The 57,671-nt window shown below is 41.1% G+C and carries 58 protein-coding genes and 1 pseudogene (2 of these 59 cut by a window edge); 38 read left to right on the top strand and 21 right to left on the bottom strand.

Annotation, left to right across the window (positions count from 1 at the left end):
* The 5 genes from BRLA_RS18965 to BRLA_RS18945 form a co-directional block, all read left to right on the top strand.
* A protein-coding gene (locus BRLA_RS18965) for an efflux RND transporter periplasmic adaptor subunit (protein ID WP_003334810.1) crosses the window boundary here: on the top strand, positions 1-917 show its 3' portion. 325 nt of this gene lie to the left of the window's left edge; only the last 917 of its 1,242 coding nucleotides appear in the window; its start codon lies beyond the left edge, outside the window; the stop codon is at positions 915-917.
* 154 nt (positions 918-1,071) lie between these two features.
* A complete protein-coding gene (locus tag BRLA_RS18960) occupies positions 1,072-2,247 on the top strand; it encodes a pyridoxal phosphate-dependent aminotransferase (RefSeq protein ID WP_003334811.1) in 1,176 nt (391 codons plus the stop codon).
* A 190-nt stretch (positions 2,248-2,437) separates the two neighbouring features.
* The gene (locus BRLA_RS18955; RefSeq protein ID WP_003334813.1) at positions 2,438-2,674 is read left to right on the top strand and encodes a helix-turn-helix transcriptional regulator; all 237 of its coding nucleotides are present in this window, start codon (positions 2,438-2,440) and stop codon (positions 2,672-2,674) included.
* Positions 2,668-2,961, top strand: a complete 294-nt coding sequence (locus BRLA_RS18950) for a hypothetical protein (RefSeq protein ID WP_003334814.1) — start codon at positions 2,668-2,670, stop codon at positions 2,959-2,961. The genes BRLA_RS18955 and BRLA_RS18950 overlap by 7 nt, the downstream gene beginning before the upstream one ends.
* Before the next feature lie 309 nt (positions 2,962-3,270).
* Positions 3,271-3,744: a hypothetical protein gene (locus BRLA_RS18945; RefSeq protein ID WP_003334815.1), complete on the top strand. Its 474-nt coding sequence runs from the start codon at positions 3,271-3,273 to the stop codon at positions 3,742-3,744.
* Between the two features lie 167 nt (positions 3,745-3,911).
* Here BRLA_RS18945 and BRLA_RS18940 read toward each other — a convergent pair whose 3' ends face one another.
* Positions 3,912-4,754 (bottom strand): family 1 encapsulin nanocompartment shell protein, encoded by an 843-nt coding sequence (locus BRLA_RS18940; RefSeq protein WP_003334816.1) that lies wholly within the window; start codon positions 4,752-4,754, stop codon positions 3,912-3,914.
* A 27-nt stretch (positions 4,755-4,781) separates the two neighbouring features.
* On the bottom strand, positions 4,782-5,429 hold the full coding sequence (locus BRLA_RS18935; RefSeq protein ID WP_003334817.1) for an IMEF encapsulin system ferritin-like cargo protein: 648 nt from the start codon (positions 5,427-5,429) through the stop codon (positions 4,782-4,784).
* A gap of 289 nt (positions 5,430-5,718) precedes the next feature.
* Here BRLA_RS18935 and BRLA_RS18930 point away from each other — a divergent pair, with 289 nt between their 5' ends.
* The 4 genes and pseudogenes from BRLA_RS18930 to BRLA_RS18920 all read left to right on the top strand — a co-directional run bounded on the left by BRLA_RS18930 (position 5,719) and on the right by BRLA_RS18920 (position 7,936).
* The gene (locus BRLA_RS18930) at positions 5,719-6,006 is read left to right on the top strand and encodes a DUF2325 domain-containing protein (protein ID WP_003334818.1); all 288 of its coding nucleotides are present in this window, start codon (positions 5,719-5,721) and stop codon (positions 6,004-6,006) included.
* Between the two features lie 107 nt (positions 6,007-6,113).
* Positions 6,114-6,263, top strand: a complete 150-nt coding sequence (locus tag BRLA_RS24400; RefSeq protein WP_003334819.1) for a hypothetical protein — start codon at positions 6,114-6,116, stop codon at positions 6,261-6,263.
* Between the two features lie 544 nt (positions 6,264-6,807).
* Positions 6,808-7,386 (top strand): chromate transporter, encoded by a 579-nt coding sequence (locus BRLA_RS18925; protein WP_003334823.1) that lies wholly within the window; start codon positions 6,808-6,810, stop codon positions 7,384-7,386.
* An 18-nt stretch (positions 7,387-7,404) separates the two neighbouring features.
* Positions 7,405-7,936, top strand: a pseudogene (locus BRLA_RS18920) (chromate transporter).
* Positions 7,937-8,432: 496 nt separating this feature from the next.
* Here BRLA_RS18920 and BRLA_RS18915 read toward each other — a convergent pair.
* Positions 8,433-9,146, bottom strand: a complete 714-nt coding sequence (locus tag BRLA_RS18915; protein WP_003334825.1) for a S1C family serine protease — start codon at positions 9,144-9,146, stop codon at positions 8,433-8,435.
* A gap of 390 nt (positions 9,147-9,536) precedes the next feature.
* Here BRLA_RS18915 and BRLA_RS18910 point away from each other — a divergent pair, with 390 nt between their 5' ends.
* Entirely contained in the window at positions 9,537-10,076 is a 540-nt protein-coding gene (locus BRLA_RS18910) for a PadR family transcriptional regulator (protein ID WP_003334827.1), read from the top strand.
* 88 nt (positions 10,077-10,164) lie between these two features.
* Here the strand turns inward: BRLA_RS18910 and BRLA_RS18905 are convergent, their stop codons facing one another.
* Positions 10,165-11,277 (bottom strand): aminopeptidase, encoded by a 1,113-nt coding sequence (locus tag BRLA_RS18905; protein WP_003334828.1) that lies wholly within the window; start codon positions 11,275-11,277, stop codon positions 10,165-10,167.
* 161 nt (positions 11,278-11,438) lie between these two features.
* On the opposite strand from BRLA_RS18905, the gene BRLA_RS18900 reads away from it, so the two are divergent.
* The 3 genes from BRLA_RS18900 to ytxJ all read left to right on the top strand — a co-directional run bounded on the left by BRLA_RS18900 (position 11,439) and on the right by ytxJ (position 12,810).
* On the top strand, positions 11,439-11,678 hold the full coding sequence (locus BRLA_RS18900) for a hypothetical protein (RefSeq protein WP_003342505.1): 240 nt from the start codon (positions 11,439-11,441) through the stop codon (positions 11,676-11,678).
* Positions 11,679-11,997: 319 nt separating this feature from the next.
* Positions 11,998-12,399, top strand: a complete 402-nt coding sequence (locus BRLA_RS18895; RefSeq protein WP_003334831.1) for a hypothetical protein — start codon at positions 11,998-12,000, stop codon at positions 12,397-12,399.
* Positions 12,400-12,483: 84 nt separating this feature from the next.
* Complete coding sequence (gene ytxJ / locus BRLA_RS18890) at positions 12,484-12,810, top strand: bacillithiol system redox-active protein YtxJ (protein WP_003334832.1); 327 nt, start codon at positions 12,484-12,486, stop codon at positions 12,808-12,810.
* A gap of 46 nt (positions 12,811-12,856) precedes the next feature.
* Here ytxJ and BRLA_RS18885 read toward each other — a convergent pair whose 3' ends face one another.
* Positions 12,857-15,043: a cell division protein FtsA gene (locus tag BRLA_RS18885; RefSeq protein WP_003334833.1), complete on the bottom strand. Its 2,187-nt coding sequence runs from the start codon at positions 15,041-15,043 to the stop codon at positions 12,857-12,859.
* Between the two features lie 265 nt (positions 15,044-15,308).
* On the opposite strand from BRLA_RS18885, the gene BRLA_RS18880 reads away from it, so the two are divergent.
* The 5 genes from BRLA_RS18880 (at position 15,309) to BRLA_RS18860 (ending at position 19,840) form a co-directional block, all read left to right on the top strand.
* A complete protein-coding gene (locus tag BRLA_RS18880; protein ID WP_003334834.1) occupies positions 15,309-16,403 on the top strand; it encodes a bifunctional 3-deoxy-7-phosphoheptulonate synthase/chorismate mutase in 1,095 nt (364 codons plus the stop codon).
* Between the two features lie 322 nt (positions 16,404-16,725).
* Positions 16,726-17,739, top strand: coding sequence for a catabolite control protein A (gene ccpA / locus BRLA_RS18875; RefSeq protein WP_003334835.1), 1,014 nt, complete (start codon positions 16,726-16,728; stop codon positions 17,737-17,739).
* Between the two features lie 24 nt (positions 17,740-17,763).
* Complete coding sequence (locus BRLA_RS18870; protein WP_003334836.1) at positions 17,764-18,474, top strand: 5'-methylthioadenosine/adenosylhomocysteine nucleosidase; 711 nt, start codon at positions 17,764-17,766, stop codon at positions 18,472-18,474.
* A gap of 5 nt (positions 18,475-18,479) precedes the next feature.
* Positions 18,480-18,722, top strand: coding sequence for a glutaredoxin family protein (locus tag BRLA_RS18865; RefSeq protein ID WP_003334837.1), 243 nt, complete (start codon positions 18,480-18,482; stop codon positions 18,720-18,722).
* Positions 18,723-18,988: 266 nt separating this feature from the next.
* Positions 18,989-19,840 carry a VOC family protein gene (locus BRLA_RS18860; protein ID WP_003334838.1) on the top strand — a complete coding sequence of 284 codons (852 nt, stop codon included), beginning with the start codon at positions 18,989-18,991 and terminating at the stop codon, positions 19,838-19,840.
* A gap of 143 nt (positions 19,841-19,983) precedes the next feature.
* On the opposite strand, the gene BRLA_RS18855 is transcribed toward BRLA_RS18860, so the two are convergent.
* The 6 genes from BRLA_RS18855 to BRLA_RS18830 form a co-directional block, all read right to left on the bottom strand.
* Positions 19,984-21,138, bottom strand: a complete 1,155-nt coding sequence (locus BRLA_RS18855; protein ID WP_003334840.1) for an acetoin utilization protein AcuC — start codon at positions 21,136-21,138, stop codon at positions 19,984-19,986.
* Positions 21,131-21,778: a CBS and ACT domain-containing protein gene (locus tag BRLA_RS18850; RefSeq protein ID WP_003334841.1), complete on the bottom strand. Its 648-nt coding sequence runs from the start codon at positions 21,776-21,778 to the stop codon at positions 21,131-21,133. Before BRLA_RS18850 ends, BRLA_RS18855 begins: the two co-directional genes overlap by 8 nt.
* Before the next feature lie 36 nt (positions 21,779-21,814).
* Complete coding sequence (locus tag BRLA_RS18845) at positions 21,815-22,447, bottom strand: GNAT family N-acetyltransferase (protein WP_041752377.1); 633 nt, start codon at positions 22,445-22,447, stop codon at positions 21,815-21,817.
* A 150-nt stretch (positions 22,448-22,597) separates the two neighbouring features.
* On the bottom strand, positions 22,598-25,693 hold the full coding sequence (locus tag BRLA_RS18840) for a penicillin-binding protein 1A (RefSeq protein ID WP_003334843.1): 3,096 nt from the start codon (positions 25,691-25,693) through the stop codon (positions 22,598-22,600).
* 506 nt (positions 25,694-26,199) lie between these two features.
* On the bottom strand, positions 26,200-26,796 hold the full coding sequence (gene rpsD, locus BRLA_RS18835) for a 30S ribosomal protein S4 (protein WP_031309519.1): 597 nt from the start codon (positions 26,794-26,796) through the stop codon (positions 26,200-26,202).
* A gap of 303 nt (positions 26,797-27,099) precedes the next feature.
* A complete protein-coding gene (locus BRLA_RS18830) occupies positions 27,100-29,367 on the bottom strand; it encodes a YcdB/YcdC domain-containing protein (protein WP_003334845.1) in 2,268 nt (755 codons plus the stop codon).
* A 270-nt stretch (positions 29,368-29,637) separates the two neighbouring features.
* Between BRLA_RS18830 and BRLA_RS18825 the strand changes: the two genes are divergently transcribed.
* The 6 genes from BRLA_RS18825 (at position 29,638) to BRLA_RS18800 (ending at position 37,661) form a co-directional block, all read left to right on the top strand.
* Complete coding sequence (locus tag BRLA_RS18825) at positions 29,638-30,243, top strand: histidine phosphatase family protein (RefSeq protein WP_003334846.1); 606 nt, start codon at positions 29,638-29,640, stop codon at positions 30,241-30,243.
* Between the two features lie 30 nt (positions 30,244-30,273).
* Positions 30,274-32,544 (top strand): sensor domain-containing diguanylate cyclase, encoded by a 2,271-nt coding sequence (locus BRLA_RS18820; RefSeq protein WP_003334847.1) that lies wholly within the window; start codon positions 30,274-30,276, stop codon positions 32,542-32,544.
* Between the two features lie 42 nt (positions 32,545-32,586).
* Positions 32,587-33,594 (top strand): MBL fold metallo-hydrolase, encoded by a 1,008-nt coding sequence (locus BRLA_RS18815; RefSeq protein ID WP_003334848.1) that lies wholly within the window; start codon positions 32,587-32,589, stop codon positions 33,592-33,594.
* A 799-nt stretch (positions 33,595-34,393) separates the two neighbouring features.
* Entirely contained in the window at positions 34,394-35,011 is a 618-nt protein-coding gene (gene refZ / locus BRLA_RS18810) for a forespore capture DNA-binding protein RefZ (protein ID WP_003334851.1), read from the top strand.
* A 34-nt stretch (positions 35,012-35,045) separates the two neighbouring features.
* Positions 35,046-37,451 (top strand): septation ring formation regulator EzrA, encoded by a 2,406-nt coding sequence (locus BRLA_RS18805; protein ID WP_003334852.1) that lies wholly within the window; start codon positions 35,046-35,048, stop codon positions 37,449-37,451.
* Between the two features lie 3 nt (positions 37,452-37,454).
* Positions 37,455-37,661, top strand: a complete 207-nt coding sequence (locus BRLA_RS18800; RefSeq protein ID WP_003334853.1) for a hypothetical protein — start codon at positions 37,455-37,457, stop codon at positions 37,659-37,661.
* A gap of 320 nt (positions 37,662-37,981) precedes the next feature.
* Here BRLA_RS18800 and BRLA_RS18795 read toward each other — a convergent pair whose 3' ends face one another.
* Positions 37,982-39,259, bottom strand: coding sequence for a BaiN/RdsA family NAD(P)/FAD-dependent oxidoreductase (locus tag BRLA_RS18795; RefSeq protein WP_003334855.1), 1,278 nt, complete (start codon positions 39,257-39,259; stop codon positions 37,982-37,984).
* A 300-nt stretch (positions 39,260-39,559) separates the two neighbouring features.
* On the opposite strand from BRLA_RS18795, the gene BRLA_RS18790 reads away from it, so the two are divergent.
* On the top strand, positions 39,560-40,636 hold the full coding sequence (locus BRLA_RS18790; RefSeq protein ID WP_003334856.1) for a M42 family metallopeptidase: 1,077 nt from the start codon (positions 39,560-39,562) through the stop codon (positions 40,634-40,636).
* Positions 40,637-40,664: 28 nt separating this feature from the next.
* Positions 40,665-41,171 (top strand): hypothetical protein, encoded by a 507-nt coding sequence (locus tag BRLA_RS18785; protein WP_003334857.1) that lies wholly within the window; start codon positions 40,665-40,667, stop codon positions 41,169-41,171.
* Positions 41,172-41,448: 277 nt separating this feature from the next.
* On the opposite strand, the gene BRLA_RS24395 is transcribed toward BRLA_RS18785, so the two are convergent.
* Genes BRLA_RS24395 through BRLA_RS18780 form a run of 3 tightly spaced genes read right to left on the bottom strand, consistent with a single transcriptional unit; the run spans position 41,449 to position 43,016 of the window.
* Complete coding sequence (locus tag BRLA_RS24395; RefSeq protein ID WP_003334859.1) at positions 41,449-41,586, bottom strand: hypothetical protein; 138 nt, start codon at positions 41,584-41,586, stop codon at positions 41,449-41,451.
* A gap of 27 nt (positions 41,587-41,613) precedes the next feature.
* Positions 41,614-41,775: a hypothetical protein gene (locus BRLA_RS24390; protein WP_003334861.1), complete on the bottom strand. Its 162-nt coding sequence runs from the start codon at positions 41,773-41,775 to the stop codon at positions 41,614-41,616.
* Positions 41,772-43,016 carry an MFS transporter gene (locus BRLA_RS18780; RefSeq protein ID WP_003334862.1) on the bottom strand — a complete coding sequence of 415 codons (1,245 nt, stop codon included), beginning with the start codon at positions 43,014-43,016 and terminating at the stop codon, positions 41,772-41,774. Before BRLA_RS18780 ends, BRLA_RS24390 begins: the two co-directional genes overlap by 4 nt.
* A gap of 379 nt (positions 43,017-43,395) precedes the next feature.
* Here BRLA_RS18780 and BRLA_RS18775 point away from each other — a divergent pair, with 379 nt between their 5' ends.
* The 6 genes from BRLA_RS18775 to BRLA_RS18750 all read left to right on the top strand — a co-directional run bounded on the left by BRLA_RS18775 (position 43,396) and on the right by BRLA_RS18750 (position 48,188).
* A complete protein-coding gene (locus BRLA_RS18775) occupies positions 43,396-43,710 on the top strand; it encodes a YtrH family sporulation protein (RefSeq protein ID WP_003334864.1) in 315 nt (104 codons plus the stop codon).
* Positions 43,707-44,216, top strand: coding sequence for a sporulation membrane protein YtrI (locus tag BRLA_RS18770; protein ID WP_003334865.1), 510 nt, complete (start codon positions 43,707-43,709; stop codon positions 44,214-44,216). The genes BRLA_RS18775 and BRLA_RS18770 overlap by 4 nt, the downstream gene beginning before the upstream one ends.
* A 101-nt stretch (positions 44,217-44,317) precedes the next feature.
* Positions 44,318-45,094, top strand: coding sequence for a sporulation protein (locus BRLA_RS18765; protein WP_003334866.1), 777 nt, complete (start codon positions 44,318-44,320; stop codon positions 45,092-45,094).
* 83 nt (positions 45,095-45,177) lie between these two features.
* Positions 45,178-45,774: a YitT family protein gene (locus BRLA_RS18760; protein ID WP_003334867.1), complete on the top strand. Its 597-nt coding sequence runs from the start codon at positions 45,178-45,180 to the stop codon at positions 45,772-45,774.
* 195 nt (positions 45,775-45,969) lie between these two features.
* Positions 45,970-46,746: a GTP-sensing pleiotropic transcriptional regulator CodY gene (gene codY, locus BRLA_RS18755; protein WP_003334868.1), complete on the top strand. Its 777-nt coding sequence runs from the start codon at positions 45,970-45,972 to the stop codon at positions 46,744-46,746.
* 224 nt (positions 46,747-46,970) lie between these two features.
* Positions 46,971-48,188 carry an MFS transporter gene (locus BRLA_RS18750; protein WP_003334869.1) on the top strand — a complete coding sequence of 406 codons (1,218 nt, stop codon included), beginning with the start codon at positions 46,971-46,973 and terminating at the stop codon, positions 48,186-48,188.
* Between the two features lie 7 nt (positions 48,189-48,195).
* On the opposite strand, the gene BRLA_RS18745 is transcribed toward BRLA_RS18750, so the two are convergent.
* Complete coding sequence (locus BRLA_RS18745) at positions 48,196-48,972, bottom strand: SDR family NAD(P)-dependent oxidoreductase (RefSeq protein WP_003334870.1); 777 nt, start codon at positions 48,970-48,972, stop codon at positions 48,196-48,198.
* Positions 48,973-49,097: 125 nt separating this feature from the next.
* Between BRLA_RS18745 and BRLA_RS18740 the strand changes: the two genes are divergently transcribed.
* Complete coding sequence (locus BRLA_RS18740; RefSeq protein ID WP_041752374.1) at positions 49,098-49,310, top strand: DUF1540 domain-containing protein; 213 nt, start codon at positions 49,098-49,100, stop codon at positions 49,308-49,310.
* A 543-nt stretch (positions 49,311-49,853) separates the two neighbouring features.
* On the opposite strand, the gene BRLA_RS18735 is transcribed toward BRLA_RS18740, so the two are convergent.
* Together BRLA_RS18735 and BRLA_RS25065 are read right to left on the bottom strand one after the other, a co-directional pair.
* Positions 49,854-50,138 carry a DUF4183 domain-containing protein gene (locus tag BRLA_RS18735; RefSeq protein ID WP_003334873.1) on the bottom strand — a complete coding sequence of 95 codons (285 nt, stop codon included), beginning with the start codon at positions 50,136-50,138 and terminating at the stop codon, positions 49,854-49,856.
* 85 nt (positions 50,139-50,223) lie between these two features.
* On the bottom strand, positions 50,224-51,189 hold the full coding sequence (locus BRLA_RS25065) for a DUF4183 domain-containing protein (RefSeq protein ID WP_081870829.1): 966 nt from the start codon (positions 51,187-51,189) through the stop codon (positions 50,224-50,226).
* A 530-nt stretch (positions 51,190-51,719) separates the two neighbouring features.
* Here BRLA_RS25065 and BRLA_RS18725 point away from each other — a divergent pair.
* Together BRLA_RS18725 and BRLA_RS18720 are read left to right on the top strand one after the other, a co-directional pair.
* On the top strand, positions 51,720-52,100 hold the full coding sequence (locus tag BRLA_RS18725) for a hypothetical protein (protein WP_003338661.1): 381 nt from the start codon (positions 51,720-51,722) through the stop codon (positions 52,098-52,100).
* A gap of 255 nt (positions 52,101-52,355) precedes the next feature.
* Complete coding sequence (locus tag BRLA_RS18720) at positions 52,356-52,637, top strand: DUF4183 domain-containing protein (protein ID WP_041752372.1); 282 nt, start codon at positions 52,356-52,358, stop codon at positions 52,635-52,637.
* Between the two features lie 306 nt (positions 52,638-52,943).
* On the opposite strand, the gene BRLA_RS18715 is transcribed toward BRLA_RS18720, so the two are convergent.
* Positions 52,944-53,555: a 5' nucleotidase, NT5C type gene (locus BRLA_RS18715; RefSeq protein WP_003338663.1), complete on the bottom strand. Its 612-nt coding sequence runs from the start codon at positions 53,553-53,555 to the stop codon at positions 52,944-52,946.
* Between the two features lie 92 nt (positions 53,556-53,647).
* Between BRLA_RS18715 and BRLA_RS18710 the strand changes: the two genes are divergently transcribed.
* The gene (locus tag BRLA_RS18710; protein ID WP_003338664.1) at positions 53,648-54,259 is read left to right on the top strand and encodes a sulfite exporter TauE/SafE family protein; all 612 of its coding nucleotides are present in this window, start codon (positions 53,648-53,650) and stop codon (positions 54,257-54,259) included.
* 468 nt (positions 54,260-54,727) lie between these two features.
* On the opposite strand, the gene BRLA_RS18705 is transcribed toward BRLA_RS18710, so the two are convergent.
* A complete protein-coding gene (locus BRLA_RS18705) occupies positions 54,728-55,249 on the bottom strand; it encodes a DUF84 family protein (protein WP_003338665.1) in 522 nt (173 codons plus the stop codon).
* A gap of 188 nt (positions 55,250-55,437) precedes the next feature.
* Between BRLA_RS18705 and dapF the strand changes: the two genes are divergently transcribed.
* Positions 55,438-56,304, top strand: coding sequence for a diaminopimelate epimerase (dapF, locus tag BRLA_RS18700; protein ID WP_003338666.1), 867 nt, complete (start codon positions 55,438-55,440; stop codon positions 56,302-56,304).
* Positions 56,305-56,418: 114 nt separating this feature from the next.
* Here dapF and BRLA_RS24385 read toward each other — a convergent pair whose 3' ends face one another.
* Positions 56,419-56,559, bottom strand: coding sequence for a hypothetical protein (locus BRLA_RS24385; RefSeq protein ID WP_003338667.1), 141 nt, complete (start codon positions 56,557-56,559; stop codon positions 56,419-56,421).
* Positions 56,560-56,871: 312 nt separating this feature from the next.
* Between BRLA_RS24385 and BRLA_RS18695 the strand changes: the two genes are divergently transcribed.
* Positions 56,872-57,671, top strand: partial view of a cysteine desulfurase family protein gene (locus tag BRLA_RS18695; RefSeq protein WP_081870828.1) — the 5' portion only. Its footprint extends 346 nt past the window's final position; only the first 800 of its 1,146 coding nucleotides appear in the window; the start codon lies at positions 56,872-56,874; the stop codon falls past the right edge of the window.

Here is a 57,671-nt window from a genome sequence, read left to right as displayed (position 1 = left end):
CCGAAGCCCAGTATCAGGTTTCGGTAGCAGGACTCAGCCAAAGTGGTACTAGCACAGCACAATCTGTTGAAACAGCTAAGAATGCATTAGCACAGGCAGAGCGTGCCTATCAGGATGCAAAGCGTGATGCCACTCGAAGCCAAGAGCTATTTAATCAAGGAGCCCTGGCTCAGCAGCAGAATGAACAAGCGCAAGCAGCATTGAAGAATGCGGAAACTGCTTTTAATAACGCAAAGGTAGACTATAACTCAGCCTCTAAAAAATCAGGCATCGTGGTTTCAGAAGCTTCTGTTAACCAAGCGCGAGTTGCTCTTGCCAGTGCCCGTGAGCAGCTGAGCAATTCTACAGTAGCAGCTCCAATCTCTGGCTTTGTAGCTCAGGTGGGTGGACATGTGGGAGAAATAGCTTCGGGGCAGGTCCCAGTTGTTGTTCTGGTTAACACCAATCCACTCTTAGTAAAAGCAAACTTATCAGAGGATGAAATTACTAAGATAAAAGTAGGGGATCGTACAACGGTTGAATTGACTGCCTTGAATAAAAAAATAGAGGCAACAATTACCGCGATCAGTCCTACAATGGATCAACAGTTGAAAGCATATCCAATCGAAATCACCGTGCCAAATCCAAAAAACGAATTAAAGGCAGATATGGTTGTTAATTTAAAAATCCAATCAACCTCCAGTAAAGCTCAGAAGGCTGTTGCCATTCCACGTAAAGCTGTGTTCGATGAAAACGGCAAAAAGTATATATATAAAGTGGAAGGCGATATCGCTAAGAAAGTAGCTGTAGAAACTGGCGAGGAATCAAGCGATCTAATTGAGATTAAAAAAGGTGTTTCTTTGGGAGAAAAAGTAGTTATCAGAGGCCAGTCCATGCTTAAAGACGGAGGAAAAGTTGAGATTCAAAAAATGGATTGACAAAAACTAGCTACACTAACTAGTATAAAATCATTGTTACAAACGACTCCTTTCTTTGCTTACAAAAAGAAAGGGGTCTTTCTCTTACAGATCAAAAAGCTTTTTTTGATTACATAAATGTCAGTTTACTCTGAAAAAGAAAGTAGGGAAAGCGATGCGTATCACGCCTGCTTCCATGATGGAACAGTTACCCATCCAATTTTTTTCAACGATGGTAGCAAAGGTTAACAAGGTAATTAGTGAGGGTCGTGACGTTATTAATCTGGGGCAGGGAAATCCTGATTTACCGACACCTCCCCATATTGTAGAAGAAATGGCAAAACAGGCGAAAGATCCTATGCATCATAAGTATCCACCTTTTCAGGGACGGCTGGAATTAAAGCAAGCCGTAGCACATTGGTATAAGCAGGAATTTGATGTAGACCTTGATCCAGAAGAAGAGATAGCCATTTTATTTGGCAGTAAGACAGGGCTAGTAGAGATTTGTCAGGTATTGATGAATCCGGGAGATGTCGCCTTGGTTCCTGATCCTGGTTATCCAGATTATTGGTCGGGAGTAGCTGTGGTAGGCGGACGTATGGTTCCCATGCCTTTGACTGTAGATAATCAGTTTTTACCTGATTATGGTCAATTAGATGCGGCTGATTTAGAAAAAGCTAAACTGATGTTTTTAAACTACCCGAACAACCCGACAGCAGTCAACGCACCTTTCGAATTTTATGAGGAAACCATCAAGTTTGCTCGAAAGCATGAAATTGTGGTTTGTTCTGATTTTGCATATGGAGCCATTTCCTTTGATGGAAAAAAACCAGTTAGTTTCATGCAGGTTCCAGGTGCAAAAGAGGTAGGAGTTGAGTTCTACACCCTATCAAAAACCTATAACATGGCAGGCTGGCGTGTAGGCGCAATGGTAGGAAACAAAGAGCTGGTTAAGCTAATCAACACGTTGCAGGACCATTACTTTGTAAGCTTGTTCGGAGCTGTTCAAATGGCAGCGGCTAAAGCTATGACGGATTCTCAGGACTGCGTCCGAGAGCTAGTGGCTACCTATGAAAGCCGCCGAAACGCCCTGTATACAGCACTGCATGAAATTGGCTGGAAGGCGACACCATCACAGGGATCGTTCTTTGCTTGGCTTCCCATTCCAACTGGTTATACATCTGCCCAATTGGCTGATGAGCTCTTATGTAAAGCTCATGTAATGGTTGCTCCTGGGATAGGCTTTGGAGCGCATGGTGAGGGATATGTACGGTTAGGGCTTTTGAACACAGAGGAACGCTTGCGCGAAGCAGTGAAACGAATTCAGAAGCTACAGCTGTTTACGAAATAAGCCTCAAAAAAAGATCATATACAGACGTTTTCCTAAGTCAAAGCTCATCTGGCGGTTTTCCATACTGCTAGTGAGCTTTTTTATTTTGGATATTTCAAGCTAGATATGCATATATTTTTTACTTTTTGATAAAAATCATTTACATTATGTAAAAAATATATTACATTGAAGTCGAGAGGATGTGATTTTTTTGGAAAAGGAAGGGAAAATACGAAATGAATTATTTATGCTACGTGCAAAGAAACGCTGGTCGCAAAAGGAGGTAGCTGACAAATTAGGTGTTAGCAGACAAACGATTGTGTCTTTAGAGGCAAATCGCTACAATCCGTCTCTTATGCTAGCCTTTAAAATTGCTCATTTATTTGAGGTTGATATAAATGAAGTATTTCAATATGAAGTAGATAAGGGAGATGTGCCAGAATGTTAGAGTTTCTATTTATTTTCCTTGTGATTACCTATGTCATTTCGGTGTCATACACCGTTGCTTTCACGAGGTCAGAAGGAAAAGATGAACGTGGTCAACAAATTTTAGCTAATGGATATACATTAGGGTATTCCATTGCTGTGATTGGAATCCTTCTTTCCTTTCTGACAACCAAGCTATCATTTGTTTCCCTTGGATATAAAGTTGCTTTAGATTTTGCTTTAATGTCTATTTGGTTCTCTGGCATTATGGTTGCTGTCTATATTTTTTATAAAAATAAAACGGCTTAATCCAATAGAAGGAACAATTTTAGCTTGATAAGACTGCCTAATCGTAGCCGAGATGTAAATTCTGATCTAGCACAATTAGGCCCTTTTTGGATATTAGGAGGATCATAGATTTATGCTAGGAAATGTAGCGAATAGGTATTGGGTCATTTTTACAGATTAAATCTGAGTTATCGAGGAAAACCTATTTAGTAGATAAAAACATTCGTTACAGTCTCAATATTGACTAATAATGATTTTCATTATACGATACAGATAAAATTGATAATGAGTCTCATTAGCAGATAGGATAAGAATAGGAGTGAATTTCCGATGACGAGATACCAAATTAACGGTTATACCGATATGTATACGGTTGTATCCAACGAGCGTAAAATAGGTGGTGCTGTCGAAGCTGATACCATCAAGCTTCGCTCTGGTGAAGAGTATAAGCATGCGGTGATTACTCGTCTAGAAATGTCCGATTCTCAATTCTGTTCGCTTGGATTTGTTACAGAAGAGGGAAAACGTCTAATCGTTCACATTCAGGATATCAGCATGGTCGTAGATGCACGTCATGTCAATGTTTGTGATTTAGAAAATCAACATATGCGTGAGCAAAAAGTGAACGAGCGGCTTAAACATTTAAAACGTCTATGTGAATTAAACGAGGGAAGCTGTACGTTGCCTTTCCGTGAAGAGGTAGATATCTTAGTCTGCGATATTGGCTATGAAATTGCGGTTAGACACGTAGATATGCCTTTCTTACATACAACTGATCCTCAAAAGGTTGTTCGGATTGCTTAATTATTTTCCAAATGGAAAGGATTCTACCCTTAGGTTCATCCCTAAGGTTTTTTTACCCTTAATAAAAACTGAATATTCAGTCCTGAAAATACGTTAACGATGAAGAAATGAAAAGAGAGACAGCCTTTTACTTACAAACGGCTATCTCTCTTTCTTGTATATCTCTTTTATTCCTCTGTCATTTCTAATGTGCAAATCGCACTTGGACGTTTAATACGTAGAACAGCGCACTCATAAACACGCATTAGGCTGTTCATTTGTTCGTCACCTAGGAAAGCAGAATCAAAATCCTCAGCAATAGCAAGGTCTAGGTTATGTCTTCCTGTAGCTACCAGAGCACCGCCTTTGATCACTGGAGATTGGAATACACCATCTGTAACCAAGTTGCGAATGTGATCAATCTCAAGGACATTGGTACCTTTGTGTACACGATGGAGTAATGAATACAGCTCTGGAGATACAACAAGGGCATAAGGACCGCTGTGCCCCATTTTTAATAGCTTATTACGAGCTTCTACGATATCAGCAAAAGCATTTCCTGATTCCATCCAGTCACTCTTAATATGGGTGAGGCGTCCTTTTACATTCATAATACCTGGTAGGTCAAACTCAGGATTACCATTAAAGATCAGATCATCCTCCATAAGAGCGCAGCTACTAGCGGCATTAGCAGCAGGGCTAAGGTCAATTGGCATACCCAATGTACGGGCTTGTGCCATATCACGCCAGTACAGCATGAAATCCTTGTATACGATAGGGATCGTTAAGCTAACACGTTTACTAGGTTGCGTTAGCTCTAATGATTCACCGCGCAAGCTCATATTTCCAAAACGAGATTCATCATAAATATCGTTGGTAATGGTTTGAATACCTTCTCCTAATGGACCATAAATGTCAATGAATCGACGGCCTACTAGTTGGCGGCGAGCCATGTCAACGATGGTTTCATCTAATTGACGCCATTCTTCCTTAGATAATGGGGAGTCTGGGAATTTTTGTGATTTATCCATAAAATCCTCCGATCTTAACTTTTTCTCTTATACATGACGATTGAGATGACGCAGACTTCCAACAGTAAGGCCTTTTTTCATAACAGATGTTTCTGCTGAGTGGCTGTGAGTGTCGGCATGTACGGTTGCTGGCTGCTTAGAGCTGCTTGAATCCTGCAATGCAGACGAAGCCTCAAAATGATTCACCTGATGGATATCATGGCCATGGTCATGATCATGCGTATCCATTTTTGCTGGAACGACATCGGAGAATTTCTCGCTCAACTTCACCATGATCTCTTTGGTTGCTAAATAATCCTGATGAGTGTTTTCACGCATGCTATCTAGCTTTAAACGACTAGGCTCGTCTGTAAACTCATACAGCGCTAATTCCAAGTGCTCACGGAAATTGTGCAGGCCAAATCGTTCTAAGTTTAGGTCTGAGAGCAAATGAGACAGTTCTCGATCACTTAGCTGGTCCAAATTTTTTTCCTGAATGATCTGAGACAAACGCGGAACGAGATCATGTAGACGCTCTTCCCGTTGTTCTTCTTCTTCAGAAATATGGTGATAGTAAAGCTTCATATGTTCATCCCTAGCGTGATCAATTAAAGGTTGAACCATGGTGCGGAAAACATTGATGCCTTCTAATGTGCGGGTAAAGATGGTGTGGAGCTGCTTAATTTCCTGCAACATAAACTCCCACCTCCTTTTTTAAGAATTAGTGATAGCCTGATTATAACCGTGGGAAAACCATCCAATCAAGGATGGAGCTGTAGCTAGTAAAAATAGTGTGAACAAACGAGAAAAAAATAGTACAGAGTATTGTCAAACTTAATTGGGAATGATAATATTTATCAATAAGAATGATATTTATTCTCAATTAACTTTTTCGCTTCAGAGACATATAACCAATAAACAGTGCGCGAACTGTTTTTGACCATCAGAGTCATATGCACAAACTATCTAAAGGAGGATTTTTATTATGTCTATATTAATTATCGGTGGGGATAGGTTAGGTAACATCTTACAAATACTTGAAGAGGTTGGGTACAAAAAAATTCACCACATCACAGGTAGAAAAAGCTCAGAAACCAGTTTAAAAATTCCATCTGATGTTAAAATGATCTTGGTTCTAACCGATTTTGTTAATCATAACCTAGCTAAAAAGATCAAGTCTAAGGCCAAAGATAAGCAAGTACCTATTTGTTTTTGTAAACGTTCTTGCTCGGCTGTATCGCAAGTGCTTCAAATGCAAACTGTAAGTGCTTAGGTAGGAAAAATAACCACCCAATCTTTGATGATTACATACGTGCATACTTTCCTTCCTTTGGGGATATGATAAAAAATATCCTTAATAATTGGGAGGTGGGTGAGAAGATGGAACCGATTAAACAACTTAGTGAGATGCCATTTGCAGAGTTAGACTCTACGCAGCTACAGCAATTAAAGCAAATCGAACAGGAAATCAACACTCAAACCGGTCAGGAAGTCTATCTGATTGCGTTTTCTAAAAAGCAGGAAGTGTAATTATGAACTTCTGTGTACTATGACAATGAATATTACTATGAGAAAATCATTTTTTATAGAGAATAGAAGCAAGATGGATGAACCGATTCCATTTTGCTTTTTTTATTTTTTGATGAAAGCGCTTTTTTATAGGGATCATGTACCTTAAAATGGCAAGATATCTGGGTGTGGATGGAGTGAAATTTCCAACTAAGGATGGGAAAACACAGGGATTAGTAGGCGAATCGCGATGTGAGAAAAAGCGTAGCCAGTCTTTCGAGCATGTGTTTTTTGAAATGAAATGGTAAATAGGAAGAGCAGCTTTTATTTAAGGATAAAAATTTATTACAATGATCGGAAAGAAGTATACAATAGGTTCGCGGCAATGATAGTAACTATGATTTCAGGAGCCAAAGATATCTCTACATTTATTACATACGATGGAACAACAAATCAAGAAGCAAACTTATGTAAGACAATATCCCGACTCGAGAAGAAGAAGGTCAAGGAAAATTGATTTCGTGACATGTGATAAAGAAATCTTATGGAGACAGGAGGAGAGAAGATGGTTTATTGGCAATTATTTTTGGCATTCTTTCGGATTGGCATTTTTGGATATGGTGGTGGCCCAACCATGATACCACTAGTGCATGCCGAGTGCGTCAAGAAATATAAATGGGTTAGCGAGGAGGAGTTCGCCGATAACTATGCACTTGGCAATACCTTACCTGGGCCGATTGCCACCAAGATGGCTGCATATATTGGATACAAGGTAAAGGGATGGCTTGGTGCCATCATCGCTATCTCAGCCATGGTCTTTCCTGTTCTGTTTCTGATGATTGTTCTGATGCAGTTCGTAAATGTGCTGAAGACCTCCGAGACAGTACGTGGGATGATCGAAGCCATCCAACCAGTCATTGCGGTCATGATGGTGGTAATGACTTATGACTTTTTTAAAAAGGGCTGGAAGGATAGTAAAAATAGGCAAGAAAAACAAGGCTTTCTAACGATATTGTTCATTTCAGTAATTGCGTTAGTTCCTTTTCAAATTCATCCGGGTTTGTTCGTTGCTATAACCTTAGTGATCGCCTTTGCGTACTCCACCTGGCATACCAAGCGGCAAAAGAACCAGCAGCAAAACTAAGCAAAGGAGTCTAACGCTATGATTTATCTACAGATTTTTTGGGCGTTTTTTATTACCAATATTCTCGGCTACGGGGGAGGACCTCCGAGTATTCCGCTGATCCAAAATGAAGTCGTTACTCATTATATGTGGATGACAGTTGAGGAGTTCGGGGAAACGTTAGCATTAGCGAACGCCTTGCCAAGTCCAATTTCCACAAAGCTGGGTGGGTATATTGGCTATCAAGTGGCGGGGATTCCGGGAGCTATGGTTGGTTTATTTGCTACGGTTGCTCCAACTGCGATTGCTATGATTGGTTTATTAGGTGTATTTCATTTATTCCGCCAAGCGCCGCAAATCAAAGCGATGACACATTCGATTCGTCCAATCGTTACCGTTTTGCTGGGTACGCTGGCGGTGCAATTTATTCTTGGTTCCTGCGAGCAAATTGGTTTATGGCACACATTGATACTAGGTTAGTGCATCCTATTTTCTGATGGAACAACGCAAGGTTCATCCAGCCTTCGTTATTATACTAGCGATGGGCTACGGAGGATTTTTTATTAAATAATCGAGGGAAAACACATCTTCTGTCTTGATCCTCGGCATGATAATAGCTTAGAACCTGATAAACATACCTACCATGCAATTATTTTTGTCTTACTTATAAAAGAAGAACGTACAGTATGTTCTTTAGGCTGATGGGCATTTTAGCCGCCTCAGGGTCATGTGCCATCCTCAGGCCGCCTTGAATGCCCTTAGAAGGAATGAACCTAAAGGGGATTGGAGGATTTCTTCTTTTCAACATCTAGCTCTTCCCTTAAGGCTATGGGGCATCGGGTAATATGCTGTAGGTTCTAGGAGAAGCTAGGTGTGGTTAGATTATTGGACGTGATCACGAATCGATCGCTCTGTAGTTGTCGATAAACATACACAGTAGAGTGAATTTCTTAGATGATTTGCGATTTGAACTAGTAGCAAAAAAGGGGTTGCCAGCTCTTTGAGATGAGATGGCAACTCTTTTTCGTTTAGACGTTTATTGTTACGTGTGGTAGGAAAAAATGAAGTTATAAAAGTTGCTGAATCTTTTTCTTGATACTATCAATCCCAATGGCAAATCCGAGACATTGACTAGACTGGATGATGAATGCGTTTAAGCCAATTACTTCACCGTGTAAATTAATTAAGGGACCTCCGCTATTACCTGGGTTAATAGCAGCATCTGTTTGAAAAATTTCATCGTACAAGCGTTTTGATACTTGAATACGCCTATTTTTTGCACTGATAATTCCCGCTGTAACTGAATTCTCTAGGCCAAGGGGACTCCCGACACTAATGACCCATTCACCTACGCGTGCCTCACCTGAATTACCTAGAGTTAATGGGCTAAGACGTATGTCGGATTCAATTTTTACGATAGCGTAATCTCGTTGAGGATCACTAAACACAAGCTTTGCTTCAAATACTTTTCCATTCCACATTTTCACAAAAATCGACTTAGCTTTTCCTATAACGTGCTCGCTGGTGAGAATATAGCCTTTGGGATGAAAAATGAAGCCGGAACCAAAGCTCTTTTCTGTCTGGCCTGCTTCGAGTGGTTCCATGTCCAAAAAGCTTTGCAAAATTTGATCGATGTCGGGAGGGGAGGTGTTGTCTTCGCAGATCAGGGAAACTACGCCGTGCTTTACCTGTTCCACTAACGGAACAAAGAAGTTGAATGGATGTAGATTACTCATCTGCTGATATTTTGTATTCGTATAGGACCAGCCTCTAGGTTTCACAACTTCATCTCCTTACTTCCCTGCAGATAGGTATACATCATCTTATGGAGGAAAGGATAAAGGTGGAACGCCCAATTATGGAGAGAGACCAGTACAATAGTCTCAAAAATAAATGTAAGTAATCAGATATCACAGAAAATTCCTGAAAATAGATACAAAAACTAGGAATATAGGATGCTTTTACTATATGAAAGAGAGGGAAATAAGCCTAAAGAAACTTGTGCTATAACGATTTAAAGCGTTACTCTCGTAGGAAGGGGGAGAAGGATTCATTTCTTGGTAGAATGTTGCTAATATGAAGTTAAACATTTTATAATATTGAAATAAAGAGAGAATAATGTAAGTAAATTAGTGGAATTTTGTACAAAGCCTACATCCGGAGGAAATGTTATGGACGTCAAATCAATCATTTTAGGCTTATTACATTATCGTGAAATGAGCGGCTACGATATAAAGCAGTTCTTTACGAGTAGCATCGGTTTCTTTTACGATGCGAGTTATGGTGCAATCTATCCAGCTCTTAAAAAGCTGGAGCAGGAAGGACATGTTACAAAAGAAGAGGTCCTACAGTCAGGAAAGCCAAACAAAATCATGTATGGTCTTACGCAACAAGGACGTGATCAATTTCATCAGGAACTAAAGACGGAAATTGAAGGGCCGATCGTTCGCTCTGATATGTTAACCCGTTTATTCTTTTGTGATTTGCATACCGCAGAGGATCAGAAGCACTTTTTTGATGATTTGATTGCTTATCAGGAAAAGCGTCAAGAAATTATTCGAAACAGCTATCAAAAAAGCATGCAGGATTTAAATGAGTACCAAAAGATGTGCTGGGAGTATACCCTGCATCAGCTAGATGGGGCTATTCAATTCCTAAAGGGGAAGAAGCAAATGATGGACAAGGGGCAAAATGTTGCTCATATATCCTAAAGCTGAATATGGCTCTTTCTTCAATTGAAAACGGTCACACTAATAAAACCTCGGGGGTATTAGCCCTCGAGGTTTTATTAGTTTTGTTTTATTTAAGATTTTCAGGGTTGAGGCATTCTAGCTCTGGTAGGACAAAACGCCCATCTTTACGGATTAAAACATCATCGAAGTAGATTTCTCCACCACCCCATTCTGGACGTTGAATTAATACCATATCCCAGTGAATGGAGGATTTATTTCCGTTAAACGCTTCATCATATGCCTGTCCAGGCGTAAAGTGAATGCTTCCGTCAATTTTTTCATCGAACAGGATATCTTTCATTGGATTTTGGATATAAGGGTTCACACCGATAGCAAATTCTCCAATGTAACGTGCACCTTCATCCTCATCGAAGATTTTGTTAATACGTTCTGTATCGTTAGCAGTAGCCTCAATGATTTTTCCATCTTTAAATGTCAGCTTCACATTTTCAAAGGTAAAGCCTTGATACGGAGATGGAGTGTTATAGGAAAGGGTACCATTTACAGAGTCCTTCACAGGAGCAGTGAAAATTTCACCGTCTGGAATGTTACACTCTCCAGCGCATTTGATTGCTGGAATGTCTTTAATGGAGAAGGTTAGGTCTGTTCCTGGAGCAGTTAAGCGAACTTTATCCGTTCTATTCATCAGCTCTACCAGGTTGTCCATAGCCTTGGACATTTTGCTGTAATCTAAATTGCAAACATCAAAGTAAAAGTTTTCAAACGCTTCTGTGCTCATGCTAGCCAATTGAGCCATGGATTCGTTTGGATAACGCATAACGACCCATTTTGTTTCAGGGACACGGATATCTGTAACAGGTCTTTGTAATTGCCGCGAATACATACTCATTTTGTCGCTTGGAACATCAGAAAGCTCCGTGATGTTATTGCTTCCACGAATTCCGATGAAACAATCCATTTTTTTCATAAAGGCAACTTCAGCATCTCGCAGGACAGCCAGTTGTTCTTCGTTTGTGTTCATTAATAATTCACGTTGAATGGCAGGGTCTTGAAGCTGAACATATGGGTGAGCTCCAGCTTCGTATACTTTGCGAATGAGGGCTTTTACTAACTCAGGCTGATGACCGGTGGAATGAATAAGAACGTGCTCGCCCTTTTGAGCACGAATGGAATAATTGACCAAATTGTGTGCCAATTTTTCTAAACGTGGATCTTTCATATATGTATCTCCTCACTTTTATGACCTTGCTCATATTGTACACAAAAAAATTTGGAAAGCGAAGTACCTCGGTAAAAATATTTTTATTGATGTTTATTATTCTGAAAATGTGGAAAAGCTGAATGATAATAAAGACATTCACAAAAAGGCGGGGAATGGATATGATGAATCGAGATATCAAAGCGTTACAACCAAACGAGCACTTGTATATGACTATTTGTGTGGGTGAGGATTTCAAATCGATTGCTTGGAAAGCTCAATACGATATGGAATTTAATTCAGAGTGTCTCTTTTGCTTCTCAGAAAAAATTACCGGTTATCGGGTAGAGGATGAAATTGGACATTCGGGTAAAATTGCTATTTGTCCTACATGCGAGAAAGTAAACGCTATTTATCACTAATTGTTGGGGCAAGAATACTGGTATCTTTGGCATTTATCTACCAAAATCAATGGATGGATGCCAAAGTTTTCATCTAGTTACAGAAAGTATGACATGTAAAAGTGAAAGGAAACCCCTACAATGTGTAGAGGATGCGCTTTTTACATATGGAGAAAGCGTTTGGGCGTTTAGCGTTAAAAATGACTGCCATCATGTACCAATCGATCTTCAGCAGGATTATGATATCCTTCACTCGAACTGGGTGACACAGACATAAGATCAATACACAGACAGATAAAGCTGGACGGAAGGCAGTTTTGAGAGAGGAGAAGAAATACAAATGAAATATTGCAGCAAATGTGGCAAAGAAATGGACATCGCGCTGCGCAGTGTAATCTATCGCAGTCGGGTGAAAATTCGTAATGTGCCTATTCATGTCTGCAAAGATGAAGCATGTGCTTGTACATCGGTTGTCGATCTCGTCAAGGATGATCTTAAACAACTGATGACTAACTTAGGAGATCAACCAAAAGAGCAAGAGGTTGCTTTCGAAGCAATCAGTGAATTTGCGAATTTACTCGTCATCATCGCTGAACAGAGTGGGGATGAAGAATTAAAAGATAAGATTGATGAGAGAGTAAATGAACTACTTGATTTATACTTGCTGGCTAAATCGCTTAATGATCAGCAATGGATTAATGAAATCCAAAGAAAGCTGACTCAAATTAAGATAGAAGTGTAATGGAAATAGGAAAAAATTTGCCTTTCGCTCGCTTTCTCTTTATCATAATGTTCATCTAAGGTATTGAGAAAGGAGTGGGCTTATTTGGCATTTCAACAGTTGCAATCCCAAGAAGACCTGCAAGAATTCTTAAAGAAACCAGGCAAACTATTGCTGTTTAAGCATAGTACGGTTTGTCCGATCAGTACGTCTGCTCATGAGCATTTTCATGCGTATTTGCAAGCAAATAGCGATGTAGAGGCTGCCGAGGTTCTCGTTCGTGAAGCTCGCCCTGTCTCCAACGAGATCGCGGAGCAATTTCAGATTAAACACGAATCACCACAAATCTTCCTTATTGAGGACGGTGCAGTATCATGGCATACCTCTCATTGGAAGATTACGAAGGACGCTATTGAGCAAGCTATGAAATAAGCAGATAGGAGAAAGACCCCATCTTCAGCATGGGGTCTTTCTTATTTTACTCCCAGTATAGTTCTACTTTATCCCCACTTACTAAAGGGGTTTGGAAGGAAGCTGCTACATGATTTACCTTCATGATGAAAGTAGGTAGCTGGTTTGTTCCAATCGGCTGAGCGGGAATTTCTATATAACGAAATATATCGCTTACCATAGGTGCTTCCCCTACTGTGGAGTGTATCGTTACCACATCGTTATGCTGAAGCTGGGTTTCAATGGTAGCAGGATTACCATTGAGCTGTATATCCATGTGACCTGTTTCTAGGCAGATAAGCTGATCGTTTACATAGACATTTACAGTCTCCTGAACCATATCCTCTGGACTTATCAAATCACCGATTGTTGGGGTCTCTAAATCGTGAACCTCGCAATGGATGGTATCTTGTGAATGAACCAAATCCAATAGAGTAGCCTTTTTGCCGTTTAAAAGAATATGTAATTCTTTGCAAGAAAGAGAATAGGTTTGATGATTACATGTAATCGTAAATAAAGGAGCTTCAGCTACCTCCTGTATCAATGTGGCAAACCTGCTGGACTGTATGGCTTCCCCGACGGTTTTAGGCAGACGCATCTCCAAATCCATTCGATCAGAAAGCAAGGCATCGCTTTTTAGAATGATGCGCTCATGTAAAACAATAGGAGGCTGTAACAACTCCTCGCCATTAATTGTGAGGGGGAGTACCTGACTTGAATCAATGAGATCCTGAGCCAAAGCAGTTGCTTCTATACCATCCTCACCTGGACTTACACGAATGATGTCTCCATCAGAAATAAGAGAATCGAGTGAGCCTGTTCGACCATTGATTACAATGGTAGGAGAGGTTCCATGTCCTCCGGGGATGATTTTAAGACGTCCATTCACATTGACTGACATAGCCAGGCCCGGACGGCCATGAAGCCGCTTAATGTCCATACCAGCCGCTAGGAGCGCGTCACCTAATGTCATTTTCCGAAGATCAAAGAGCCTTACAGGTGTATCATTAATAGTAACCGTTACATAACGAATCGGTTGGGAATGTGCAGCGAGAGCAATTCCAACAGGTGTTACAAATGCAGGCCCGTTTAGCAAGGGATGTTCACCAACAAATTGCTTGATGGCATCAGCACCTCGAACTGCAACACGATTAGCTGGCAATCCTAAATGCTGGGCTACCTTTGTTGGCAGAGTCGGAGTTAAGCTTCCGCCCCCAATTAACATAACTGCTTGAGGAGCCTTGCCATTAAGCTCCAAAATTTTATGAGCGATCTGTTTAGCAAGGGATTCGATTTCAGATTCAATAGCCGCAATGACCTGATCTGTAGCAAATTCCTGCTCGATTCCTAAAATATCGTGGAACTGAACGGTTTCTTGATCGTGTAGCTGGCGCTTTACCTCTTCTGCAACAGGAAAATCGAGTAAATAAGCATTCATAAGAGCATCTGTAATCTCATCTCCGGCTGTTGGCACCATGCCATAAGCTGTTATGCTTCCATCTTCTGTTAAAGCAATATCAGAGGTCCCAGCACCGATATCAACTAGTGCTATGTTTAATCGACGCATCGTAGTAGGAATCAATACATGAATGGCAGCAATCGGCTCTAAGGTAAGGGCCTTCATCTCCAGACCACTTCGTTTGAGAGCTGCTAACAAGGAATCTACAACCATGCGTGGAAGAAACGTTGCGATAACATCAACAGAAGCGTTTGTTCCACGTTGATCGATTAGGCTACCGATAATCTCCTCATCCAAATAGTAGTTAACCACACTGTACCCAACGCAATAATAGCGTGTAATATCCAATTCATTCAGTTCTTGGGCTAATTCTGCCTGTGCCTTTTGTACCGCAGAAAACTCCAGAGTAAGCACATCGTCTTTGGTCAACACGGGTAAATGGGAGATAGGAAGCTCGAAGCGCACGCGCTTTGTTTTCAGCGAGCGTCCTGCTGCTGCTACTGCCACTTCTTGTAAGGGACCGTGTTTTTCAGATAGATGCTGCTTGATCTTCTCGATGATTTCAGCGACTGCAAGTACATCGTGGATTTGTCCGTCCAGCATAGAGCGTTCCTTATGCTCTAAAATGTAACAGTCTTTAATTTGAAACTTATCTTTTTCTTCAAGCGGTTCAACGATAAGTCCTACTACACTACGGGTACCAATATCTAAAGCAAAAAGAGTGTTATTTTGCTTATCTGCATGTTCTTCTAGCAAATGAAATGTCTCCTTCCCATTTGGAATGGAAGATTTACGTATTTTCTCTATCATATACTAGCTTCTAAAGATAATAAAACCCCATTAAATTAACCTTTTTCAAAAAAAATGTAGTTTGTAACAATTACTTTCGCGCTTTTTGGTACTAAAGGGCTGGTCAAACGTCTAATCATCTACTATAATAACAGATAACTCAGAACGTCTTATGTATAACCATACTGTGATTTGCAAACGATAAGGGAAAAAGTAGAAGGGTGGAGTAGAGATGAGAAATGAACAAATTGAGGCCATTCGCCGCCAATTGGACACAATTAATTTGCAATTATTAGAATTGATCAACAAGCGTGCCTCTTTGGTTCAAGAGCTAGGCCAAGAGAAGAGCAAGCAGGGCGTGAATCGTTTTGATCCAGAACGTGAACGCGACATGTTGAATCTAATTGTAGAGAATAACAATGGACCATTCAGCGACGAGGCTATTCGTCATTTATTCAAACAAATCTTTAGTGCTTCTCTTGACCTGCAAAAGGATGAGGATAAGAAAATTCTACTAGTAAGCCGTAAAAAACAACTAGAGGATACGGTTCTTACTATTAAAGGCGTGGAATTTGGTGGAAAAGAGAAGATTCTGATTGCCGGCCCATGCTCAGTAGAAAGCTATGATCAAGTTCGTGCTGTAGCTGAAAATCACGTGAAACAGGGATTGCGTGTGCTTCGCGGTGGTGCATACAAGCCGCGTACCTCTCCATATGACTTCCAAGGGCTTGGAGTGGAAGGATTAGAGATTCTGAAACGCATCGGCGACGAGTTTAATTTAGTAACCATTAGTGAGATCGTAACACCTGCTGATCTTGAAATGGCGACAAAATATGTAGATGTTATTCAAATTGGTGCACGTAACATGCAAAACTTCGAACTGCTAAAAGCGGCGGGTCGCACTAATCACCCTATCTTATTAAAACGTGGGCTTTCAGCGACCATCGAGGAATTCATTTACGCTGCTGAATATATTCTATCAGAAGGAAATACGCAGGTAATGCTTTGCGAACGTGGTATTCGTACGTATGAAAAAGCAACCCGCAACACCCTTGATATCTCTGCTGTGCCAATCTTAAAACAAGAGACTCATTTACCTGTATTTGTAGATGTGACTCATTCGACTGGTCGCCGAGACCTATTGCTTCCAACAGCGAAAGCGGGCTTGGCAGTAGGTTCTGATGGTATCATGGTTGAAGTTCATCCTGATCCAGATGTAGCATTATCCGATGCAAAACAACAGCTAACGATCCCAGCTTTCAATGAAATGCTAGATGAACTTTATGCTTCTGGTCTTTACAAACCAGAAACCGCTATTTTGAAATAAAAGCAGAACCAAAACCGTGTGTAACCCTAGCAGGCCTCTCATTGGAGCGGTCTGCTTTTCTCTTATGGTAGGGTGAGTCAGGAGTAGATGTTATACATAGCTTGAAGAGAGTGCAGGGTGGTGGTTTCCGGCGGGCTCTGTGCTAATGGAACCAGCCTATCAAGAGACAAAAGGACCAAAAACGGCGAAATCATGCCGTTAATAGGAAAAATGTAGGCTGAGAAAACGGTTGCAACTATGGGTATCATATCGTATTATATGGCTATAAATTTATGAAAATAATACTGAAAGGTATAATCTGGAAAAGATAGGTGGACGTAATATGCCAATTACAATATATGATGTAGCACGTGAAGCAGGAGTATCGATGGCAACTGTATCAAGGGTCGTTAATGGCAATCCGAATGTAAAGCCATTAACACGTAAAAAAGTAATGACCGCTATTGAACGTCTAGGTTATCGCCCCAATGCAGTAGCAAGGGGTCTAGCAAGCAAGAGAACCACAACGGTAGGGGTTATTATTCCGGATATCTCCAGTCAGTTTTTTTCTGAGCTAGCACGGGGTATTGAAGATATCGCTACCATGTATAAATACAATATCATTCTTTGTAACTCAGATCACCGCTTAGAAAAAGAATTGCAATTAATCAATACCTTATTAGAAAAACAGGTGGATGGATTGTTATTCATGGGAGCCGAGATCAAAGAAGATCATTTTCATTCCTTAAAAACAGCGTCCATTCCAACGGTTCTAGCGGCTACTCGCGATCCAGAAGGAAAGCTACCAGCAGTGACAATAGATCATTTTCAAGCGGCTTATGATGCTACTCAGGCCTTAATTAGACGTGGGCATAAACGTATAGCGATCATTACAGGGCCAATGTCATACCCGTTAGAAGGACTCGTGCGCTTTGAGGGCTATAAACAAGCGTTATTGGATGCGGGATTACCGTATGATGAACAATTGGTTGCTAATGGTTCCTTCCGATATGAATCAGGTCTTCAAAGCATGGGAGACTTCATGAAACTAGCAGAACCTCCAACAGCCGTGTTTGCAGCCAGCGATGAAATGGCAATAGGTGCGATTCATGCTGTTCAGGATTTGGAACACTCTGTACCCGAGGATGTAGAAGTAATTGGTCACGACAATGTGCGGTTAGCAGAGATGGTACGCCCTCGTCTTTCCACAGTTGTTCAACCAATGTATGATATTGGGGCCGTTGCGATGAGATTGTTAACCAAGTATATGAATAATGAACAAGTTGAAGATCATATTGTGTTATTGCCGCATCGGATTGAGTATCGTCAAAGTACGAAGGAAATGGCAGAAGAATAGTTACGCGGGATAGAGGGTGAGAAGATGACTATCGGAATCATGGGAGCGATGGATGAAGAGATCGCTTTGTATTTAGAAGACATGCAAAATAAAGAAACCGTCACAAAAGCGGGTATCACTTATCATATAGGTGAATTTCTGGGGAAAAAAGTAGTGCTTTGCAAATCAGGTGTAGGTAAAGTAAATGCTGCTGTCTGCACACAAATCCTCATTCAGGAATTTCAGGTAAGTCAGGTGATCTTTACTGGTGTGGCTGGTGCTGTCCATCCAGATTTAAACATCGGTGACATTGTTATTTCCACAGATTGCATGCAGCATGATATCGATGCCACTTCACTTGGATTCAAACCAGGGGAGATTCCTTTTGAGAAAACATGGTGTTGGATCGCAGATGATAAATTGAAGGAATTAGCAATAAATGCTGGCCATCAGTTAGAAGCTGATATTCAGATTGTTACAGGACGTATCCTCTCAGGTGATCAATTTATTGCAGATCGCCAAAAAGTCCAGCAATTATCGGAAACATTCCAAGCATCATGCACAGAGATGGAAGGGGCAGCAGTCGCTCAGGTATGCTCCATGAATGAGGTGCCTTTTGTTATTGTACGTGCGATGTCTGATTGTGCAGATGGTTCAGCTCATGTTAATTTCCTTGAATTTACGAAGCTTGCTTCCAAGCGTTCCTATCAAATGGTAAGGAACATGCTTCATACGATGAAAAAAGAGGGGGCTTAACAAAAATGAGTCAATCAAGGGCAATTGTATACTCAACAAAGGGCTGTATTGAATGCGATATGGTTAAAAAAATGCTAGATGAGAAATCCGTTTCTTATGAAGTGAGAGACGTTATGAGCAGTAGCCAGTATCAGGAAGAGGTAGAAGCATTCGGGTTTATGGGTGTTCCCGTTACTGTCGTGAATGGGAAAGCAGTAAAAGGATACCAGCCTGATGGTATTTTACAAATGTTAGGAAAATCAAAATAACATAAAAATAAGCAGATATACTCATACTTAATGGTAAGGGTCGCTTATATGACAAAAGCGGGTTTGTATCGTATGCATTATGCATCGTACGAATCCGTTTTTCTTTTTCAGGCAGGGGAGGGGGAATTCCTCATGAAAATTTACGATAGATAATGAATTGACAAGGACATTGATATTATATATACTTACATTAAGTAATCAACTTACTTTTATTTAATAATCAAGAAGATGTTATTCCATATATCGAGCAAAAGGGGTTGGAAAGAATGAATTTCCATGGATATCCATATACATTTGTAAGTCAGGTTCACCTTATCATTGAAAATCTAGAGCGTTCTATAGCATTTTACAAAGATATGTTAGGGCTTAAGATTCTTGATCAAACAGAAACAAAAGTGGTTTTTACTGCTAATGGAAAAACTCCTCTGGTAACAATTGAGAAGCCAGACCATGTAACACCGAAAGAACCATGGAAGACAGGATTATATCATTTTGCCCTCTTAGTTCCTAATCGTGCGGACTTGGCTAATACGTTGTTACACCTCCTACAAGAAGGATATCCGCTACAAGGAGCTTCTGATCATCTTGTCAGTGAGGCGGTTTATTTGGCAGACCCGGATGGAAATGGAATTGAAATTTATGCGGATCGACCATCTGAGACATGGGTTTGGGAGGGCGATTCTGTAGGAATGAGCACGGAAGCTTTGGATATCGAAGGGGTGTTACAAGAAAATAAAGAGGATGCTTGGAAGGGATTGCCAAGCGGTACGATTATGGGGCATATCCATTTGCAGGTAGCCAATTTACAGCAGGCGGAGGAATTTTATACGAAAGGGCTTGGATTTGAAGTTGTATCTAGATATGGGAACCAGGCACTCTTTATTTCTACAGGAAAATATCACCACCATATCGGTTTGAATACATGGGTAAGTGCCGGTGCATCTGCGCCAAGCCCAAATAGCGTTGGCTTACAATCCTATACGCTGGTATTACCTGACGAGGAATCGAGAGAAAGAATGGTTCAGCAGGTAAAAGGCTTCGGGGCTACTGTCACAGAAGAAAACGGGATCAAGATTACGAAAGATCCATTTGGCAATACGATTCATTTAGTCGTGTAACAATGTAGGTGTTATAGATAAGAGAAGAGGTATGCTGGAATTGGCATACCTCTTTTTATCGTGTTAGAGAGGAGACGTAACAATACTCTTCTCTTTTAGAGATTATTTTTTAAAAGAAAAATAAGAAGGCTGAGACAATCATTTTATAAATGAGGAGCATGCAAGATTGCTTTACCAAAGGAGAGACGATTTTTTTCGCTAATTTCTCCACGTCTTGGGATCGTCATGAACGCACTCACATCGTCAAATAAACAGGGAGGTAATTCTAAGGGACTGTACGGAAGCCATTTTTGTAACCATTCAGTAGGAAGAGGACCATCTGATAGCCATTGATCTGTCATCTCGCTCCATAATAGGGTCCAAGCACGTGGAACAACACGCCAAATATCATAGCCTCCACCGCCAACGGCTACCCATCTTCCTTGGCATAATTCATGAGCTAGTTTATGAGCAAGTCGGGGGATTTGCTGATAGATACGCATAGAGCAGCTCAAATGTGTGAGAGGATCGTAGTTGTGGGCATCGCAACCGTTTTGAGTAATGATGATATCAGGTTGAAAACCATGTGCGATTCTAGGGAGGAGCGACTCGTATATTTCAAGGAAAGAATCATCTTCAGTGAAAGCATCAAGTGGTACATTTACACAGTAACCAAAGCCCTGGCCATCTCCACGCTCCGTAACATTTCCTGTACCTGGGAAAAGATATTTTCCTGTCTCATGCAGGGAGATCGTCATGACATTGGGGTCGTCATAAAAGGCCCATTGAACGCCGTCACCATGATGGGCATCTGTATCAATATATAAGACGCGGGCATCCCAATGTTTACGTATGTATGCGATTGCTACAGAGCAATCGTTGTAAATACAGAAGCCAGATGCTCTCCCCCGAAAGGCATGATGCAATCCACCGGCAGGATTAAAGGAATGCTCCGCCTGTCCGTTCATCACGATATCGACTGCTGAAATACTTCCCCCCACAATTAGAGATGTAGCTTCATGCATATTTGCAAATATAGGGACATCTTCGGTTCCTAAGCCATAGCTAGCTGCAAGCGGCAATTCTTCTGGCTGAGTGCCCTGTCGTTTGACTATTTCTAAAAAACTGGGATCGTGTACGAGCAGTAATTCTTCATCGGTGGCATAGCGTGGAGCTATAATATTCTCTGGGGTGAGTAATCCATAAGCTTGCATGAGATCATATGTGAGTAATAAACGTTTTTGATTAAAGGGATGCTCCTCATGAAAGAAATATTTGGTATAGTCGGCTGAATAGATTAGACGGGGGGTACTAGTCACGTAGGAATTCCCCCCTGATCGGGTCGAGTACATGAAAGCCTTTGTCACGTAACATGCTTGTCACCGTACGAGTATCCATGGTCGTCACTCGAAAAACCAGATTTTTCTTCCCTTCTGTAGCTGAGGGAAACACAATAACGCTACTAACATTTACTTTCGACTCACGGATAACCTGACTTACTTCCGCTAACACGCCGTAGCGATCTTCTACTTCGATTTCTATCTGGGAGCTGGCTTTGTTTACACCAAATAGTTCAATCATTTTATATAAAATATCGGATTCTGTAACAATGCCTACTAATTTATTCTCCTCAAGCACTGGCAACGACCCGACCTTGTACTCGTACATGGTCTTGGCTGCCTCCTCAAGAAAATCAAGAGGGTGGGCGGTTATCACTTCTGTATTCATAATCTCTTGTACGGGTTTGGTCATAATAATATGATCATCGGCTCTAGCGTATAAGGAAGAGGGGAGTGCATCACGTAGGTCTCGGTCGGAGACGATTCCGACAAGGATTTGATTATCTAGGACAGGTAGATGGCGAATGCGATTTTGCTTTAAGAGAGCTAATGCTTCGCCTATACTTGTGGTAGCGGTAGCTGTGACTACCTGTTTGCGCATAAAGTCTTCTAAACGCATAGACAAACTCCTTTCAACAATCAAGAGCGTAATTTCTTAATACATATAACGTGATTGAAAACGCATGCTGTCAAAGGTAGTCATACTTTCAAGCGGAACTCGTTTTCCAATGCGTGTCATTAGACAGTTTGCTGGATGTGAGCAAATTTCGGAATCGTCGGTGGCCGTCCACATCATACCGACACTGCCCATCAATTTCTCCATCACCTTGCGATAGTCCCAGACACTTAAACCAGTTCCTTGTAAATCCCAATGCCAATAGTACTCTGTTGATAATATAATGTAATCCTCCAGTGCATCGTCCATAAAGGCCACTTCTAGCATCTGCTTTGCTATACCGCCTTTACGAATCTTCGAGCTTACCTCAATAGCTCCCAGCTCCAGCAAATCGTCCATTTTAATCATAGACCAACGCTCCAGTGGGTCAGGATGTAGGAAGGTGACGTAGGCCAAAACTACATTTTCATGGCGTGCCACTATAATTCGTCCTTCTGGCAGATCAGCAATTTCGACAAGTGCTTCTTGTTGTTGCTTGGGAGCGCGAAATGCTTTTAAACCTTCATCAAATTCCAAAGTAGCTAAGTCCTTAGAGCATACTGGCCCTTCAATTATAATTTGGTTATCATGAACCCATACTTTTTTTTGATAAAATGTTTTCCTATGAATCACTAGGCCTCACCATCGCTTCCCACGAATCTACATGCTTAGTATATCTTATTCCACACAAAAGGAGTCTTATATTTTTGAAAATTCAAGAATCCGCCATGGATAAAAAAAGACTGCCGGGATGGATGCCCCAACAATCTTTTTTGTGGTTATTTATTTTACTTTTGCATGGGCTGAAGGAGCAGATTCACCATAGGTATTCACTGCAGTGATGTAGAAGCTACCTCCAGGCTCACTTGTGGTTAATACAAAGCTTGGTTCGGATACGGAATCCATCAATTGATAGTTCGTTGTACCATTCATAGCATAGTAAACGTTGTAGGAAACGATGTGATCTTTCGCTGGACCTTTTTTCCAACTGACTTTAATTCCATCTGCTGTTTTAGAAGCACTAACGCCTTGGATTTTACTAGGTGCACTAGTAGCTACTGGCGGGGGCGTTGTTTGGCCGCCATCAGGTGGAGCAATAGGATCTACTTCCGTGCCTGGTTGATTGTGGTCAGGATTTGGCTGTACAGGCGGATTGCTATCACCTGGGATATCCACACCTGCACCTGACGTAGAAGATGCCTGAGACTCGTTACCTGAAAGGTCAACTGCTGTTACATAGTAACCATGATCACTACGTTTCGCATCAGTGTACGTTGTCGTTTTCGGGTCCTTAACGGTTGCGATTTTTTCAAATCCACCGTTTGCGCTTGCACGATAGATACGATAGCCTAGTACATCCTGCTCTGGGCTGGCATTCCACGTAAGGGTCGTGCCACTACCTGATTTCGCAATAGTAACGCCTGATGGAGCAGAAGGTGTTCCGTCTACAGCTACGCGTGGATCTTCTTTTTCCGGCATCCGCTCTGCCCAATCGGCAGGTTTAGTTCCAACCCTGCTATTTTTCGCAGAAATTTGATCAGACGATGGGAGTGGCTCTGGACTCTTAAAGAAGACGCCCTCTGTTACAAAATCATCTGGTGTATTTTCCTGTGCCAGATAGAGAACCTCACCGACTTGAACAACACGAACTTTTTGATGAGAATCGTCCACTTTGGTTGGTACAAATCTTTGATTAAATAAATCGGTAATCACGTGGCCGGTTTGTTTCGATAGCTCACTTGGCAACATGCCGGACTTGCTATCAATTGTTGCGCTGACAATGCCGCTTGGTTTACTAAATTTCGCTGATTTGTCAGCCACTTTTGAATCAATTTTAAAGACCTCTGTCATCACCTTGCCCCAAATTTCCATTGGTCGGCGTTGAGCTGAACCAGGAATGGTAGTTGGAACATCATAGCCTGTCCATACACCAAGGGTAACATCAGGTGTGTAGCCTACAAACCAAAGATCGTAGGAATCATTGGTAGTTCCTGTTTTTCCGGCCATATCTATGCCTTTGGGTACATATCTTCGCACAGAAGCACCAGTACCGGAGTTGACAACAGTACGCATCATGTCTGTCATCAGATAGGCGGTCTGTGGACTAAATACTTTAACAGGTGTGACATTGTGTTCATAAATGGTATTTCCACGGCTATCCACGATTTTTTGAATCATGTAGGCATCTACAAAATTTCCATCGTTGGCAAATGTAGAAAATGCATTGGTAATTTCTTCGCTGTTTAGACCGTAAGCTAGCCCACCAATAACCCCTGTAGCCGCATGATTATCACTATCGACCAGAGTGGTGACACCCATTTTTTTCACATAATTTAAAGCGGTCGGAATTCCGACTTTCAAATACGTTTTAATAGCTGGTACGTTCCAGGATTGACGCAGAGCTTCGCGGGCACTCATCATACCATGGTATTTGCGGTCCCAGTTAAGCGGCAGGTGAGTACCTTTACTTCCATCTGCCAATAGTACAGGTGAATCGTCAATCGGGCTTCCCGGCTGTAAGATACCAAGCTCCAATGCTGGTGCATACGCGGCGATTGGTTTCATAGCTGAACCGGGTTGTCGAGAGGCGGTGGCGTGATTGGTTTGTTCAACGTTAAAGTCGCGACCACCCATCATGCCGATGATTGCACCTGTTTTGTTATCAATGAGTGTTGCGCCTACTTCTTCTAGAGCGTTTTCGATCTTTTCCTTTTTTCCACCACGTGTCACAGAATAGGTACGATTGCTACCAAAGTTTTTGGGATTAGCAGCGATCTTTTCCATGGCGGTATTAATTTCCTTATGCACAGTCGTGTACACATGATAGCCCTTTTGGAGAATTTGACGTCGTTGCTCCTCTAGGAGCTGACGATATTCATTGCGGCCAATTTGTGATTTATCACGACCTTCGTTTGCTAGCTTTTGGTCCAACAGAACCTCAGCAGTACGTTCCTCAATTTCCATCATAAGGAATGGGTGTTCAGCGTATGCACGCTTTTCTGGTTTGGCGAGATGTGCCTGTAAATTAGTGGAGAGGACCTGTTGTTGTTGAGCAGCTGTTATGTAATTGTTCTCTCTCATCCGTTGTAGCACCATTTTCTGGCGCTCCAGTCCGCGACGATACCCTTCCTTGTTAAAAGGAGAGTAGGCCATAGGACTCTGCGGAAGTCCAGCTAAGTAAGAGGCTTCGGCTAGATCAAGATTGCTTGCATCTTTGCCAAAAATCCCTTTTGCGGCTGCTTGAACGCCATAAATGTTAGAGCCATTGGCGTCCTTACCAAAATAAACGTCATTCATGTAAGCTTCTAAAATTTGATTCTTGCTAAACATTCTTTCGATTCGTATGGCATGAAGAATTTCTTTCGCTTTTCGTTTATGGCTTACTTCAGGTGAGAGGATGGTACGTTTAATCAATTGTTGTGTAAGAGTACTACCACCTGTTATAACACTTTGTTTAGTAAGCTCTTGAATGGTTCCACGTAAGGTAGATTGAATAACTATTCCATTATGTTCATAGAAATACTTGTCCTCTGTGGCAATGATGGCGTTAATGAGCGCGGGTGAAATCTCCGAAATCTTCACCATCCGGCGATCTTCTCCCTTAGCTCGAAGCTGACCGATCAAGGAACCATCTTGATAGTAGGCGAACCCTGTTTGAAACTTGCTAAACAAGAGCTCTTGAATCTCTTCTTTGTTTCGGATCGGCTCATCATTCACAAGAGCGGCTATGTAGCCCGTAGCAACTCCACCTGCGAGAAACAGCCCCATAAATCCTAACAAAAAACAGTATGCAAGAACTACTCGTACAGGGTGCTTCTTTCTGCCGCGCTGCCCTATTTTGCGTCTAGGCCTCTTGGCAGAAGCATCTTTATTCTGCATATACGTCCTTTCCCCCTTAAAAGATCAGCCCCATTATACCATAAGTAAAAATACTGGGGTAGAATCATGTCGAGCCATAGGTAATTTGAGTGTAAAATGACCGATAACCATGAATGAAGGCATTTGTAGGTCAGAATCACATCCATATCTGGCAATGCTAGCTGGCGTATGAAAAATAGAATGATAGAGTAAGCTGAACCTCTCTTTTCCAGCAAATAAGCCCTTCTATACTAGATTTTCCCTGTAAATAAGCTATTGTTACGTAAACGAAAAAACTCTCCCTAATAATTGACGCAAATGTAACGTCAAGGTTTCGGAATACTAGGCTATTCCTCTAAATTTTGATGTTTCTGACTTTATCCTAAGATAGCTGATGACACATAAGAGTCTTTATAAACGCAATAGACCTAGGGGATGGGAAGCGAGGATTTAATCGAATATTGTCGCGTACAAATAAAAAAGCTCCACACCCAAAGGATGTGAAGCTTGATGTTTCCAAGTAAAGACTAACGGCTGTACCACTCAACGATCAGAGTTTCGTTGATTTCAGCAGGCATTTCAGAACGGTCTGGTAGACGTGTGAAAGTACCTTCTACTTTGTTATCATCGAAAGTGATGAAGTTTGGTACGAAAGTGCGAGCTTCCAAAGATTCTTTTACGATAGCAAGGCCACGAGATTTTTCACGAAGAGTGATAACATCTCCTGGTTGTACGCGGTAAGAAGCGATGTCAACTTTTTTACCATTAACAGTCATGTGACCATGGTTAACCAACTGACGAGCAGCTGGGCGAGTTGCAGCAAAGCCCATACGGAAAACTACGTTATCAAGGCGGGATTCAAGAAGCTTCATGAAGTTCTCACCCAATACGCCTCTCATTTTTTGAGCGTGTTCGAAAGTGCGACGGAATTGCTTTTCGTTTACACCGAACATATGACGTAGTTTTTGTTTTTCTTGTAACTGAATACCGTACTCAGTCAATTTACGACGGCTTTGACCGTGTTGTCCTGGTGCGTAGTTACGTTTAAGATCTTTTCCTGTTCCATCTAGAGAGATACCTAGACGGCGAGCCAGCTTGTGGCGTGGTCCTGTATAACGAGACATATGCTCATTCTCCTTTAAGTTGGATTCGTAGGTGTTTACTTCCAAAAGGCAAGTTTCATCTTCATACACGAACTTCAGACGGTAGCGTTTCTGCATCGTGCTCCTCTTGAAAAACAGCCGCAGTCAAAAGGCAAAGGGGGTGAAACTAAAAGGCAAGCCTCGTATTCCTTTTGTTTTTACCTACAATCAATGCTACCCTATTCAAACATAACTCTTATTTTATATGCTGGGTCTAGGTAAAGTCAAGAGATTGTCTTAGAATAACAGCCGGAATCCGCTGGGAAAATCAAAGCTTGCAGATGACTAATGCCGAGACTTAGTATATATAGATCCTTCAGGCATCATTTTATTGTAAACCTCTAAGAATTTCTGGAAATAGATAGCGGCCTCCTCACGAGTCACAGATGCATCTGGCTTAAAGCTTTGATCAATCGTTTCCATAATTCCAAGTGCGGTAACGATTGAAATAGAACCCTTCTCCTTTACATTGGCTGTATCCGTAGAAGATGCTACAAAGAGATTTGGTAGCTCAGCTAGGGAATGATAGCCCAGAGCTCGGGTGAACGATTCTGCTAATTCAGCCCTCGTAATCGGTTTTTCTGGTTGCAGGCTCTTGGTTTGGGGAATATATCCGCGTGCAAGGGCGAACTCAATAGCTCCAAAGTATGGAGAAGTAGCAGGGACATCATGAAAGCTGGCTTGTTTTGGTATAAATTCATCATCATAATTTCCATTGCTTAGGATAGCTACTAGCATCTTGATTATCTCACCGCGCTTTATGGGCTCTTTAGGCTTTATCTCTCCATCTATAGGTTCAATTGCATTGTACTCGTACAGAATCCGTAATGCTTTTTGCTTGTCAGTAGGAAGCTTCTGCAAATCCTCTGGTTCTGTCTGATTTACTTCCACAGGTTTATTAAAATATAAATGAATCCACTTACCAGTGATTGCGTCTAGCGTAAGACTGTTGCTAGACGGTTGTAGTGTATAGACGAGAGTCAAGGGATTTGACTTTGACGACTGTTGATTTTTATCACGATGATCCTCTTGTTTCACTTGATAAGTTAATGTAACCTCCAGTTGCTGTAGCCATTTTTCTTTCGCTTCTTCTAGAGAAAGGTAATCAGGTGATTTTTCTGGGAAGTTAACTTGACTAATTGAAGAAGAAAATGAAAGTAATTCCCCGGTTTGTTGATCTAGGATGACACTGGCTCCCTCTGCTGAAAGCATGATTCCGTGAATATATCGCTGGAACATAAAGGAACTTTCCAGTGTATCGTTATAGTCAGGTTGATCATCATGATCAACCTTATCTAAATATAAGGTTTGAGCTTGATAAGGAGCTAATTTTTTTACGTTCTCTATAGCAAGTTGTTGTAATTTCTCTGGTGCTATTGAAGCTTTGTTTGTATCTTTGTTCCTTTTCTCCACGTTGAGGTAGTAATTCAGTACGTTTCCATTTTTTTCGTCAATCATGAGAGAAATGGTGTCAATCTCATGATTTTGTGTTTTTCGTTCAAAGGATAGATTCCAAAAGGCTTCTTTCTCTCTATCTTTCTTCTGATAGATTGCCTCTGTTAATTTCCAGTTCCCCAACGGAATTAATTTTTGGGCTAGCTCGACTGCTTGTGCTTGTGTTAATTGTTTTCCCTGATGCAAAGGAGGCAGTGGCTTGTCAACTATAGGCGAACGCTTGTTGGGATTACTAGACACAGATGAAGAAGGTTTTTCTAAAAATGTACCAGTGATCGCATCTATAGCTAATTCCTTTTCATAATCATAGGTTAGTCGAGGATCAGTTCTTTGTGTTTCTGTAGAATCTGGTATTTTATAGCTTAAAGTAATAAAAGGGCTTTCTTTAAAAATTTTAGTAGCTTCCTCAGGAGATATTTTCTTTGAATCAGCAGGGAAATTCAAATCTTCACTCCATGTAGAAAAGTAAGATACAATTGTCCCATTAGGGTTGACTGTAACTCTTACAGAATCATCAGGAAAAGGTATTCCGTTTATTTGTCTTTGGTAGGTAAAAATGTATTCTGTAGAGGTAAGTGCTGTTCTGTTATCTGAAAGAGGTGTAGGCTTCAAGGAAATACTTGATAATTTTTTGCCAGCATGTTTACGTAGAAACGCTTCGGCTGCTTGTTGAGCTTGCTCTAGTGAGATAGGTTTCTTGCTTTTATTTGCTAAGAGAGAATGATGTGAAATAGAATAGCTATTTAATTCGCCTGAGTTTGCATTGATTTCGACTAGTAAAGAGAATGGCTTTCTTCGATCAATGTTACCACTACTCTCCCAAGCAAACGTCCAAGTGGGAGATAAATTCATATCTTCATTTAATGTAAAGTGGCTATCGGTTGGAACTGGATTCATGCTGGACCATTCCTTTGCGAACTCAGACGCGATAGCGAGTGCTTGTTCTCTTGTTAATTGGGACTTGCTCACTAGAGGAGCTGTGGGTTGGAGATGCTGTTGGGTTGATTTTGTGTTTGTGTTAGCTTCAACGACTGAGCCTGAAAGTAGCAACATGCCTGATAAGCTAAGTAGGCCTATTGGACGGATCAATGAATGCATAAATAAAACCTCCTAAACCTGCAATGTGTAATGTATGTACATGAAACTGACATATATATAACGGTAACAACAGGGAGGCAATGAGACGAGGAAGTCATGCTGGCGTCGTATAAAGAACTAGAACGAAAGAGGAGTTTTGAGCATTTCAGTGGAATTTAAAAATTAGGAAAAATGTGTTATTGAATTTTGAAGATTCTAGTATCTCGTGATTATATCCATTATAATTAAATTGTACATATTCATGCAAGGAAAGTAGGGTGTCTTACTATCATGGAAACCATCGTATACTTAATCCGACATGGAGAAACGGATTGGAATCATATACAGAAAATACAAGGTCATACGGATACCGATTTAAACGAGCTAGGGTATATGCAAGCGGAAAAGCTGGCGAATCGTCTTGCTTCAGAAGGCTTTGCTCATGTGTATTCAAGCGATTTAAAACGTGCCTTTGAGACGGCGAAACGTGTAGGAGAACGTCAGCAGACTCCTGTTCCTGTCACGAAAGTACGCGGATTACGTGAGCGTTGCTATGGCGATTGGGAGGGGCGCCACCTTGCTGATGTACAAAAGGATATGCTAAATGTTGAACCACATCAGTCAATCTGCGGGATTGAATCCTATCACGCTATGCAAAAGAGAGCTGATCGTGTTCTAAGCGAAATTATTGAGAAACATCCCGGTCAAAAAATTGCCGTTGTAAGCCACGGTGGTTTGATTAATGCTTTTCTGCATTATATTACTGAAGGTCAGCTTGGTACGGGGATCACTAAAATTGGCAATACGGGAATCACCATTTTGCATGTGGAGAATAAATCGTGGAAAGTTATGGAGATAAGTCGAGTTGACCATCTAGAGGAAACCATAACCGATTAATGATTAATATAGAGGAAGAAGGAATCAGCATTGCGGACACGAACGCAAATAGGAACAGTAGGTAAATTATTTGATAGCGTTGTTCCCTTTTTTCTGCCTTCTTGGCCCATACAAGCACCAGGGCTCCTTTTCTTTGCTACTCCAGAGCGTGGTGTAATCGCTACTTATGAATTGGGAACACTCCCGGCACATTTGCCTCCAACTTTTTTTCAAGATGCTATGGAGGAGCTAGTTAAACAGGAGGTAACCAAAGCTTGGAAAAACGGCCAGGTAATTAGTAAGGAGCGAGTTACTTCTGAGTGTGGTGATTACAAATGGCTGTTGCAAGCCTTAGGTCCTCAACCAGATGATATACATGCGATTGCAGGCATTCTTACTTGTGCACAGGAAGCTTTGGTCAATATACGAACCTACGGTGAAATGGTAAAAGGATTATATTCGCTTGGGTATAAAGGGTTTATTCAGCGCATGGCCAGTGAGATCGTAGTGGAAGCGAGCAAATGTAAGGAAGCCACTCCATTTATGAAGACAGTTGTTAACGGTTTACACGGTATGGTGGGAAGGGGGCATTGTTCGCTTATTAAATTGGATGAAAGTGGACATTTATTGCCGCAGGAGCGTTACACAACAGATTCCGCTGTATACGCAGGCTCTAAAATACATCAGGTGTTACATTGCTTTGTATCTAAAAAAGCAGAGATTTATCAAGAAGATTCCCGCGTTGCGATGTATCCAATTTATGTGGAGGATGAACCGATCGCGGCACTTATTCTTCATGTAGCCGATCAAGAACAGCAATGCTTAGATAAATTGGATATCGAGCTACTTCATTCGACTGGGGAGCAGGTCAGCCATCAGTTGCATAGGACTTTACACATGCATGATATCTTACGGGAAACTCAAAAGAAGGAGCTTCTTTATCAACTGACAAAACAAATTCATGCCTCGATTGACGTAAATGACGTACTAGCTGGAGTGCTTGCAAGTATCAAGCAATTATATCCGTATTTTTCAGCGGAACTGTATCTTACTATGGAAATGGAAACAAATCTACCAATCAAGACCTTTTCCTTAAAAAAACAACATAATCAGGTCAGTCAGCAGGCTTATCTGGAAGGAAAGCTAATGTTGGGCCAAGAGATCATAGATGGGCAAGCGATTACTTTTGTCGCTGCTCCGTTACATGGGAGACAAGGAATTTATGGGATTCTCCAATTGGCCACCCATGAAATCATTAATTTATCCGCGAAAGAGACCGAATTTATTTCTATTTTAGCGGAAACAGCAGGTAACGCCTTTGAAAACGCTCAGTTGTATCAGCAATCACGCGACATGGTTCGTGAATTGCGCTTAATCAATGAGATGGCCCAGCAGATTAATCGTAGTTTGAACATGATAGATATACTTGAGTTCGTGATTAAGATGCTGCATCGAACGTTTGATGCGAGCTATTCTGCTATCCTGCAAAAAGCATCAGACGGTGAGCGGATGCAAATCATCTCTTCATCCAAGAACGATCAGATCGGACAATTCGTACCCATTTCGGCTACTCCGATTGCTGAAATTATAATTGATAAGCGGAAAATTCTGCCCTCTTCCGACAGCTTTACTCATTTACCTCATCATTTATTTCCCTATCATTCTGTGATGGGGGTTCCTTTGTTGCAAGATTCAGAAGTATCAGGACTCTTACTGGTAGCAGATCATAAGCCTAATTTCTTTACCTATGATGACTATAAATTACTGGAATTATTTGGGCAACACACCAGCCTAGCTATTACTAATGCTCTCTTGCTTAGTGAAGTGGAACGCATGGTTATCACTGATAATTTAACAGGGCTTTTTACACGTAGATACTTAAATGAGAACGTGAAGAAATCCTTACTTGCAGATGAGCAGGGTTCCTTAATTTTAATTGATATTGATTACTTCAAAAGAATTAATGATACCTATGGCCACCTTGTTGGAGACGAAATATTGTATCAGGTAGCTTCTGTTATTAAGAACTGTATTAGGGACAGCGATATTCCAGCAAGATGGGGCGGCGAAGAGATAGCGATTTACCTGCCGCATGTTGATGTGCTGATTGCCAGTAAAATAGCAGAACGCATTCGTATTCGTGTGCAGCAGGAAAGTAAACCAAGTGTTACGATTTCCTGCGGCGTTGCTATGTGGAGCAGGGATGTTCAACGAAATCGCTCGGCAGAAGAACTGTTTCACGATGCAGATGTGGCCTTATATAAAGCAAAGCAAGAGGGGCGAAATCAGGTAAGAAAGAGTGAGTCGAGTAAAATATGGTAGGCTATGGGAAAATGCTATCCGTAAAAATCTGGGGGAGATAGGATGTCTGCCGTATCAAAGAATAGATTGTCAAAGGCCGCTACAGAGATAGCAAAGGGAGTGTATCAAATTTCTCTGCCTACTCCATTTACAGTAGGAGATGTGAACGTATATGTAATTGAAGGTCAAGAATGTATCACGCTAGTCGATGTAGGTCCGTTAACAGAAGAGGCGTGGAGTAGTTTAGAGAATGGACTAGCCTCGATTGGATATCGGGTGGAAGACGTGGGTCAAATTGTGCTTACACATCACCATGTGGACCATATTGGACAATTGGAGAAGGTAAAACAGCTATCACAAGCAAAGGTATATGCTCATCCTCTGGCAGCACCATATGTTGAACAAGATGAGGAATTCATGCAGTTCCATGATGAATTTTTTATTACTTTGTATAAAGAGTGTGGACTACCAGAGGAATTGCTATCTGTTGTGGAAAAATTTCGCAGGATGATGGCCACCTTCCAAGAGAAAAGCAAGGTGGATGAATCTCTTGTTCATGAGCAAGCCTTGCCTCATTTTCCTGAGTGGCAAGTATTATTTACACCAGGACATTCTCAGTCTCATTTATCACTATATCGGGCCTCTGATCAATTATTGATAGCGGGGGATCATCTGATCTCTTCCATTTCTTCCAATGCATTTATTGAACCACCACGAGATCGTAGCATGACTCGACCGCTAACATTAGTGCAGTACCGGACCGCCTTGGAGATGTGTGCAGGGATGGATATTAAGCTAGTGGTTTCTGGACATGGTGAACCGATCGAGAATAGTCGCGAGCTGATTTTTGAGCGATTGCAGAAGACCTGGGAGCGTACCAATGCGATCCGCCGTTTTTTGCATGATGGTCCAAAGACAGCCTTTGAATTAGCTGTCCTTTTATTTCCGCTGCTCTACCTCAAGGAATTGCCTCTCGTTATTTCTGAAACCTTGGGACATATTGACTTACTAGTGATGGTTCATCAGATACACGTACAAAATAAAGAGGGCGTTCTCTATTATTCACTATAATTCTTCCTTCAGTAAAAGTCCTTTCCTGTTAGACAAAGCGGGTAAGGACTTTTTAGTGAAATGAATCCTCTCCCTCCTATCTTGCGTCTTTCTATGTAGAGAGAGTGAGTAAGGAACTAGTAGTAAGGTAATTTTATACATAGCTTTTATTGTCGAAAGAACAGGGAAGCACCCTTTTTTTGCATGTCGATCTGTACTATAATAAATGAGTTCCTATTCAAGATAGAGAGGTGGATGGATGATCAAAATCATTCTTCCGTTACTCTTACCTTTTACTAGTTCTTTTTTAGTAACGTAGATGAAACGAGGGAACATATTGGTACAGGAGAATCTGCAAACGTATTGCTCATTATATACACTCTTTTGGCATTTGGGCGATTGTGGTAAGCTGTATTATCGCCGTCCTACTAACCTTCTTTCCGTTTTGTCCCCTTTTTATTGCTTGTAGGTGTAATGGTTCTGATATTTGGCGAGATAGCCAGCTTTTTTATTACATGGCTGTCTACGACTTAGGGGCTACTCTCCGCTTTTTTATGGTTCGGTACCTGATCCTCTTTTGATTGGGCCAAAAAAAGTGAGCCAGCAGCCTTTTTTGCTAGATGTAATCGCTCTTTACGGTTTACAGCATGATTTGGCAAGATATCAACACACCATCTTAGAGGCTACAATGGGACATGATTTTTAGAATTTCACGCTCATACACTGCGTTTTTGCTGAGGACTGCCGTTTTAGGTAAGTTCATATGGCTTGGATCTATCGTAGGAAAAAAACGGAGAAGAAGTAGCCGAGGATGATAAAGATGAGAACTGAACAGCATAACACGAAAGAAAGAATACTGGTAGCCGCAGCCTCATTATTTTATTCACAGGGATATGATCGTACTACTGTGCGTCAAATTGCTGAGAAGGCTCAGGTTAACGTTGCTTTAATTTCTTACCATTTTCAAGGCAAGCAGGGAGTTTTGGAAAAGCTGATCAGCCACTATTATGATCATTTTTTCCAAATCGTACAGGAGCAATGGGAGAGGGAAAAGCCGCAGGATTCGATGGGACAGTTAGAAAAGATCGTAAGGTTATTTATTTTTTATCAACATGAACATGCGTTGGTAACTAGGCTAATTCAGCGGGAATTAAGTGTGGAATCCATGCTCGCACGAGAGGTAATGACCGTCTATATACATCAATTGAAGCATTGCTTTGCTACCGTGATAGAAGATGGGATACGGACAGGGGAGTTTCGAGGTGTCGGTGTCGATGCTGTTTTGATGAATCTTTCCAGTATTTTGACCTATCCATACCTGAATCCACAAATTGTCCGTGAAGTATATTATTTAGAACCGGGTTCTGCTGATTTTTGTGAATGGCTTGTCACCTCAAGCGTTCAATTTTTGCGTTCCCTCTTAGTACATACAAGTTGAATGAGAAACAAGTTGGTAAAGGGGTTGTCCAACCGTGAAAAAAAGGCTGTTGTTGTTATGTCTTGCCGGTACTCTTTGCTTTCACAATGTGGCAATGGCGTCTCCATTTCCGAAGAAGACGAGTGACATTGTACAAGACCAAGCAAAGATTTTTAAAAAAGATGAACGAAAAAATCTTGAAGAATCACTTAAACAAACACCGGGTAACTATAAGGTTGTTGTAGTCGAAAGTACAGAGCCAGAAGCAAAGTCTCCTGATGAGTATGCGCAGAAGCTCTATGCTGAGTATAAATTAGAAGAAGATTCCCTTTTGATGGTGTTGGACAAGCAAAAGAAGGATTTAGGTGTTTATGCCGGCCCTAAGCTTGTTCAACAAGGAGCAAAATCCGAGTTATTAAAGGGGAAATTGACCGCTTATTTCGATCCTTGGAAGAACACGGATAAATTTGATCAGGGTATCTCTCAATTTGCCAAGGAAGTTCAGAGTGAATTGAGTAAATTGCCAAAGCCTGCGGAAACAGCGACTGCGACTGATGTAGATCCAAATATCGAATCTCAGGAAAATACATTGTTGAATTGGCTGCCGTGGTGGGTATTTGTTTTGGCAGGAGCTTTGTTTGTGGGACTCATTTATTTGATGATACTCACGATGCGTCGTCGTACGCTTATGCGTGATATTGATGAACTAGAAGATTGGAAAGATGAATTGCTGGAAAAAATTGAAAAAATAGAAGTGGAAAAAAATAAGCGTCGCGTGTCAGGGGTGACTGAGGAACGCTATGTAGCCCTTGCAGCACGTAAGGAAAAACTGCTTGGAACCAGTATTCCTGATATCGAAATGTTGATTATAGAAGCGGATGAAGCTTGTGATCGTTTCCGTTTTAAAGTAGCCAATAACCTGATTCTTGAAGGCGAAACGATGCTCAATGACATTGAGGATGAACTAGAAGATCTTAAGAATGATACGACTCAGGTTGTACAAGCTAAAAATGAGAATAAGCAAGCGATACCAGAGCTTGAAAAGATGCTAGAACAGGTGGAACGAAAACTGTCTGATGTAAGATTGGAGTATGGCCTTTCCTTCCATGAATTAAAAACCGATTTAGATCGCGTTGGCGAAATGAAGGCAACAATTAAATCTGCTATTGCTAGTGGAGATAATGTCAAAGCGGCAGAAGTAGCTTTTGAAGCTCACTCTATTTTAAGAGAAACGAGCGACTTATTAGAACAGCTACCTACCTATGTCAATCAAGTGCGTACCGAAATGAAAGAAGAGCTGCATCAGCTTGAACAGGATATCGAGACTGCATTAGGTGGTCAGTATGATCTGAACCAAACGGCGTTAGATGAGGAATTGCTACAAGTAAAACAATTGGTGACCTCTGCTGGGAATGCATTAGAAGAGGGCAATTTCCACATGCTGCAAACACATGTAAAAGCATTCGTCTTAAAGGTGGAATCGATTTACAGCAATCTGGAACAAGCCGTGCTTGGAGAAAAAGGGGAGGGGCTTACCGAGCAGGCTCAGCCCGTAGAGTCCTCATCTACTCTAACACATGAGGATACCTTCAAAGAGCTTGCAGATGACCATCAAGAAGTCACTGCCGAGAATACAAGGGAAGCTATTCAGGAAAATGTCGAACGAAGCAATGAAGAACCGAGGGAAGAGACAGATCATCCTGCTACTCAACCTTCTGATGCGGCAGATACGACGGTAGCATACCGGGAAGCCGCGGTAAGTGAAACAATGACAGAGGACGCGCCTGCTGCAAAGCAAAGTGCCCCTGCTCCGCAAAGTGATCTACAAAAGAGCCGTTCTCTTATAAATAGCAGGAAGCGGGGACAAGCGGACGGAGAAGAGCAGCATGAGTATGAGTTGGTCATGCCGAAAATTCCTAAACCAATGTCACAGGAATCTGAGAAGCTGGTTAAAATTGAGGAAAGACCATTTATTGAAACAGAAGATGATATTTTGGACGAAATGGAGCGTATCTCAGGCGAATTAATATGTATCCGACAGCGCATTAAGCGTAGTTACTTGCCGGGTGTACCAGATGATTTGAAAACAAAGTTTGATACTGTTGTCGGTCTATTAGGGCAAATTCAGCTACGAATGGAGAATACTCGATATGACATTCGTGAGGTTGCTTATTATCTGGAAGAGGCACATGAACAGCTAATGGATACACATTACATGGCTGAAAATACTATTGCAGCTTGCCAATCAGCGGAGGGGGCTATTCAATACACGAATCGCTACCGACGCTTAAATCGTCAGGTAAATGAATTGCTAACAAAATCAGAACAAGCTTTCCGTCAGTTGTATTTTACCGAAGCCTACCAGTTGGCAGAAGAAGCTCGCCTGATTATTGAGGGTGATCATGATGACGATGCAGGCGGGCGCTGGATGCTACGTAAGAAAAAAAGAGGAGAGCGTTAGTCGATGAATGATCCTATGCCGTATGTTTTGCTGGTAGCAGGCGTAGTAGTTGCCATCCAGCCTACAACCAAACGGTGGAAGCGACGCTTGAGCGCTCATTTCGCAGGTAACGAAAAACGCGTGAAGCAACGAGCGAATACGTTTTATCTGTTGGGTGTATCATGTGTGATACTGGGATGCTTTTTGCTACTGCGTACTTTAGTCAGCTAGCAAGAGGAATAGGTTTCACTAGACATAGGTTCGTCATGATAAGGGAAGGCACGTCTTTTTTAAAGGCGTGCTTTTTTGTTGATGATGTGTAAAAAAAAAGAAGCGTCAACGATCGACGCTTCTAAAGATAAAGATAAAGGGAGTAGAGGTGTGAGAATCAGTAACCAACTACTTTTAGGGGGAGTAGGGTTCTGAGACGCTCTTCTGGGAGGAAGAGCAATTAGTAATATATTCCCCAATAAAATAGATCGTTAAACATGTATTTTAAAAAAATGTACGTCTTCTACTATTTGTCTAAAAGTTGAGTAGACTCCCGATAACTAGCTTGATAAGGAGTATTGAGACGCATGTAGGCCTGCTACATAACCAGAAGAAAAGGCGATGGTTATGTTATATCCACCTGTATGTGCATGGACATCAAGAACTTCTCCAGCGAAGAATAGACCAGCAGCTTTTTTAGACTGCATTGTTTTCGGGTCTACTTCCTTAGTATGTATGCCACCGCCTGTAATGAAGGCTTCTTCCAGCGACAGGGTTCCAACGATTGTTAACGGAAATGATTTCAGAAGACGACCGAAATTTTGCCATTTTTGTTTGTTAAGATGACTGAAGGTGGTTTCTTCTTCTAGCTCTGTTTTCTGCAAAAGAACAGGGATAAGCCTTTCCGGCACATAGCCCTTTAAAGCGTTTTTGATCGCCTTTTTCGGTTGTTCCTCACAAAGCTTCCAAGTTTCCTGGGAAATGATGTCGATTGAACGCCCAGGAAATAAATCAATTGTCAGTTGGAGAGGAACGGCGCCGAATTTACGCTGAGTAACGGATACATAATGCCCTAAACGTAGGACAGCCGGACCTGATAAACCGAAATGAGTAAAGATCATATCTCCTTCTTGTGTAGTTACCCTCTTTCCTTTTGGATCAGTAAGGGTTAGTTCGACCTCGCGTAAAGAGAGACCCTGTAACGTTTTTTGTTTAATGATCTCATCACTTGCTCGTAATGGTACCTCTGTTGGATATAGATCAGTAATGGTATGGCCTGCTGCTTTTGCCCACTTATAGCCATCACCGGTGGAGCCTGTTTTAGGAACAGAGCATCCGCCTGCTGCTATAATAACGGCCTTTGTCTTCAGAATCTCTCCGTTCTTTAATTCAACCCCTGTGCAGGCATCTTGTTCATACAGGACACGCTCTACCTCTGCATGCAGACGGATGTGAACTCCCTCCTGTTTTAACTGATTAACAAGAGCGTTGGCTACAGTAATAGCCTTATCTGTCGTTGGAAACATTCGACCACGATCTTCCTCTTTCAAGGAAACCCCTATTCCTTCAAAAAAGAAGATAATATCCTGATTGTTAAATTGGGCAAAGGCACTGTGCATAAAACGACCATTTCCCGGAATTTGTTTAATCAGTTCTTCTAACTCCTTAGCATTCGTGACATTACAGCGTCCGCCACCTGAAATGATCAGTTTGCGTCCTAGTTTTTCACCTTTTTCAAGCAGACAGACACTGGCTCCGTGCTTGGCAGCTGAATAGGCGGCCATAAGCCCCGCGGGACCGCCACCGATAACAATGCAATCAAATCTTTCTTTCTTCATGAAATGTTCATCCTTTTATTTACTGTATAGAGTAATAAGCACATTTTTCTCCATCATTACACAAGATGTGATAAGGAGATATTGACTGGGCAAACTAGATGTAAGTCAAATCAAGTATGCCAATACATTCAAAAAAGCCATTCTACATGGTTTCTACCAGTATTTTCTACAGTGGTACTCCTCAGGCTTCCCTTACTTACATGGTTGCATAAGTCTAACAGGTAGTCGATAATGGAAAAGTATACAGTTGTCTTTACATAGAATACAACAAAAAAGACTCAGTTTGGGAGGATCAAGGTAATGGCCGATCAATTTCAGTTGGATTTATGGAGAAAATTAACAGAAGCGCCTGGTGCTCCGGGATTTGAAGGACCTGTCCGCTCCATTATGAAAGAATATATCTCCTCTTATACAGAAGAAGTCACCTATGATAATATGGGAAGTATTTTTGGAGTGAAGCGCGGGGATGAACAAGGACCTCGTATTATGGTTGCAGGCCATATGGACGAAGTAGGGTTTATGGTAACCCAAATATCCGATAAAGGTTTTATTTCCTTTCAGCCATTAGGTGGTTGGTGGAGTCAGGTATTATTGGCCCAACGAGTTCAAATTATTACAGAAAATGGCCCGATTATCGGGGTAATTAGTTCCATTCCACCACATGTATTAAGTGAAGATATGCGCAATCGCCCAATGGATATGAAGAAAATGTATATTGATATCGGTTGTGATACGAAAGAGGAAGTTCTTAAGGCAGGGGTTAAACCAGGACATCCAATCGTGCCGATTTGCCCCTTTACCCAAATGGCTGACCCGAAAAAATTCATGGCAAAAGCTTGGGATAACCGTTATGGATGCGCCCTTTCATTAGAGTTACTAAAAGAATTACACGAAAATCCACAGCATCCTAACGTTATCTATGCAGGTGCTACCGTACAGGAAGAAGTCGGTTTACGTGGTGCAAAGACAGCGGCTCACATGATTGACCCTGACATGTTTATTGCATTAGATGCTAGCCCGGCTGGCGACATTCCTGGTGTGACAGATGGCATGGGTAAATTGGGGGATGGCTTACTATTACGTATTTTGGATCGTACAATGATTATGCAGCCAGGCTTACGTGATTTGTTAATTGATACATGCGAAGAACTAGGGATCAAATACCAATACTTTATTAGTCAAGGTGGGACTGATGCAGGGGCTGTCCATATGCATGGTAAAGGTGTTCCTTCAGTAGTTATTGGTATTCCGTCTCGTTACATTCATAGCCATGCATCCATCATGCATGAAGATGATTATCAAAATGCGAAAAAGCTATTGTTTGCTCTGGTTAAAAAGTTGGATTGGGCTACGCTTGAGGCTACTCGTCGCCGATAAGCGTATGTGAAAGGAAGCGTGATTTTCAATGAATGCCATCAAATTTTATCGCCATGAAACGGCTACAGATGCCGTACTGGAATATAATTTTTATGACCATAAATTTGCTCCAACGAATTTAGTGGTACGTAAGGTATTGATGGCTATGCTTCATTCTGTCCAAAATCGTCTTACTGATTTAGAGGTGGAGTATAACGACAATATGCTGGTGGAAAAAGTAGGGGGAAATGCAGCGAGGATTCTTACACTGCTGGGAGCTTCTACGGAAAATGTACAGAATAATTATCGGGGTGAAACGGTTGTAAGCCGCACTTTTACGGCAAAGATGACGCCTGAACGCTTTCAATATTTTTATGAACTAAAAGATGTTGGTGAGCTATCGCGGTTTGCTCTAAAAGAACAGGAATTAGATCGCATTGTCTCATATTTTAATCAATATTTGTTAGTAGTGATACCTCTTGAGGAGGAAAAACAATTTTTTGAACTGCTTCGGGCCATGCACGTTCCTTACCAGATCCAAGCAGTTCAGAAGTAGGCTGAAGATGTATTTCGTCACAGAAAGTATTGAATGCACAGCGCAGTATAATCTATGAATCAACTACAAGCTTTATGAGCATCCCTTTTTATTCTGTAGGAGTATTACAGGACAAAGAGGGGTGCTTTTTTGGCTGACATGCTAACAATTCAACTACGTACGAAGCAGGAAAGCCTCCATAGAAAATTAGGGGCTCATTCCATCAAGGAAAGTATCTTTCCTCATATAAAAAGGCTTCCACCTGCCTTACTACTTAGCAAGTGAAAGCCACTCAGAATTATGTGGAAGGACGATCTGGTCCTTCTAATTTTTTGTCACCAAAGCCCGGACGATCGTCTTGAGTTTTCTTTGGCTGTGTATTTGTTTCACTGCGTTCATTGGAGTTATTGGAAAAGCGTTTTTTATCCATATTCATCTTCTTATCATTCCTTTCAAGGTCTTATTATTCCCAAAACAAAAACTTGTACTCAGGCTTATATCTTTTGTATTCCTCAAGTATTGACTCATGAGCTTCATTTTCCATATGAAACAATAGAGAGCAAAACGGTGCTTTATCAAGAAGATTGGCTCCTTGCTGCTTATGATCATCTGTAGAAGAATTCATCGCGCACGCTCCTTTTTAGGGTGTAGAGAAGAGGAAGATTCTTTATTTTTATGACGGGCGTTAGCATAGATAGCAAAAGCGGTCAGAATGGCAACGGAAATTAATGTAATGATGCCGTACATATACCATGGTCGCATACTGCCTACGCCGCCAAGCGACTCAATCATATAGCCACCAAGCGCATTACCTAAAGCACCGCTAATCCCTGTGACTACATTGCCGATCCCATAATAAGCTCCCAATAAAGGAGGCTTAGCAAAATGACCAACTAAACTGTCGAATACAGGTACAGCCAGCATTTCACCAATAATAAACACAACGGCTGCTGCACTAAACGTCCAAAACTGATGAGTAAAGCCCATCGCGAATAGGCCAGCACCAAGGAACAAGGTACCACTGACCATTGCCCAATAAGGACTAATTTTTTCTAAGATATAACGGGCAATAACACCTTGAAATAGAACCACAAAGGTTGAATTAATCGTCCATATCAAGCCTACCTTGGCACCTGTCCCCATAATATGTTGTCCGCGTAATGGAACAACAAGCGGAAATTGAGCATATAACCCCCAAACCAGCAAAGATACCAGACAGAAAAACAAAAAGCTACGATGACCCAATAAACCTTTATACTGACTCCATGATAAGGAATCCTTTTTCGTTTTCTCCTGACGGGCTTTAGGTAAAGCAAATAGAAGAAAAAAGGTCAACAGAATATAAACACCTGCTGCATAAATGAAGACAATTCGATTCGTACTTAATGCAAGTAACGTAATCGTAAGACCCCCAATAATAATACCAATGTTGGCCGCGATTCCACGCCAGGAAAATGCAGTTGTTCGATCTTCTTGTCCTACTACATCAGCTATCTTTGCTTTTATGGCAGGGGCTACTAACCCCATACCACTGCCATTAACGGCCGAAAATACCATAAAAAGCAGAAAGGTTTGGCTTACACTAAAACCAAACATAGCACCTGCTTGAATGGCTGCTCCACTTACCATGACAAGCTTGCGTGACACACGATCAGATAAAAATCCACCAACAAGACTTCCGATTTGGTACATTAAGCTAGCGATAGCAAGAATAAAACCAATTTGACTTGCATGCAAATGGCGTGCTTTTTCCAAGAAGATAGGAAAAATAGGGGTCACCAGAAAGATTGCAATATGCATAAAAAGAGCTGCAATCAACAGAAAGAGAAATGTGCGGTTACCAAGTAAGTGGCGTGCGGTGGCCAAGGTATTGTCCCTCCTCTCTCTTCTGATGTCAGACTTAGTATGTGAAAAGAGGGACGCCCTTTATTCGTAGCCCAAAATGCATGAAACTGGGCAGATGCCTAGAGACTTTTTGTAAACCGTGACATATCCCTATAAAAAGAGGCTAGTAGGAGGGAATTTTATGGGGAGTATTTTTAAATTAGGTGGTCTTGAGATGGTCATTGGGATCATCGTTGTCGTCTTTCTTATCTCCATCGTGTTGGATGATGGATTTGAATAAATAAAAGAGAGAGGTTTTATAAGCTTTACTTTAGCGACAATCATATTTGGCTCTATTCGCGCGTAGGGTAGAGCATACGCAAAATTGGTACAAGTATGAAGCACAAGGAGCGTGAGAAAAGTGGCTCAAGTCATTTTAACGTTTTGTGTTGCTTATGGAATCGTGATTGGGGGATCAATACTAGGAGGAATGGGTGCTTTTTTTAGTGATCGAGCTCCGTTACTTGTCATGTCAGATCTAGCAATCCAGCTCAAAATTATGGGGCTGGTGGGAGCCCTTGGAGGAACATTTGACTCATTTTTACAAATTGAAAAATTATTTGTCGGCAATTTCTCACCTGTTTTAAAACAGCTCATTTATATTTTTGCAGCGTTTATCGGAGCGCATCTCGGAACGATTTCGATGCTATGGCTGACGCAGGGGAAAGCTTCATGACAACTTTACAAGAGGAGCGATTACCTAAAGTACGTCGATATCTTCGGTATATCAGCTTGTTTATTTTAGGAGGTGTCGCAGGAGGAGCGATATTTCTATTTTTATTTATTCAAAGAATGGAAGATCTAATGCTGGAGAACAAAAATTTATATGTATTAAATGATCGTCTCCAAAACGAAATGGATAATCTTAACGAGTTGCATAAAGTAGCACGAAAAAAGCAGAATGTCGTGATTGAAGATGTTGAGATCACCTTTTTAGGACAACGCCCGAACACCTTTGTCGAAGAAGAATTAAAGCATAGCCTAGAAAAAGACTTGGCCCAATTGAAAAGGAAAAAAGTGGAGCAAGTAGGCGAAATGCATGAAATATTGCATGAATTACTGCAAAAAAAAGAGTACATTATCCAAGGAAAGGTCATAGAGGTAAATATAAAAACCCTCGTTATTTCACGGGTTTTGCACTTATATGTAGTGGCTAAAGAGCAACCAAAAACAATCGGATAGATTGTGTATCGCTGTAAGAGAAAAATGCAACAAAACCCCAGCTTGTTCGTATATAGTTATAACAAAATAAGAAGGGCTTTTGGAACGAGGGGGCATGGGGGATGTCGTTATTTAAAAAGATGATGGCGAGTGTAGGAATTGGAGCAGCTACTGTAGACACACGCCTTTTCAAGGAAACATTGCTTCCTGGTGAATTGGTAACAGGCGAGGTTCATATTACGGGAGGAGATATTCAGCAGGATATTGATGAGATTTATATTTATGTTATTACTCATTATGAACGAGAAAATAATCAAAACAAGACAAAAGAAGAATGTATCCTGTTAAAGCATCGTTTGACAGAACCCTTTAGCATTGAACCGCAGGAAACAAAGGTCTATTCGTTTTCATTTCCATTACCTTATGCGACGCCTTTGACGATAGGAAGACAACCGGTCTATTTACGTACAGGCCTAGATATAAAAAATGCAATTGATCCTGGTGACTCGGATTATATTGAGGTACAACCGCATCCGATGATGAGGAACGTATTAGAGGCACTCTCTACATTAGGATTTCAGTTATATAAAGTCGATTGTGAATGGAATCGTCGGCTTGGTCAGCCTTATCCATTTGTACAAGAATTTGAATTTCGGCCACAAGGGCGGTTCCGTAAATATGTAGATGAACTGGAGGTCATTTTCTTTTTACAGGAAAATGAACTAGAGGTTCTGTTAGAGGTTGATAAACGTAAGCGTGGATTTGCAGGCATGCTGGAGGAAGCATTCGATATGGATGAGCGGTATGTGAGGCTGCGTTTAACTGAGCAGGATCAAAATAGACCAGTTCGAGAGCTGACAGCATGGATTGAGCAGATGATTATGAAAAGCATTGGATAGGAAAAAGGCTAGTCGTAACTCCTTGGTATGAGATACAAGCTTGCTTCACACACTAGTCTTGATCTCATCCCAAGGAGTAGAGCATGGTATATATGATACGTAAAGGAGTAGCCTTGCTTATTGGCAGTGGATTACTTGCACTTGGAGTAAACGGTTTCATCATTCCGCATCAATTAATGGACGGCGGCTTGACCGGAATTGCTTTAATAATCAACTATATGGCGGGCTATAAAGTAGGGCTGGTCATGATCGTCATGAGTATTCCAATTTATCTATATGCTTGGTTTACAAAGCGATCTTATTTTTACGATAGTGTTAATGGATTGTTGCTTTCGTCCTTTTTGATTGATTTATTTTCGCCGTTGCAGCATGTCTCTGTATTTACCTCCTGTTCTCTATTATTCAGTAGTATTTTGGGAGGCTTGTTTATTGGCATGGGGATTGGGCTGTTACTTAGATTTAATACAACGACAGATGGATTTGATTTGGTGGCTAAACTTCTATCTGATGTAATACGAATTAATATTGGGATTGTGATCTTTGTATTTGATATCATCATCTTGTTGATAGGCGCACTGCTAGGCGATACGCCCCATTATTTTTATTCTTTTTTAGCGATCATGATCGTATCAGGCATTACTTTTTTGTGGAATCGTCGTGGAATGATCCAGACAGAATAAGTTGAGATTGTTAGTTAGGAAAGCTTGGCAGATGCCAGGCTTTTTTTATTGAGTAACCCCGATTAAGCATCGATTTTCGTCTCAAAATGGTATGCCGTACACCGTCTGAAAAAATTTTTTTCGAATACGAGGTATCAAGGCACATTTTTCAGACAATACTGTGAGCATGAAACATTTAGAGGAGGAATTTTCCAAATGAATTTGTTAGAAAAAACGAGACGAATAAATGCGATGCTTCAAAAGACGATGGGTGGAAACGGGGTATCATATCAGGATATTGCTAAATTGCTCTCTGATATCATCAATTCCAATATGTATATCATCACGGCAGATGGTCAGATTTTAGGAAGTGGTTTTGCACAAGAGATTTCGATTCAGGAAACAGGTCGTTTTACGAGCTTTTTACCTGAAAACTATAAGGAAAAATTATTAGAGATTCATTTCTCAGTAGCTAACGAGGCAGTTCACAGTAACTACAGCATGGTTCCTGCTGAGTGGAAAAATCTGTTCCCTCAAATGATGACCACCATCGTACCGATTAATGCAGGTGGCAGTCGATTAGGAACATTAGTATTAACTCGTGCATTTGGTGCTTTTGAGACGGACGATCTCATCCTAGCTGAGATTGGTGCAACTGTAGTTGGAATGAAAATTGTACGTCAGCGAACAGAACAGATTGAAAATGAAGTTCGTGATAAAACATTTGCTAAGATTGCTTTGTCTTCTCTTTCCTATAGTGAGCAAATTGCGATTGAAAAAATCATGGAGCAATTGGATGCTAAGGAAGGGTTGCTGGTAGCTAGTCAATTAGCGGATCAGGCTGGATTGACCCGTTCTGTGATCGTTAATGCATTGCGTAAGCTTGCTAGTGCAGGAGTTCTTGAATCGCGTTCTCTTGGTATGAAGGGAACCTATATTAAGGTGCTAAATGATAAATTCCATTCTGAGTTAGAAAAATGGAAAACATCATAATCACATAACCCAGTAGTAACGATTACCATGTTCTCCTCCCAGTTGTAAGGCATGCCTATTTCGGGCATGCCTTTTTTTATTATTTTTAATGTTTCATGTGAAACTTTACTGTATTAAAGAAATGATATCTACATGTAGATAATACTAAATATTTTTACTTATTAAATTTTTATATTTAAAAAGTCGTATAATTATGATATCTTTTTGATTAGGAGGTGTACAGCATGAAAGAGCTATGGAGAACTCCATCATTTCGTTGGTTCTGGCTTGGTATCTTTTTATCAGCTGTCGGAAATTCATTTGGATCGTTTGGGGTAAGCTGGTATTTATTACATCGAACAGGTTCTGGAGCGATTATGGGGACTTCTATTTTGTCCTATTATGTACCAGCTCTGATATCTGGATTAATAGCAGGCGTTTTATTGGATCGCATTGATCGAAGGAAACTCATTATTTTTGATAATGTGGTAAGAGGCTCTTTATATGGATTGCTTGTTTTTTTGCTGTCTTTACCAGCCGTACCAGTCGCTACCGTTTATATCATCATGGCCTTAGCTGGTATGTTATCACCACTAAGCAGCACTGGTCAGCAAGCAATGCTCCCGAATTTAATCAAGGATAAGGAACTGCTCATTAAAGCAAATAGCGTGATGAGTGCGCAATGGCAGATTGTTTGGCTTTTTGGGCCTATGCTAGCCGGGTTAGCGGTTACGTTAATCGGACCGGCCAATGTCATTATTATCGATTCAATTAGTTTCTTTTTATGTGCAGCGTGTTTTTTACGAGTTTCCTATACATATAAGCCAAACTCTAACATATCAAGTCAGACAAAAAGAGAGGCATTACTTCATTTTTGGAAAGATCTTGTGGTAGGTTATCGATATATAGGAACGAATTCGATGCTCCTTTCTCTGTTATTCTTTAGTCTGTTTTTTAATATGGGATATTCACCTGTAGAATTATTGCCTGTATACATACAGCAAGTATGGGGGATTGGAAAAGAGGCTTATCAAGGTTATATGCTTACAGCGATAGCGATCGGATCATTGTGTGGTTCGATGCTATTTATCGCCAAGAATTGGAAGTACCCAATTGGAGTGACAGTCGGGGCGATTATTTGTTTGTGGGGATTAACTACATTCCCTCTAGGGTTTACGCAACGCATGGAGATTGCTGTTGTGTGCTTCTTTGTTGGTGGGGTTGTTTTTGCTCCATTTAACGTATTAATTTCAACCTATATTCAAAAACAGGTGCCGAATGAGATTTTGGGGCGAGTTTTAACTGCCAATCGTTCCATCACAGGATTTGGTTTACCTGTTGGAAGTTTCTTATCCGGCCTCCTGGCTTCTTCATTAGGAATGGATCGTATCTTTGTGTATTGTGCCGTGCTATGTATGTTGGTTGGGATCATAGCGATGGTAAGGTTGCGAGCTTTACGATAATTTAGTATTATTTGCGATTCAGCAAGGGTGCGACTCGTTTCATAATAAAATCTGGTAATAAAGGATAAATGAGCGACAGTAGATGGAGACGCTTTGGTAGGGCTACCTCAAAGCGTTTCTGTTTTGTTGCTTTCATTATAGCTTTTGCCGTTTTTTCGGGAGATAGCAGGTAACCACTTACTTTTTGTTTATATGTGCCTGTATTGTCTGCATACATGAGAAATGGCGTATCAATCGGACCAGGTAAGGCACAGGTAACTGAGATGTGTGTAGCAGCTAGCTCATGTCGAAGTGACTCGCTGAATCTTATAACAGCGGCTTTTGTTGCAGCATATACAGCCGTTTTAGCAGAAGCAACACGACCTGCTAGAGAAGCAATATTCACAATCCTAGCTTCTGATTGAGCGAGCATCATAGGCAGGAAAGCACGAGTCATATATAATGTGCCCATTAAATTTGATTCAATGGTCTGGTGAATCTCTTCCAGTGAATGATCTAAAAAGGGCTTAAATAAAGCAGAGCCTGCATTATTGATGAGAATATCGCAACGGCCAAAGCGAATCTTTATCCAAGCAGAAAAGGCTCTTACTGCTTCATTATCGGACAGGTCTAGTTTATAGATGTGAAGCATTGGGGGACGGTTCCATTCACGCTGGACTCTTTTTAGTTTCGTGTGATCTCTGCTTGTAATAACCACATGGTAACCCTCACGAATGTACTCCTTGGCAAGTGCCATCCCAAGTCCACCGGTACCGCCTGTAACAATTACTACTGGTTTACTCATAATGCTACTCATTCACCTCCTATAAAACATCCTACCATTAACGATATTCTATGTAAAAAAAACCTGAAGGGAAAGGTTATAAAAGTCCCTGTCTGGGTGCAGTATAGCCATAGGAGGTGACCAATATGCCAATTGTAAAATGCAGTGTAGCAAGTTGTACGTACTGGGGAGAAGGAAACAATTGTATTGCTGATGCTATTATGGTGGACATTGATCCTCATGCAAACAAAGATTATGATGCTGAATTTGCAAACGAGTTCGGTTATGATACCGAGCACCGTGATTATGCAACAACTTCTCGAGAAACCTGTTGTCATACGTTCAAGCCAAAGGCGTAATCGCTTCCTAGGTTGAAAGAATCCCCCTGCCGAAAGTGGGTTAGATTTTGGCAGGGGGATTCAATGTGTAGCGACAAAGAAAAAGGACGTAATCTCTGATCAGATACGTCATACCGCGGGGAAACTTATATTTTCCTTAAATCGAATTTGATCATACTGTATTGAAGTATTATAAAAGAAGATCGTTCTATGCCTTAGCTACTTTTAGTAAGGTGCAGAGCGATCTTTTTTATTCTGTACAGTTGCTGATCAGTAGTGCCGGTCTTATACCATTGCTTTGTCTTTTACGAACAGTGTAGAGAAGGCTGTGCGTGCTTTTTTCACTCTATAAAACTTGTTCAATTGGTTAAAAGCTTCAGTAATAGAACTATCGGATTAACTAAAATGGTTTTGAAAAATCAATTTTTCTTAGATATTTACACTATTATTTTATGTTGATTTTTTGACCGGTGCATATGTGTAGTACAGAGATGACCCTGTCATTTTATGGAAACACCGACAATTCAAGAATGGAATTGCCGATGTTTGAAAAGTGATAAGGAGTTACGTAACTACAAATTCAACAATGATTGGTGTACCTGGATCGAGCGCATCTCCACCAGGAATTGTGATTGCTGTCGACGTGACAGAAGAAGTATCGGCTGTTTGAAGTACGGCATTTATATAAAGATTGTAGTAGGAAAATGATGCTGGAAATGCTGTCGCGGCCGCACCAGCGTCATTAGTGAAAACTGTTGATGCAATTGAAAATGTAGCGCCTGTACCTGTTCCAGCTCCTGCAGTAGACGCAAATCTTCTACCGGCAATAAAAGGTTTTGTAATCGCCATTTTACATGCACCTCCTCTCTATTATATTAAATGTAAGTAATTGAATAAAGGACAGGGCGGATCAATTGATCGCTCTGAATCATTTTTAGAGAATTACCTGAACCGTAAAATGAACAATTTCTACAATGATTGGACTTCCTAAAAAAATCGTACCTCCTTTTGAATAGATAATAAGAGCATTTGGATTTACTACATATAGACTGCCTTCCTGCAATATCCCGTTGATGTATAAATTGTTATAGCTATTTTGCCCGAGTCCAATAAATTCTGTACTCAAGTTACCTAAATCATTAGTAAATTGAGTAGCGAGAATAACTGTAGGAGTAGTTAGTTCGATATCTGAGCTGGCGGTAAAAAAGTATCGATTAACAGTTGGGAAAATACTAATGGAATTGATGGATCCGGTAGGTCCCTGGGGTCCTGTAGGTCCAGTGATGCCTTGAGGTCCGGTAATGCCTTGGGGTCCGGTGATGCCTTGGGGTCCAGTAACGCCTTGAGGTCCGGTGATACCTTGAGGTCCAGTGATGCCTTGAGGTCCAGTAGTCCCCTGAGGTCCAGTGATCCCCTGAGGTCCAGTAGTCCCTTGAGGTCCAGTAATGCCTTGAGGTCCAGTAACGCCCTGAGGTCCAGTGATGCCTTGAGGTCCAGTGATGCCTTGGGGTCCAGTAACGCCTTGAGGTCCGGTGATGCCTTGAGGTCCGGTGATGCCTTGAGGTCCAGTGATGCCTTGGGGTCCAGTGATGCCTTGAGGTCCAGTAATCCCCTGGGGTCCAGTAGTCCCTTGAGGTCCAGTAATCCCCTGAGTTCCAGTAACGCCTTGAGGTCCGGTAGCGCCTTGGGGTCCAGTAACGCCTTGAGGTCCGGTAACGCCTTGGGGTCCAGTAACGCCTTGAGGTCCGGTAACGCCTTGAGGTCCGGTAGGTCCGCACTGAGGATAACATATAACTACTTTAGAAGGGCGACAAGTTACACAGACAGCTGTCTTACATCTTTTTCTTTGCTTATAATAAGTTTTATTTTTACATTTTCTTCTTGAATCATAGATTTCCAATGTAAGCCCCCCCTAATATTTGCCACTACTATTTATGCTACGTTTTTTACCTATTAGTGAGTTAGACTTTCAACTAATATCTGGTAGGTTGAAATCTATTTTTATGCATTTAGGCTAATTAGGGGGTGGTGTATCTGAATTTACGTTTAGCATCATAGAACAAGTACGATTGCTAATCAAGGAAAGTGTTGATTTACGTCTAAATGAAAATAAGACAAGAACTTAGGACAAGATAAGGCTTAAAAGGCCTATAACAACTTTTTCATGATTGAATATTCAAAAAATATATTCCGAGCAATAAAAATCCTTACTTGATTGAGTTTACTCTGTATATCCGAAGAAAGCATATACGGGTAGCTGGTGCCCCTTTATGTAAAAAAATGTTATTTGTACCTTTCGTTTCAACTCTAATATTCATCTGATAATAGTATTATTTATAAAAGAGATGTGAAATTTCAAATGTCAATAATTTTACCCCTAAGTGATGAATTTCCGCTTTCGTCATCGGGGATTTACATACCATTGATCTTATGCCAATAGTTGGATGGACGTTTTCTTATAATGTTAATACTGATTTATTTAAGCCAATTCGTATGGATTATAAATCGTTTAGTGTAGATGGGACCAGGTCAACGGTTATTCGTCTAGTCAAGAATGCCACTTTAGAAGGAACTCCAGTCTTTACTGATGTTTGTACAGATACAAGCGTTATGGAATTTGATACGGATTGTACAACTGTTGCAGACAGAAAAATTGTACTTTTAATTGCCCGTGGTAGGGTAGATTCAAGACAACTGGTTTTGGGAGTAATAGACATTGAGCTAAGTCCAGATGAAAGCTTGACAATTTTAGCAGCATCAGCAGCTTCTTCGGAAGTGAGCATAGCGGTGTCATGGCAAGAAATGTATTAAATAAATGATAAACCAATTGTAATTATTAGACTGAGCAAATGCTTGATTGCGTACAAATATTGTTTAATTCTTTTTTTATACGAAGTTTTGCCTAATAGATAAAATATAGAAAAAATTTAATTAATATAAAGAGAAACGCAAAATACAGCTAATATGCTGAGTCGGTTGTCCATTACGAAACTAGTAAGGGTTGTATATGATAAATCAAGGAAACTCGAAAAGAGATTCCCACATATTGAAAAGGTGTGAAGAAAAATGGCAATTACCAAACCCTTTGTTACATCGAAAAGATTTGTGTCCACAGCAGGAGCTGGTACAGGAACAGGTGCGGCATTTGCAATTGCAGCTACAGCTTTTACAGATGATACTAATGCAGCGGCTACAGCATTCCCGTCATTTACCTATTACAATCTCTATATTAACGGTGTGCTTCAGTTAGCTAATGCCTCGACTGCTAGCACAACTACACTTGGTATTCCAGGAGGAGACACACTTGACCCCGGGGTACCAATTATCGTTGTTTTTGTTATAACCTAGTCCTGTAATTTTTCTTAATACGGATCTTTGGAAGAGATATTGGATATTTGTCATTGGGCTTTTAGTGTTTTTTTATAAGAGGAAGAGCCCTAGGTAAATACCATCTGCGAGCGACTGCTTACATCATCTTTTATTAATAAATATAACAAAGATACCACCGCAGCCCATAATATCTCTGGATAAACGGGGTATCTTGTCATATAAAAAGGTCGCCGAAATCTTTTCGAACAACCTGACGTATCCCCTTAAAAGGTTACGTCTTTTTTATTTGGGAACTTTAAAGTAAATCAAATGCATTTTTCAAACCTACAGGGCTTGTTTCTCTACTAAAGTCAGGACATGCTCCACTTCCAGACGTCTAATAAAGGATTCCGCTTCATTCCAGTTCGTAATGCGATGGACTAAGGACGGAAGCTCACCTTGGTTATACGGTGTGTCAAACAATAGAACAGGGATGTTCAGTTCACTGGATAATTGTAAGGCATTTTCTAATCGATCCTCCATAAATAGATCAATGCCCCATGCTTTCGCGGCACGAACTTTATCATGACTGCCAACCAAATCTATATGATGATAAGGGATATGATGTTTAGCAAACCAAGCTTTGGTTACCTGCATATCCTCTAAAGCTCTGGCACTGATATAAATAAGTTCATGAGTGAAGTGCCAGTTTTGCAAAATTTCGGAGGCGTTGCCATGTAGAAGAGAGTGGGAGTAGACCTCTTGGCTATTTTGTAAAAGCCAGGTAGTAAACTCTTCATCTGTGATTCCATATACATTCGCTAAATTATATTCAAAGCAATCTTGTAGTGTTAAATTTTTGCCAAAGGATCGATTCAAAAAAGGGACAATACTGCTAGGATCGGTAACTGTACCGTCAATATCAATACCAATTTTTAGTGATTTGTTGTTTGTCATCTCCTCGCCTCCTGAGTAAATTGTACACCGAAGACAGAGAATAAGGCTACTTCCTTCATTTCATCCTGATTAAAAAGGGGTTGGAGCACAGCATGGGTAACGATCAGAAACGACGTTTACGTGGTGAGCAGAAGGAAGCGAGGACTGCTCAAAGCCGCAGAGACAAAATTGATACTAAGTCGTATGATACGGAGCTAGCTCAGGATTCATGGATGCGGGCTTCGCTGGAGCCAGGCGCTACCCAAACGAAGGGGAATGTTGAATATAATCCTTTGACACATACGGAGCGCTATTCAGGCGATCAAAATCAATCTGCACAAGCGGTGGCGAAATCTTCTCAGGTCAATAATAATGATTCCATGTCGTATCGAAATGATGTCTCAACAGAAACAGCTGCGGAAATCGCCGAGCCATACCGTCCGACACGGTTACGCAATGGCGATAATTCTAGCTTGCGAGAAGCAAGACAAGCTGAAGATAAGGATGGCAATTTAGTCCAAGGTAGCGGAATAGGAATGGTAGGAATAGGCTCATCCATCTTGTCCTTATTCCTGCTACCTTATGTTCTAGGCCCTCTGGGAATTGTGCTGGGATTCCTAGCTTATCGTCGTGAGGCAAGATCAATGGGGACGTGGGCAATGGTTATCGGAGCTCTTGCCTTTGTAGGAGCACTTTTAATTTATCCGTATTACTCTGCCCGGTAGATCATTATTATCGACAAAATAAAGCAAAGCGAGGGGCTGACTTGTAGGCATTGAACCTGCAAGGCTAGCCCCTCCTTTGTGTGTAATAAAGGGAAAATACGATAAAAAAGTGCTAATCTTGCAATTGATGCTGAGATTTTTATCATTTAGATTTGGCACATGTGTAACTTTCAATTCTTACATTCGACTATGAAGACGTGGATCTTGAGAATAGCGAGGTATGTAGCCATTGATCATTCTCGTAATGGAAGAACAAAAAAATGATAGTAATAACCCGCCACTCATCTGACATACGTTTACCCAGTGAAAGATGAAAACTTTCAACAAACCCCGCTCCTTGCCTATACGCCTATACCAAACAATAGAGGATCAGGCAGTATGGATGCGATAACCGGCAAATTTGAAGAATAGTAGAAGATCAGAAAGCATCACCAAAGTCCTCATCCTATGTAGGGTGAGGACTTATTCTCAGCGATACAAAACGGACTCAAATGGTGTAAGAGCGGCGATTACCGCTTCTTTAAAAACATGAGCGCGAGTAATTTTACCATTTGTAAAAAGGCCGTATGCTCCCTCTTTGTGATTACTATTACTAGTTCCTGATAACCTATCAATCACTTCGCGTAATTCCCTACCCGATCTTTTCATATCTTCTCCAATTTGATTAGGGATGGGAAAAGAAAGTCCTTTCCCAATATGTAAGGTCTCCCCATTCCAAGCGGCACAGATAGAGATGAGATACCACTGTTTCGTATAGATAGCATCAAAGGTCAGACCACCCTCTAGTCCGAAGCCTATCTCAGCATTAGGGACAGCCTCAAGGGCTAGCTTGGCCCGCGTAATGGCCCCTCTAATCGTTTCATCCTCAGATAAAGGCTGCTCAGCTACCCCAGAAGGCACACTTACACACTGAGGCTGAATATCAGTAGCTAAAAAGATGGCTTTCTGTTTAGCCTGATTCTGACTTCCTAAAGCAAGCGTTTTATACAATAGTTTTCACTCCCACCTTTTGCTTCTTGGTTATTATAACAGGTTGGAAGTGTATCTATTAAACGTTCATGTTAAAGCTTATCGAATAGATTTCTTTAATAGAAACGAAACAAGCTGTAAAGAAGAAATCATGAACTACATCTCCTGTGATACAATGAGAAAAAATATCGGAATGGTGGGAGTCGGGCATGAGGTTTACGAAAATGCATGGGATAGGCAACGATTACGTATATGTCAATTGTTTTGAAGAGTCTCTCACGAATGTGGATTTGCCGGAACTTTCAAGAAGAGTAAGCCAGCAACACTTCGGAATCGGGGCAGACGGTTTAATTTTGATTATGCCTTCAACAATAGCAGATTTTCGGATGAGAGTATTTAATAACGATGGTAGCGAGGCCCGCAATTGTGGTAACGGACTACGTTGCGTGAGTAAGTATGTTTTTGACCATGGTTTAACCAAGGAGACATCCTTTACCATTGAAACAAATGGGGGCATTGTTACACCGGTTGTACATATAGGTGCGGATGGGAAAGTAGAGAAGGTGACAGTTGATATGGGAAAACCACGTTTATTGCGCGGACAAATCCCTATGACGGGGGACCCCGATACGAAAGCGATTGGTGAACAGGTGCAAATCAACGGGCGGACCTTGACTTTCACAGCAGTTTCTATGGGGAATCCTCATGTAGTGATTCTTACGGATAAAATCTCCGAAGAAGAAGTAACAACCTATGGTCCATTACTAGAAAAACATGCTTTATTTCCTGAAAGAGCGAACATTGAATTTATTTCCGTAAATACACCTTCTGATATTACCTTTCGTGTATGGGAGCGGGGCTCTGGTGTAACACTTGCTTGCGGAACGGGAGCATGTGCTGCATTAGTAGCCGCTGTTTTAGAAGGAAAAGCAGAGCGAATGGCCACGATACATTTACTGGGAGGCGATTTGCAGATAGAATGGCGTGAGGCTGATCAGCATGTTTATATGACAGGTGCAGCCGCCGAGGTATTTGCAGGTGAGTATTTTGGAGCATTGCCGTTACTAGATCAATAGCATCCTTATTTTAGATAAAAGAGGGCAAAAAAGTGGTTATCTCCTTATCGTGTGAGTAACCACTTTTCCTATAGAAACTAGCCATTAGACATATGAGAATTTTCATGTTCATCTTTAGTTGTATACCTCTGTTAAGACATCGTGGGAGGTTTCATCATCAATATAGATTTGCTTTGATTTTTCTGCCTTTTCAACCTCTTGCTTTAGCTTTTGCAATTCATCCTCCATTTGTTTGATTTTTTCCATTACTGTCATGATTAGGTCCCCTTTCTAGTTGAATTTATTGATAATTCTAACAAGTATAAAGAAGTGTGTAAAGTAGTGATCTTTGTTGAAAACGTTTACAACTATGACTTAAATGTGAACGAGCGCTTGGTAGATTCATTCGACTGATGGTTAGGATAAGACAAGAAGCCGCTTTTTATACCAAAGGACGGCTAACGCCCTACAGCAATTACCAAGCCAAAGTAAAGAACTACAGCATGAAGGTAGTTGTAAAAACAAACAATATGGTATGATGTAAGACAGTTCGACCCAGATTTGAATTGTAGGAAGGGTGTCTTTGCCGTGATTTACCTGGATAACAGTGCCACGACCCAACCCCATCCGCAGGTGATTGACACCATGAAGCGGACTATGGAAGCATATTATGGGAATCCTTCTTCCTTGCATCGTTTGGGAGTAGAGGCAGAGAATGTTTTAAAACAGGCTCGTCAAATTGCTGCCCACGCTTTGCAAAAGAAACCAACAGAGATTTTCTTCACTTCCGGTGGCACGGAAAGTAACAATACAGCCATTAAAGGTGTAGCCATGCGTTATCGTGAGCGTGGTCGCCATATTATTACAAGCCAAATAGAGCATGCCTCTGTTTTGGATGTTTGTAAACAGCTAGAGGAATTTGGCTACGATGTAACTTATCTTCCTGTTAATAAGGAAGGGAGAGTCTCCCTAGAAGATGTGAAACAGGCTATGCGCCCCGATACGATTCTTGTATCTATTATGCATGTCAATAATGAGTTAGGGACTATCCAACCGATTAATCAGATTGGTACATATCTGAAGCTGTTTCCTAAGGTTATCTTTCATGTCGATGCAGTACAAAGCTTTGGAAAGGTACCCCTTCGTATAAATGAGTGGGGAGTTGATTTGCTAAGCTTATCTGCTCACAAATTTCACGGTCCTCGTGGTGTTGGTATTCTTGTAAAACGTGAGAATATGCTGATTGAGCCTTTATTAAAAGGTGGAGGTCAGGAAAGTGGACTGCGTTCCGGTACGGAAAACATCCCCGGAATTGCAGGAATGGCAAAAGCCATGCGTTTAATCGAAGAGACTGCTACACAGGATATGTCAAGGCTAAAAGAGATGCA

It is taken from the genome of Brevibacillus laterosporus LMG 15441 (assembly GCF_000219535.2).
GTDB classification, from domain to species: Bacteria; Bacillota; Bacilli; order Brevibacillales; family Brevibacillaceae; genus Brevibacillus_B; species Brevibacillus_B halotolerans.
Note: the sequence above shows the minus strand (reverse complement) of the source record. Positions and strands in the feature narration are given on the sequence as shown.

Coding starts and splice junctions, on each gene's coding strand:
- BRLA_RS18960 (WP_003334811.1), top strand. CDS start 1,072: ATGCGTATCACGCCTGCTTCCATGATGGAACAGTTACCCATCCAATTT.
- BRLA_RS18950 (WP_003334814.1), top strand. CDS start 2,668: ATGTTAGAGTTTCTATTTATTTTCCTTGTGATTACCTATGTCATTTCG.
- BRLA_RS18945 (WP_003334815.1), top strand. CDS start 3,271: ATGACGAGATACCAAATTAACGGTTATACCGATATGTATACGGTTGTA.
- BRLA_RS18940 (WP_003334816.1), bottom strand. CDS start 4,754: ATGGATAAATCACAAAAATTCCCAGACTCCCCATTATCTAAGGAAGAA.
- BRLA_RS18935 (WP_003334817.1), bottom strand. CDS start 5,429: ATGTTGCAGGAAATTAAGCAGCTCCACACCATCTTTACCCGCACATTA.
- BRLA_RS18930 (WP_003334818.1), top strand. CDS start 5,719: ATGTCTATATTAATTATCGGTGGGGATAGGTTAGGTAACATCTTACAA.
- BRLA_RS24400 (WP_003334819.1), top strand. CDS start 6,114: ATGGAACCGATTAAACAACTTAGTGAGATGCCATTTGCAGAGTTAGAC.
- BRLA_RS18925 (WP_003334823.1), top strand. CDS start 6,808: ATGGTTTATTGGCAATTATTTTTGGCATTCTTTCGGATTGGCATTTTT.
- BRLA_RS18910 (WP_003334827.1), top strand. CDS start 9,537: ATGGACGTCAAATCAATCATTTTAGGCTTATTACATTATCGTGAAATG.
- BRLA_RS18905 (WP_003334828.1), bottom strand. CDS start 11,277: ATGAAAGATCCACGTTTAGAAAAATTGGCACACAATTTGGTCAATTAT.
- BRLA_RS18900 (WP_003342505.1), top strand. CDS start 11,439: ATGATGAATCGAGATATCAAAGCGTTACAACCAAACGAGCACTTGTAT.
- BRLA_RS18895 (WP_003334831.1), top strand. CDS start 11,998: ATGAAATATTGCAGCAAATGTGGCAAAGAAATGGACATCGCGCTGCGC.
- BRLA_RS18880 (WP_003334834.1), top strand. CDS start 15,309: ATGAGAAATGAACAAATTGAGGCCATTCGCCGCCAATTGGACACAATT.
- ccpA (WP_003334835.1), top strand. CDS start 16,726: ATGCCAATTACAATATATGATGTAGCACGTGAAGCAGGAGTATCGATG.
- BRLA_RS18870 (WP_003334836.1), top strand. CDS start 17,764: ATGACTATCGGAATCATGGGAGCGATGGATGAAGAGATCGCTTTGTAT.
- BRLA_RS18865 (WP_003334837.1), top strand. CDS start 18,480: ATGAGTCAATCAAGGGCAATTGTATACTCAACAAAGGGCTGTATTGAA.
- BRLA_RS18860 (WP_003334838.1), top strand. CDS start 18,989: ATGAATTTCCATGGATATCCATATACATTTGTAAGTCAGGTTCACCTT.
- BRLA_RS18850 (WP_003334841.1), bottom strand. CDS start 21,778: ATGCGTTTAGAAGACTTTATGCGCAAACAGGTAGTCACAGCTACCGCT.
- BRLA_RS18840 (WP_003334843.1), bottom strand. CDS start 25,693: ATGCAGAATAAAGATGCTTCTGCCAAGAGGCCTAGACGCAAAATAGGG.
- rpsD (WP_031309519.1), bottom strand. CDS start 26,796: ATGTCTCGTTATACAGGACCACGCCACAAGCTGGCTCGCCGTCTAGGT.
- BRLA_RS18830 (WP_003334845.1), bottom strand. CDS start 29,367: ATGCATTCATTGATCCGTCCAATAGGCCTACTTAGCTTATCAGGCATG.
- BRLA_RS18825 (WP_003334846.1), top strand. CDS start 29,638: ATGGAAACCATCGTATACTTAATCCGACATGGAGAAACGGATTGGAAT.
- BRLA_RS18815 (WP_003334848.1), top strand. CDS start 32,587: ATGTCTGCCGTATCAAAGAATAGATTGTCAAAGGCCGCTACAGAGATA.
- refZ (WP_003334851.1), top strand. CDS start 34,394: ATGAGAACTGAACAGCATAACACGAAAGAAAGAATACTGGTAGCCGCA.
- BRLA_RS18800 (WP_003334853.1), top strand. CDS start 37,455: ATGAATGATCCTATGCCGTATGTTTTGCTGGTAGCAGGCGTAGTAGTT.
- BRLA_RS18795 (WP_003334855.1), bottom strand. CDS start 39,259: ATGAAGAAAGAAAGATTTGATTGCATTGTTATCGGTGGCGGTCCCGCG.
- BRLA_RS18790 (WP_003334856.1), top strand. CDS start 39,560: ATGGCCGATCAATTTCAGTTGGATTTATGGAGAAAATTAACAGAAGCG.
- BRLA_RS18785 (WP_003334857.1), top strand. CDS start 40,665: ATGAATGCCATCAAATTTTATCGCCATGAAACGGCTACAGATGCCGTA.
- BRLA_RS24395 (WP_003334859.1), bottom strand. CDS start 41,586: ATGAATATGGATAAAAAACGCTTTTCCAATAACTCCAATGAACGCAGT.
- BRLA_RS24390 (WP_003334861.1), bottom strand. CDS start 41,775: ATGAATTCTTCTACAGATGATCATAAGCAGCAAGGAGCCAATCTTCTT.
- BRLA_RS18770 (WP_003334865.1), top strand. CDS start 43,707: ATGACAACTTTACAAGAGGAGCGATTACCTAAAGTACGTCGATATCTT.
- BRLA_RS18765 (WP_003334866.1), top strand. CDS start 44,318: ATGTCGTTATTTAAAAAGATGATGGCGAGTGTAGGAATTGGAGCAGCT.
- BRLA_RS18760 (WP_003334867.1), top strand. CDS start 45,178: ATGGTATATATGATACGTAAAGGAGTAGCCTTGCTTATTGGCAGTGGA.
- codY (WP_003334868.1), top strand. CDS start 45,970: ATGAATTTGTTAGAAAAAACGAGACGAATAAATGCGATGCTTCAAAAG.
- BRLA_RS18750 (WP_003334869.1), top strand. CDS start 46,971: ATGAAAGAGCTATGGAGAACTCCATCATTTCGTTGGTTCTGGCTTGGT.
- BRLA_RS18745 (WP_003334870.1), bottom strand. CDS start 48,972: ATGAGTAAACCAGTAGTAATTGTTACAGGCGGTACCGGTGGACTTGGG.
- BRLA_RS18740 (WP_041752374.1), top strand. CDS start 49,098: ATGCCAATTGTAAAATGCAGTGTAGCAAGTTGTACGTACTGGGGAGAA.
- BRLA_RS18735 (WP_003334873.1), bottom strand. CDS start 50,138: ATGGCGATTACAAAACCTTTTATTGCCGGTAGAAGATTTGCGTCTACT.
- BRLA_RS18725 (WP_003338661.1), top strand. CDS start 51,720: ATGCCAATAGTTGGATGGACGTTTTCTTATAATGTTAATACTGATTTA.
- BRLA_RS18720 (WP_041752372.1), top strand. CDS start 52,356: ATGGCAATTACCAAACCCTTTGTTACATCGAAAAGATTTGTGTCCACA.
- BRLA_RS18715 (WP_003338663.1), bottom strand. CDS start 53,555: ATGACAAACAACAAATCACTAAAAATTGGTATTGATATTGACGGTACA.
- BRLA_RS18710 (WP_003338664.1), top strand. CDS start 53,648: ATGGGTAACGATCAGAAACGACGTTTACGTGGTGAGCAGAAGGAAGCG.
- dapF (WP_003338666.1), top strand. CDS start 55,438: ATGAGGTTTACGAAAATGCATGGGATAGGCAACGATTACGTATATGTC.
- BRLA_RS24385 (WP_003338667.1), bottom strand. CDS start 56,559: ATGACAGTAATGGAAAAAATCAAACAAATGGAGGATGAATTGCAAAAG.